Source organism: Streptococcus cuniculi (genome assembly GCF_004570575.1).
GTDB classification, from domain to species: Bacteria; Bacillota; Bacilli; order Lactobacillales; family Streptococcaceae; genus Streptococcus; species Streptococcus cuniculi_A.
The window spans coordinates 1-57,671 of the sequence record NZ_SPPD01000013.1 but is presented as its reverse complement, the minus strand read 5'-3'; the positions used below and the strand labels follow the sequence as shown (position 1 = coordinate 57,671).

Annotated in this window: 53 protein-coding genes and 1 pseudogene (1 of these 54 running past the window's edge); 8 read left to right on the top strand and 46 right to left on the bottom strand. The window is 43.8% G+C overall.

The features are described from left to right. Positions 1–153 carry the end of a Fur family transcriptional regulator gene (locus E4T82_RS08750; protein WP_135182455.1) on the top strand. 300 nt of this gene lie to the left of the window's left edge, so only the last 153 of its 453 coding nucleotides appear in the window; its start codon lies off the left edge, out of view; the stop codon is at positions 151–153. 56 nt (positions 154–209) lie between these two features. Here E4T82_RS08750 and E4T82_RS08745 read toward each other — a convergent pair whose 3' ends face one another. From E4T82_RS08745 to E4T82_RS08665, 17 genes are all read right to left on the bottom strand, one after another. Next, a complete protein-coding gene (locus tag E4T82_RS08745) occupies positions 210–878 on the bottom strand; it encodes an amino acid ABC transporter permease (protein WP_135182454.1) in 669 nt (222 codons plus the stop codon). 141 nt (positions 879–1,019) lie between these two features. Then, positions 1,020–1,898 (bottom strand): transporter substrate-binding domain-containing protein, encoded by an 879-nt coding sequence (locus tag E4T82_RS08740; protein WP_135182453.1) that lies wholly within the window; start codon positions 1,896–1,898, stop codon positions 1,020–1,022. A 106-nt stretch (positions 1,899–2,004) separates the two neighbouring features. After that, complete coding sequence (locus E4T82_RS08735) at positions 2,005–3,459, bottom strand: amidase (RefSeq protein ID WP_135182452.1); 1,455 nt, start codon at positions 3,457–3,459, stop codon at positions 2,005–2,007. A 442-nt stretch (positions 3,460–3,901) separates the two neighbouring features. Next, the gene (gene dnaJ / locus E4T82_RS08730) at positions 3,902–5,023 is read right to left on the bottom strand and encodes a molecular chaperone DnaJ (protein ID WP_135182451.1); all 1,122 of its coding nucleotides are present in this window, start codon (positions 5,021–5,023) and stop codon (positions 3,902–3,904) included. Between the two features lie 1,117 nt (positions 5,024–6,140). After that, complete coding sequence (dnaK, locus tag E4T82_RS08725; protein ID WP_135182450.1) at positions 6,141–7,964, bottom strand: molecular chaperone DnaK; 1,824 nt, start codon at positions 7,962–7,964, stop codon at positions 6,141–6,143. 336 nt (positions 7,965–8,300) lie between these two features. Continuing rightward, positions 8,301–8,825 carry a nucleotide exchange factor GrpE gene (gene grpE, locus E4T82_RS08720; protein ID WP_135182449.1) on the bottom strand — a complete coding sequence of 175 codons (525 nt, stop codon included), beginning with the start codon at positions 8,823–8,825 and terminating at the stop codon, positions 8,301–8,303. 326 nt (positions 8,826–9,151) lie between these two features. Then, a complete protein-coding gene (gene hrcA, locus E4T82_RS08715) occupies positions 9,152–10,186 on the bottom strand; it encodes a heat-inducible transcriptional repressor HrcA (protein ID WP_135182448.1) in 1,035 nt (344 codons plus the stop codon). 159 nt (positions 10,187–10,345) lie between these two features. Beyond that, positions 10,346–11,032, bottom strand: coding sequence for a CPBP family intramembrane glutamic endopeptidase (locus E4T82_RS08710; RefSeq protein WP_135182447.1), 687 nt, complete (start codon positions 11,030–11,032; stop codon positions 10,346–10,348). Then, on the bottom strand, positions 11,029–11,241 hold the full coding sequence (locus E4T82_RS08705) for a hypothetical protein (protein ID WP_135182446.1): 213 nt from the start codon (positions 11,239–11,241) through the stop codon (positions 11,029–11,031). The genes E4T82_RS08710 and E4T82_RS08705 overlap by 4 nt, the downstream gene beginning before the upstream one ends. A 1-nt stretch (position 11,242) precedes the next feature. After that, positions 11,243–11,758, bottom strand: coding sequence for a DUF2812 domain-containing protein (locus E4T82_RS08700; RefSeq protein WP_167753604.1), 516 nt, complete (start codon positions 11,756–11,758; stop codon positions 11,243–11,245). Further along, complete coding sequence (locus E4T82_RS08695) at positions 11,755–12,297, bottom strand: DUF2812 domain-containing protein (protein ID WP_135182444.1); 543 nt, start codon at positions 12,295–12,297, stop codon at positions 11,755–11,757. The genes E4T82_RS08700 and E4T82_RS08695 overlap by 4 nt, the downstream gene beginning before the upstream one ends. Next, positions 12,278–12,610: a PadR family transcriptional regulator gene (locus E4T82_RS08690; protein WP_135182443.1), complete on the bottom strand. Its 333-nt coding sequence runs from the start codon at positions 12,608–12,610 to the stop codon at positions 12,278–12,280. Before E4T82_RS08690 ends, E4T82_RS08695 begins: the two co-directional genes overlap by 20 nt. Positions 12,611–12,916: 306 nt before the next feature. After that, the gene (locus tag E4T82_RS08685) at positions 12,917–13,636 is read right to left on the bottom strand and encodes a M15 family metallopeptidase (protein WP_194185885.1); all 720 of its coding nucleotides are present in this window, start codon (positions 13,634–13,636) and stop codon (positions 12,917–12,919) included. Next, a complete protein-coding gene (locus tag E4T82_RS08680) occupies positions 13,626–14,324 on the bottom strand; it encodes a histidine phosphatase family protein (RefSeq protein WP_135182442.1) in 699 nt (232 codons plus the stop codon). The genes E4T82_RS08685 and E4T82_RS08680 overlap by 11 nt, the downstream gene beginning before the upstream one ends. Before the next feature lie 72 nt (positions 14,325–14,396). Beyond that, entirely contained in the window at positions 14,397–15,734 is a 1,338-nt protein-coding gene (locus E4T82_RS08675; RefSeq protein WP_135182441.1) for a PFL family protein, read from the bottom strand. 10 nt (positions 15,735–15,744) lie between these two features. Then, complete coding sequence (locus tag E4T82_RS08670; protein ID WP_135182440.1) at positions 15,745–16,011, bottom strand: ACT domain-containing protein; 267 nt, start codon at positions 16,009–16,011, stop codon at positions 15,745–15,747. Between the two features lie 436 nt (positions 16,012–16,447). Further along, a complete protein-coding gene (locus E4T82_RS08665) occupies positions 16,448–17,482 on the bottom strand; it encodes an NAD(P)H-dependent amine dehydrogenase family protein (protein ID WP_135182439.1) in 1,035 nt (344 codons plus the stop codon). An 86-nt stretch (positions 17,483–17,568) separates the two neighbouring features. On the opposite strand from E4T82_RS08665, the gene E4T82_RS08660 reads away from it, so the two are divergent. Beyond that, entirely contained in the window at positions 17,569–18,405 is an 837-nt protein-coding gene (locus E4T82_RS08660; RefSeq protein WP_135182438.1) for a MerR family transcriptional regulator, read from the top strand. A 6-nt stretch (positions 18,406–18,411) separates the two neighbouring features. Here the strand turns inward: E4T82_RS08660 and E4T82_RS08655 are convergent, their stop codons facing one another. The 19 genes from E4T82_RS08655 to E4T82_RS08565 form a co-directional block, all read right to left on the bottom strand. Further along, entirely contained in the window at positions 18,412–19,698 is a 1,287-nt protein-coding gene (locus E4T82_RS08655) for an MATE family efflux transporter (RefSeq protein WP_135182437.1), read from the bottom strand. A 70-nt stretch (positions 19,699–19,768) separates the two neighbouring features. Then, a complete protein-coding gene (thrC, locus tag E4T82_RS08650) occupies positions 19,769–21,253 on the bottom strand; it encodes a threonine synthase (protein WP_135182436.1) in 1,485 nt (494 codons plus the stop codon). A 117-nt stretch (positions 21,254–21,370) separates the two neighbouring features. Next, on the bottom strand, positions 21,371–22,177 hold the full coding sequence (locus tag E4T82_RS08645; RefSeq protein ID WP_135182435.1) for a hypothetical protein: 807 nt from the start codon (positions 22,175–22,177) through the stop codon (positions 21,371–21,373). A gap of 44 nt (positions 22,178–22,221) precedes the next feature. After that, positions 22,222–22,908: an HAD family hydrolase gene (locus tag E4T82_RS08640; RefSeq protein ID WP_135182434.1), complete on the bottom strand. Its 687-nt coding sequence runs from the start codon at positions 22,906–22,908 to the stop codon at positions 22,222–22,224. 326 nt (positions 22,909–23,234) lie between these two features. Next, complete coding sequence (locus tag E4T82_RS08635; protein ID WP_135182433.1) at positions 23,235–24,083, bottom strand: MurR/RpiR family transcriptional regulator; 849 nt, start codon at positions 24,081–24,083, stop codon at positions 23,235–23,237. A 455-nt stretch (positions 24,084–24,538) separates the two neighbouring features. After that, positions 24,539–25,432, bottom strand: coding sequence for an ROK family protein (locus E4T82_RS08630; protein ID WP_135182432.1), 894 nt, complete (start codon positions 25,430–25,432; stop codon positions 24,539–24,541). A 46-nt stretch (positions 25,433–25,478) separates the two neighbouring features. Then, positions 25,479–26,396: a dihydrodipicolinate synthase family protein gene (locus E4T82_RS08625; protein ID WP_135182431.1), complete on the bottom strand. Its 918-nt coding sequence runs from the start codon at positions 26,394–26,396 to the stop codon at positions 25,479–25,481. A gap of 41 nt (positions 26,397–26,437) precedes the next feature. Beyond that, positions 26,438–27,538 carry a Gfo/Idh/MocA family protein gene (locus E4T82_RS08620; RefSeq protein ID WP_135182430.1) on the bottom strand — a complete coding sequence of 367 codons (1,101 nt, stop codon included), beginning with the start codon at positions 27,536–27,538 and terminating at the stop codon, positions 26,438–26,440. 12 nt (positions 27,539–27,550) lie between these two features. After that, complete coding sequence (locus E4T82_RS08615; protein WP_416222661.1) at positions 27,551–29,560, bottom strand: sialidase domain-containing protein; 2,010 nt, start codon at positions 29,558–29,560, stop codon at positions 27,551–27,553. A 123-nt stretch (positions 29,561–29,683) separates the two neighbouring features. Continuing rightward, positions 29,684–30,517: a carbohydrate ABC transporter permease gene (locus tag E4T82_RS08610; protein ID WP_135182429.1), complete on the bottom strand. Its 834-nt coding sequence runs from the start codon at positions 30,515–30,517 to the stop codon at positions 29,684–29,686. Further along, positions 30,517–31,401, bottom strand: a complete 885-nt coding sequence (locus tag E4T82_RS08605; protein ID WP_135182428.1) for a carbohydrate ABC transporter permease — start codon at positions 31,399–31,401, stop codon at positions 30,517–30,519. Before E4T82_RS08605 ends, E4T82_RS08610 begins: the two co-directional genes overlap by 1 nt. Positions 31,402–31,466: 65 nt before the next feature. Further along, complete coding sequence (locus tag E4T82_RS08600; protein ID WP_135182427.1) at positions 31,467–32,810, bottom strand: ABC transporter substrate-binding protein; 1,344 nt, start codon at positions 32,808–32,810, stop codon at positions 31,467–31,469. 22 nt (positions 32,811–32,832) lie between these two features. Continuing rightward, on the bottom strand, positions 32,833–33,285 hold the full coding sequence (locus E4T82_RS08595; RefSeq protein ID WP_135182426.1) for a YhcH/YjgK/YiaL family protein: 453 nt from the start codon (positions 33,283–33,285) through the stop codon (positions 32,833–32,835). An 81-nt stretch (positions 33,286–33,366) separates the two neighbouring features. Then, positions 33,367–34,068: an N-acetylmannosamine-6-phosphate 2-epimerase gene (locus tag E4T82_RS08590; protein WP_135182425.1), complete on the bottom strand. Its 702-nt coding sequence runs from the start codon at positions 34,066–34,068 to the stop codon at positions 33,367–33,369. Positions 34,069–34,161: 93 nt separating this feature from the next. After that, complete coding sequence (locus E4T82_RS08585) at positions 34,162–35,154, bottom strand: acetylxylan esterase (protein WP_135182424.1); 993 nt, start codon at positions 35,152–35,154, stop codon at positions 34,162–34,164. Positions 35,155–35,482: 328 nt separating this feature from the next. After that, positions 35,483–36,634, bottom strand: a complete 1,152-nt coding sequence (locus E4T82_RS08580) for a YczE/YyaS/YitT family protein (RefSeq protein ID WP_135182423.1) — start codon at positions 36,632–36,634, stop codon at positions 35,483–35,485. A 33-nt stretch (positions 36,635–36,667) separates the two neighbouring features. Further along, positions 36,668–36,856, bottom strand: a complete 189-nt coding sequence (locus tag E4T82_RS08575; RefSeq protein WP_135182422.1) for a hypothetical protein — start codon at positions 36,854–36,856, stop codon at positions 36,668–36,670. Positions 36,857–37,110: 254 nt separating this feature from the next. Further along, entirely contained in the window at positions 37,111–39,000 is a 1,890-nt protein-coding gene (locus tag E4T82_RS08570) for a DUF4838 domain-containing protein (protein ID WP_135182421.1), read from the bottom strand. A gap of 14 nt (positions 39,001–39,014) precedes the next feature. Then, complete coding sequence (locus E4T82_RS08565; protein WP_135182420.1) at positions 39,015–40,325, bottom strand: PTS sugar transporter subunit IIC; 1,311 nt, start codon at positions 40,323–40,325, stop codon at positions 39,015–39,017. Between the two features lie 497 nt (positions 40,326–40,822). Here E4T82_RS08565 and E4T82_RS08560 point away from each other — a divergent pair, with 497 nt between their 5' ends. Further along, positions 40,823–42,031 (top strand): ROK family protein, encoded by a 1,209-nt coding sequence (locus tag E4T82_RS08560; protein ID WP_135182419.1) that lies wholly within the window; start codon positions 40,823–40,825, stop codon positions 42,029–42,031. 229 nt (positions 42,032–42,260) lie between these two features. Here E4T82_RS08560 and E4T82_RS08555 read toward each other — a convergent pair. The 6 genes and pseudogenes from E4T82_RS08555 to E4T82_RS08530 form a co-directional block, all read right to left on the bottom strand. Further along, positions 42,261–43,238: pseudogene (locus tag E4T82_RS08555) on the bottom strand (transposase). Between the two features lie 104 nt (positions 43,239–43,342). Then, positions 43,343–44,623 carry a D-alanyl-lipoteichoic acid biosynthesis protein DltD gene (gene dltD / locus E4T82_RS08550; RefSeq protein ID WP_135182418.1) on the bottom strand — a complete coding sequence of 427 codons (1,281 nt, stop codon included), beginning with the start codon at positions 44,621–44,623 and terminating at the stop codon, positions 43,343–43,345. Then, positions 44,616–44,855: a D-alanine--poly(phosphoribitol) ligase subunit DltC gene (gene dltC, locus E4T82_RS08545; RefSeq protein WP_135182417.1), complete on the bottom strand. Its 240-nt coding sequence runs from the start codon at positions 44,853–44,855 to the stop codon at positions 44,616–44,618. Before dltC ends, dltD begins: the two co-directional genes overlap by 8 nt. Before the next feature lie 14 nt (positions 44,856–44,869). Next, positions 44,870–46,114, bottom strand: coding sequence for a D-alanyl-lipoteichoic acid biosynthesis protein DltB (dltB, locus tag E4T82_RS08540; RefSeq protein ID WP_135182416.1), 1,245 nt, complete (start codon positions 46,112–46,114; stop codon positions 44,870–44,872). Continuing rightward, entirely contained in the window at positions 46,111–47,661 is a 1,551-nt protein-coding gene (gene dltA / locus E4T82_RS08535) for a D-alanine--poly(phosphoribitol) ligase subunit DltA (protein ID WP_228065122.1), read from the bottom strand. Before dltA ends, dltB begins: the two co-directional genes overlap by 4 nt. 6 nt (positions 47,662–47,667) lie before the next feature. Beyond that, positions 47,668–47,799: a teichoic acid D-Ala incorporation-associated protein DltX gene (locus E4T82_RS08530; RefSeq protein ID WP_075105669.1), complete on the bottom strand. Its 132-nt coding sequence runs from the start codon at positions 47,797–47,799 to the stop codon at positions 47,668–47,670. Between the two features lie 169 nt (positions 47,800–47,968). Here E4T82_RS08530 and E4T82_RS08525 point away from each other — a divergent pair, with 169 nt between their 5' ends. Then, positions 47,969–48,925: a S66 family peptidase gene (locus tag E4T82_RS08525; protein ID WP_135182415.1), complete on the top strand. Its 957-nt coding sequence runs from the start codon at positions 47,969–47,971 to the stop codon at positions 48,923–48,925. Positions 48,926–48,964: 39 nt separating this feature from the next. On the opposite strand, the gene E4T82_RS08520 is transcribed toward E4T82_RS08525, so the two are convergent. Then, complete coding sequence (locus tag E4T82_RS08520) at positions 48,965–51,433, bottom strand: YhgE/Pip domain-containing protein (RefSeq protein ID WP_135182414.1); 2,469 nt, start codon at positions 51,431–51,433, stop codon at positions 48,965–48,967. A gap of 125 nt (positions 51,434–51,558) precedes the next feature. Here E4T82_RS08520 and E4T82_RS08515 point away from each other — a divergent pair, with 125 nt between their 5' ends. From E4T82_RS08515 to E4T82_RS08500, 4 genes are all read left to right on the top strand, one after another. Continuing rightward, positions 51,559–52,095: a TetR/AcrR family transcriptional regulator gene (locus E4T82_RS08515; RefSeq protein WP_135182413.1), complete on the top strand. Its 537-nt coding sequence runs from the start codon at positions 51,559–51,561 to the stop codon at positions 52,093–52,095. A gap of 206 nt (positions 52,096–52,301) precedes the next feature. Next, positions 52,302–53,285, top strand: a complete 984-nt coding sequence (locus E4T82_RS08510) for an ABC transporter ATP-binding protein (RefSeq protein ID WP_135182412.1) — start codon at positions 52,302–52,304, stop codon at positions 53,283–53,285. Continuing rightward, entirely contained in the window at positions 53,278–54,057 is a 780-nt protein-coding gene (locus E4T82_RS08505) for an ABC transporter permease (protein WP_135182411.1), read from the top strand. Before E4T82_RS08510 ends, E4T82_RS08505 begins: the two co-directional genes overlap by 8 nt. Before the next feature lies 1 nt (position 54,058). Beyond that, positions 54,059–54,841 carry an ABC transporter permease gene (locus tag E4T82_RS08500; protein WP_135182410.1) on the top strand — a complete coding sequence of 261 codons (783 nt, stop codon included), beginning with the start codon at positions 54,059–54,061 and terminating at the stop codon, positions 54,839–54,841. A 256-nt stretch (positions 54,842–55,097) separates the two neighbouring features. Here the strand turns inward: E4T82_RS08500 and E4T82_RS08495 are convergent, their stop codons facing one another. From E4T82_RS08495 to E4T82_RS08485, 3 genes are all read right to left on the bottom strand, one after another. After that, positions 55,098–55,946 carry an alpha/beta hydrolase gene (locus E4T82_RS08495; RefSeq protein ID WP_135182466.1) on the bottom strand — a complete coding sequence of 283 codons (849 nt, stop codon included), beginning with the start codon at positions 55,944–55,946 and terminating at the stop codon, positions 55,098–55,100. A gap of 258 nt (positions 55,947–56,204) precedes the next feature. Next, a complete protein-coding gene (locus E4T82_RS08490) occupies positions 56,205–56,909 on the bottom strand; it encodes an LPXTG cell wall anchor domain-containing protein (RefSeq protein ID WP_167753603.1) in 705 nt (234 codons plus the stop codon). A 31-nt stretch (positions 56,910–56,940) separates the two neighbouring features. After that, positions 56,941–57,390, bottom strand: coding sequence for a hypothetical protein (locus E4T82_RS08485; protein ID WP_135182408.1), 450 nt, complete (start codon positions 57,388–57,390; stop codon positions 56,941–56,943). Between the last annotated feature and the right edge of the window lie 281 nt (positions 57,391–57,671).

Here is a 57,671-nt window from a genome sequence, read left to right as displayed (position 1 = left end):
AATGTCATCTGTGAACGCTGCGGAAAGATTACTGACCTGATTGCTGAAAACATGCCGAGCCTTGAAGCCCAAGTCCAAGCCCAGACAGGCTATCAGATTACCAAAGAACTCTTGACCATTTACGGTGTCTGCCCAGCATGCCAATCAGCCTAAAACGAACAACAACAATATTTTAAGTCTCAGAATATTGTTGTTGTTCGTTTTTTTATCTATCCATAAGTTGCTAGATGCTTTTCCAGCTGAACTTGCCCTAGGGCGTACAAGGTGCAAATAACCCAATAGATTAGGGCAACGCAGATATAGACTGTCATGTAATCCGACTTGGCACCGCCGACAATCTTGGCCTTGTTAAACAATTCTGGCACGGTAATCATGGCGGTTAGGGAGGTGCTTTTCACCATGTCTAACAAGACATTGCTGAGGGGTGGCACGGCAATCCGAAAGGCTTGAGGAATGATGACCTTCCGATAAATCACCGAGTTTTTTAAACCGAGCGAACGAGCCGCCTCCCATTGTCCTTGGTCAATCGCAGAAAGCGAGGAGCGGATAATCTCTGAGATATAGGCGCTTGACATGAGGGTAAAGGCAATGATACTAGCACTAATGGCATCCAATTCCAAGCCCATAAAGGGAAGGCCGAAGTAGATAAAAAAGAGCAAGACCATAAGCGGAATTCCCCGCATCAAGGAAATATGGAGCATGGCTAGGTAGCGCACTAGAGTAAGCCGTGACATGCGTAAAAGGGCAACAAAAAAGCCACAAAATGTCCCCAGGGCAAAACCAATGAGAGATAAGCCCAACGTATAGGGCAAACCTTCTAAAATCTTAGGAATCGCCTCTTTTGCTAGCTCTAGGTTAAAAATCACCTGCCAATTCATTTTTTCCTCCACTATATATTTATCAGACAAAACGCCTTCACCACATCAGCACTCAAAACGGACTGACGATAAAAGAGAGCGAGCGCATCAAGCACACCTGCTTTGACCTTCCCACTCTCATTTTCCGCATTCACATTCTAGCTACTTCACGTCAGCTGTATCAATGACAGGCAGATTGTCCACACCTTTTTCAGGCTCTGTCAAGTCTTGACCAGCGTAATATTTTTCTGAAATGACTTTTAAGGTACCATCTTCTTTCATCCCTTTAAGGACCTCATCTAGCTTTTCTTTCAGGCTAGTATCTGCCTTACTCATCACAATTCCTTGCTCGGTTGGGTTGTACTTGGCAGTTCCCATTTTGACCTTAATATCTGGGAATTGCTTCGTAATGTATTGAATAGCAATCACTTGTGTGTAGTAATCGTTCGGGATAAAGTCTGTCCGCCCCGTTGATACGTCGCGGAGGTAGACATCATTGGTCACATTGTCATAAATCACCGGCTCTGCACCGAGCTTTTCTGCAATCTTCATGTACTGGGTGCCTGCACCGCCGCCAGCTTTTTTCCCTTTCCAATCGCTCAAATCTGCTGCTTCAATCCCAGACGAGCCATCTTCACGGACAATCATTCCACCGATTGAATATTTGTAAGGAATAGAGAAATTGTATTTTTCAAGACGTTCTTTAGTCGTATCAAAGTTGTTGACAGCGATATCAACCTTGCCACTATCTACTGCGGTAAAGGCTTCTGCCACACCGATTTCTTGGTATTCAATCTTGATGTCCAAGCGTTTGCCGATTTCATCGAGCATCTCAATTTCATAACCGACTAATTTGTCTGCATCATCATGATAAGAGGTTGGATAGAGGGTCCCTGGAGTGGCTACTTTCAAGACTCCTGCTTCCTTGACCCGTTCCCACTCTGTCTGATTTGCAGAAGAGGTTTTAGTCGTGTTGCCCGAACAAGCAACCAAGGCAAGCGAAGACACGAAGAGGGCTGATGCAACTAATTTTTTCAACATAATGATCTCCTTTTTATCCGTTTTGAGACCCGTTATCCAAGTCACAGAACATATAAAGCTAGGGTATCATAAGAAAACGCTTTTATCAATTATTTTAACTGAAAATTTAAAGCACTTTACATATCAGCTCTCCTAACTTTTCAAGTTCTTCTGCTACAAACAAAAGAATATCCTCTCTCCCCTTCGCAGCCGTCAACTGGACACCTATCGGTAGACCTTGTGCCGTTTGATAGAGCGGCAGACTGATGGAGGGTTGACCCGTAAGATTTGCCTGTTGCGTAAAAGGAGTCCATGAAAGGCTCTTTTCAAACATCTGCCAAATGAGTTCCTGTTGCTCCTCCATGTCATAGTCAGCCATGTGGCGCAACTTTTCCGACAGCTGCTTATCCAGCGCAAATTGACCGTGCTTAGGGGCAACTTCTGCTACTGTAGGAGTGAGCAAAAGATCATAATTCTCATGAAAAGCTGCCATTTTCGCGCTGTATTGATCCCAATCCTGTAAAATCTGACTATAGCGATAGGCAGGAATGGTCTGACCGCTCTGGTAAATAGCCCAAGTCATCAATTCCATATCGTCTATCTTCAGCTGACGATTCATATTTGCTTCAATTCCTGCAAACATCTGCGCCGCCTCCACACTATTCATCACGTAATACGAACGCATGGCTTCAATACCGTCTAAGGGATATGCAGCCAGCTCCGTTACCTGATGGCCTAATTCCTCTAAGACAGGTAGAAGATTTACAACTGCCTCTTGCGCTTCTGCTGATACAGGTGTCCCAATCGGTGACTGGAGTGAAAAGGCAATGGTGAGTGGTCTTCTTCGAGACGCAAACAAACTCTCCCAAGACAAGGGCTGCAAGGGAAAGGGCGCTTCGACCTGATAGCTCTGCAAATGATAGAGGAGGCTCTTGGTGTCTCGGACAGATTTGGTAAGAGCAAAATGCACAGATGCCCCCTGCCAGCCCCGATAGGAGGACGGGCCAACTGGTATCCGACCGCGACTGGTCTTTAAGCCAATAAGTCCATTAAAACTAGCCGGAATACGAATGGATCCACCGCCATCTGACGCACCCGCAAGCGCCACCATACCAGAAGCTACGGCAGCGGCCGAACCACCGCTAGACCCACCTGCATTGCGGGTCACATCCACAGGAAGATTGACTGCACCATGTACCCTACTATCTGAGATATTCTTAAAGCCAAATTCTGGAGTATTGGCTCGCCCAAGCACGATAAAACCTAGTTCTTCCATGCGCTGCGTATACCGATCACTCTTATGCGCTCGATAATTGGCAAACAGGCGAGAACCCGCTGTCGACAACTCACCTGCCTGTTCCTGTCCCAAGTCTTTCAACAGGATTGGAACACCTGCAAATGGCTTATCTCCTACTTCCAGATTTCTCGCACGCTCTAGCGCTTGTTCATATTGGGTACTCACAACTGCATTCAAATGTGGATTCAAAGCTTCAATCTTCTCGATACTGGCTCTCACACACTCCTCAGCCGTCACTACTCCATTTCGAATAGCCTCTGCCATAGCTATCGCATCTTGGTACATGACACTTCTCCTTTTACGACCTTTATTAACTTTAGCCTATCATGAAACACTAAAATCAGCAAGCCCTGGGAACGAGTACTCATACTCAAAGAAAATCAAAAAGCAAACTAGGAAGCTAGCCGAAGGCTGTACTGGCATACGGCAAGGCGACGCTGACGACGTTTAAATTTCATTTTCAAAGAGTATTAGTGAAAAAGATAAACTTCCTTGTGTGTACTACACATTGCGTCAGTTTCCTATTTTCATACAGATTTCTTTACGTCTTCGTTACTTATACTAAGTTAACAAAGGAACCTTTTGATTTTCAAAGAGCATCAACAATCAATCCCTGACTAGCTCCCACCATCAGTCCTAAAGGACAAAAAAATCACTTCAACCAAGGGTTTACAACCTAATTGAAGTGATTGCATTGCCAGACTAAGAGCCTGAACTTGGTTTTTTCTTATAGGTCATCAAAGGCATCTTTGACCTTATCGAAAAATCCTTTTTTCTGTGGATGAACAGCGATATTTCCAGCAGCTGCGAAATCTTTCAAGGCTGCTTTTTGTTTGTCATTGAGATTGGTAGGAGTCACAACGTTAATCGTCACGTATTGATCTCCGACCATACTGCCGCGTAGGCTCGGAGCCCCTTTGCCTTTCAAGCGGAATTTCTTACCTGTTTGCGTTCCTTCAGGAATCACCAAGTCCACATCGCCATGGACAGTCGGCACATGTACCGTATCTCCCAAAGCTGCTTGAACGAAATTGAGATTGAGCCTATAGTGAATGGTCATGCCGTCCCGTTCAAACTTGTCCGAAGCTTGCACCTGAATCACTACAAAAAGATCTCCGTAAGGGCCACCGTTAAAACCAGCCTCTCCTTGACCTGAAAGACGGATTTTTTGACCTGTTTCAACCCCAGCTGGCACTTTTACCGTAACCGTATGAGCTTGCTTTTCATGACCTGTACCGTGGCAGGTATGGCATGGGTCCTTAATTTCTTTTCCGCGACCATGACAGACATCACAGGTCACTTGGCGGCGCATCATACCGAGCGGTGTTTGGGTATCAACATTGATGACTCCCGCACCGTGACAGCGACCACAGGTCACAGGACTAGTACCCGGTTTGGCACCAGAACCCGTACAGGTCCGACAGGTCGCTTCACGATTGTAGCTGACTTCTTTCTCTGCTCCGAAAATCGCCTCTTCAAACTTCAAGTTAATGCGGTATTGAAGGTCGTCTCCCTGACGAGGCGCATTGGGATTACGGCTTGCGCCACCGCCGCCAAAGAAGCTGGAAAAAATATCTTCAAAGCCGCCGAAACCTGCTCCGTCAAAGCCACCGCCGCCAAAACCACCTTGGGCACCAGCAGCCCCAAATTGGTCATAGCTAGCCCGCTTTTGAGCATCACTAAGCGTTTCATAGGCCTCTTGAATATCCTTATACTTCTGCTCTGCCCCAGCCTCCTTATTGATGTCTGGGTGGTATTTCTTGGACATTTTTCGGTAAGCCTTTTTGATTTCATCCTGTGAGGCATCCTTAGAAACCCCTAGACGATCATAAAATTCTGTATTGTTCATTTAAGATACCAAGCCCGTAAGCGGCAATGTCAAAATAGCAAATGTAACAAAGACGCTTGCGTCTAGGAAACGTTTGGATTTTTGACACAGACGTTAGGGCGGGTTCAATTGCTTGAACACTCTTGTTCCTTTCTGTTAAGATGTTAAGTCGTTCAATAACTCGAAAAAAAAATGGGAAACTTGACAAAGACGCTTGCGTCTAGGAAGCAGTTATCTTTTTGACACAGTCCGTAGCCCGTGTTCAGTTAAGAACACTTATTCCTTTCTATAAAATGTAGATTGAGCAAGATGAAAATAGGTAACCTAACGGAGAGAAATTGTTCATCTTTTTTCAAAGAGTTGTCGGCGTACTTAATTCCTTAAAACACAGTCAAAATAGGTATTGGACGGCGAACGGCTTGAGTCCTAGCGACAATCATCGTTCTATACAACGCACAAGATACGCGAGGACTAGAGCGCTTTTTAGGACAATCCCGAACCCAGACAATTCCCTGCTTGGGCAAAACGCCTGACCAAAAGGGGCATTGCAATCGCCCATATGCCATACCTTGCTATTTCTGACTAGCAAAGCAGGAGCCAAGAAATCCTCCCTAGCTCCTTGCTATCTGTATCTTTCGATACGTGTGTTTTATCTATGCAACAAAAGATAATGTTCCTTTCTCCCACTCATCTACTGAACTGAGATTGGACTAAAAGTCTATTCATACTATGTAACCAAAATTGAGTTCCGACTAAAGACTTCAGAAAAAAGATAGGCAGCTGTTCCCGCTTTAGCGGGTTACAGATGAGAATCCCTTTAGTGGATAGGCAGCTGTTCCCGCTTTAGCGGGTTACAGATGAGAATCCCTTTAGTGGATAGGCAACTGTTTCAGCTTTAGCTAATTATAGATGAGAATCCCTTTAGGGATAAGCCACCTTGTGTACATCGCACACAGTGATGACTTCCTATTTTTCTATTGTTTTTGTTACGCCATCACCTACGACGCTCGAAAAGCAAAGGGGGACTGCCAAGTTGAACTCGGACTAAAAGCTCGGGAAAAAGATAGATATTCCTAGGAGCACTGCTCCTGCGTCATATCTCCTATTTTCCTGTCGCTTTTTATACGTCCTCCGTATCCTACTTTTCCGTAAACTCTCCGTCTACTACGTCATCGCCTGCTTGGGTTGAGTTGCCGGATCCTTCTGCACCTTGGGCTGCTTGTTGAGCTGCGGCTGCTTGCTCATACATCTTAACTGCAAGACCTTGCGCTTTTTCATTCAAGTTTTCCAATTTGGCTTTCATGTCGTCCAAATTGTTAGCTTCTTGAGCTGCTTTCAATTCGTCAAGTGCTGCTTGGGCTGCATCACGTTCTGCATCAAATCCTTTGCCTTCTGTTTCCTTGATTGTCTTTTCAGTAGCAAAGATCGCTTGGTCTACCTCATTGCGTAGGTCTACTTCTTCCTTGCGTTTTTTATCTGCTTCAGCGTTCGCTTCTGCATCTTTCATCATGCGATCAATTTCTTCATCTGTCAAACCTGAATTGGATTGGATCACAATTGTTTGCTCTTTTTGAGTACCAAGGTCTTTGGCTTTAACAGATACGATACCGTTTTTGTCAATGTCAAAGGTTACTTCGATTTGAGGGATTCCACGAGGTGCCGCTGGAATGTCTGTCAATTGGAAACGACCGAGTGTTTTGTTGTCCGCAGCCATTGGACGTTCACCTTGAAGAACATGGATATCTACTGCTGGCTGGTTATCTGCTGCTGTTGAGAAGACTTGTGATTTAGATGTTGGAATCGTTGTATTGCGTTCAATTAGTTTGGTAAATACGCCACCCATTGTCTCAATACCAAGTGATAATGGTGTCACATCAAGAAGCACGACATCTTTAACGTCACCAGAGATAACCCCGCCTTGGATAGCAGCACCCATCGCTACTACTTCATCTGGGTTTACAGATTTGTTTGGCTCTTTTCCAGTTTCAGCTTTAACAGCTTCTACGACAGCTGGGATACGAGTTGAACCACCTACAAGGATTACTTCATCAATTTCAGAGATAGAAAGTCCTGCATCAGACAAGGCACGGCGAACTGGCTCTTTTGTGCGCTCTACAAGGTCGCGTGTCAAATCATCAAATTTCGCGCGAGTAAGGGTCATTTCCAAGTGAAGAGGTCCTGCTTCCCCAGCAGTGATGAACGGCAAGCTGATTTGAGTTGAAGTAACACCTGAAAGGTCTTTCTTCGCTTTTTCAGCTGCATCTTTCAAGCGTTGAACCGCCATTTTATCCGCTGATAGGTCAATGCCATTTTCTTTCTTAAATTCAGTTACCATGTGGTCAATAATTTTTTGGTCAAAATCATCTCCACCAAGTTTGTTGTCACCAGCAGTTGCAAGAACGTCAAAGACACCATCTCCTAATTCAAGGATAGAAACGTCAAAGGTTCCGCCACCGAGGTCAAATACCAAGATTTTTTCTTCTTTGTCTGTCTTGTCAAGTCCATAAGCAAGGGCTGCTGCTGTTGGCTCGTTAACAATTCGTTCTACTTCAAGACCTGCAATTTTACCTGCATCTTTTGTCGCTTGACGTTGGGCATCATTGAAGTAAGCAGGGACGGTAATAACAGCTTTTGTTACTTTTTCACCAAGGTACTCTTCTGCATATCCTTTCAAGTATTGAAGGATCATAGCAGAAATTTCTTGTGGAGTGTATTCTTTACCATTTGCAGCAACTTTTTCAGCTGTTCCCATTTTTGATTTGATAGAGATAATGGTGTCAGGATTTGTCACTGCTTGGCGTTTTGCTGCATCACCAACGATAATTTCACCATTTTTGAAAGATACAACAGACGGAGTTGTACGATTTCCTTCTGGGTTCGCAATGATTTTGCTTTCTGTTCCTTCAAGAACAGCCACTGCAGAGTTTGTAGTTCCTAAGTCAATACCAATAATTTTAGACATAATAATGATACCAAGAACGTTGAAATAGTCCTGTGGACTGTTTCAATCGGGAGATTAGAGAAAGCGAGGCTTTCTTCATCTAGCGACTGAAAGTAACGTTCAAATCCTTTCAACAATTAAATTTATTTTTTCTTTTTAATCATAGTTTTCTGTCATTTCGGACAAGTTATACTCTTTACAAATCAAAACTATACTTTGTCAAGAGCCTTGATGAACCCCAGTTCTATCTTCGACTTTTGATTTTTGTTGAGTATTAGATTGTTATGCTTGTTTCCTTTTAGTACTAGACAACAGTTGACAAAGTAATAAAAGATAAACGAAAGACTATACTAATGATTAGTTATACACGACCACCATAGCTGGACGAAGGACACGCTCGTGAAGCTTATAGCCTTTTTGGAAGACTTGGGCAATGGTGTCGGCTGGGTGGTCATCATCTGCCGGCATGGTTTGAATCGCCATGTGGAAGTTGGGGTCGAACGCCCCGTCTGCTGCCACTTCTTCAATGCCTTCATCTTTGAGTGCCTGAACCAGACTTTCTTGAACCATTTCAAGACCTTTTTTCACCTCATCTGTCAAGCCATCCACCGCTAGGGCACGCTCTAGGTTATCTAGAGACGGCAAGATTGCCTTGCCCAAATCTTGACTGCGGTATCTTTGTAAGGTTTGACGTTCTTCACTACTGCGACGCTGAATATTTTGCATCTCTGCCACAGCACGCAGATACTTGTTTTCAAAGTCTTCTGCACGCTCATTCGCAAGCTCCAACTCGGATTTTTCTTGAGGTGTTTCTTCTTGGACAGCTTCTTCTGTCTCCTCCACTTCCTCAACTTGTGCTTCTTTTTTGATTTCTTCGGTCACGTGAAACCTCCTTTATAACAATATTTAGAAATACTTTCTTTTTATAACAACAATTTTAGCCTGACCGGACTGCCGTTAGGAAATAGGTTGAAAACCTCCACTGGAGCTTTTCACTCGTCATGTTTCCTAATTTTCAGTTGCTTCAACAGTCCAAAAGAACTGTTGAAGGTGGGAGATAAAACGAGTGCAGCTCGTGTCAAACGCCCTCGTATCTTAAAAATTGAACACGCCCTAAACTCTGTGCGAAAAAGACAAATTTTCCTAGAACTTTTCGTTCTTCGTCAAATTTTCTATTTTCGCTTTGAGTTCTTAACGGGCTTTGTATCTTAGTGAACCTCATAATGGTTACTGCTTAGGTAGCGGTAAAAGTCGGTTAGTTTCATCATGAGGACGCGGTTGACGAGGTTAATCAGGCTCATCAAGCGCTTATAGTCCACATTGATCGGGCCAATAACAGACAGTAGCCCAAATCCACGATAGGGAATGAGAAACCTAGTCGTCATCACGGTCAGGTTTGAGAGTGATTTTTCTCGACTGTCAGCCACCCTGACACTCTGCATCTCATCTTCTCCAAGATTGTTCCGCATCTCAAGGGCGACCTTTTGCGGAAAGTCAAAGAACTGATACGCATTGCTATCTGCAAAATCGAGCAAGCGCATCTTTCCAGCAGTTATGACATCCTCTATAAAGAGATCTGAGAAAATGTGTTCAAATAAATCAAGGACATTGTCTGTCGTGACAAAGTGCCGCTGGATAATCTGCGGAATCTCAGTCCGTAACTTATAGTGAATGTCTAGCACTGTTCTTCCAAGCAGGCGCTCTTGCACCAGACTTCTGACTTCTATTAAATCTTCACGGAGAAAATTTCTAGGAATAGCAAACTGTCTCGTCAGCGTTTTCGATTCATCTAAGGTCATAACAGCCAAGGCCGCATGCTGACTAAGAATCACGATGTCAAAGGCTGTTAACTTTTGCTGACTAGGCTCGACATCAAGCACCGCCACCGTGCAGGCTGTTAAATCAGCCAGACTATCTGCCGCTGTCTGAAAAATATCATTCAGTCGGAAAAATTCTCTATCAAAACGCCTGACAACTTGATAAACATCTTCTTCAGCCAAACTGTCAAATGTCAAGGAATGCTCCACAAAGTATTTGAAGCCTTCGACACTCGGCATTCGCCCACTTGAGGTATGGGCCTTTTCAAGCAGTCCCTTTTTTTCGAGAGCAGCCATTTCATTGCGAATGGTTGCACTGCTAGAAGCAATGCTCTCTTGAAGAGCCTTGGATCCTACTGGTTCGTGTGTTTTTGTAAAGATTTCAACGATTAAATTTAGAATTTCATGTTGGCGCTCTGTTACCAAAACCTCACCTCCAATCAGGATTCCTCTATTAGCACTCTAAACCTTTGAGTGCTAACTCATGATTCCATTATACACCGTTTCACCAGATTGTCAAGGCAAAAAAGCAAAAATTTAGCACTCTTTTGACAAGAGTGCTAAAAATCAGTCTAAGGTCCTAGATTAGAAAAAAATCTGGAAAGCAAAGACTAGACTTGGTAGAGCGTTGTTTAAGATATGAACCAATATTGAGTCCTTGATTTCCCCACGACGAGCATAGGAGAGATACAAGACACTGGCTAGAGCAAAGTATAGCAGGAACTCCATTGGGGCAACGGAATGAAGATGAAGACCTGCAAATACTGCAGACGACAGCAACCAAGCTAGCCATTTAGGTCCATTTTTGAAAAGCAACTCGATGAAGAGACCTCTAAAAATCAACTCCTCGACAACCGGTGCAATCAAAGCAGTATAGAGTAAGAACAGGACGGCAATGGGAAAAAATCCATCTTTCAACTCCGCTGCAATGCCAAACAAAACAGTGTCATTTGCACTCGTTTCCTGCCCACTTGTTAGCAGAATCAATAAAGTACCAATAATGGCAACAAGTCTAGCAAGCAAGCCAAACAGTAGAGCAATACCAACATCTTTCAAACGTAAGGAATTCGCTACTGTCTCCGTGCGATAAACACGCCAAAGCCAAAGAATGAGTCCCAAAACGGCAAGTAGATAGAGTAGACTGGCGCCCCAAGCCGTCCACGCAGTTAGGCTTTTTTGATGACTGATAAGGTAGGTCAGCGGGCGATTGATGATAAAGACCAACACCAGGCTCCCTACCACCTTCAACATGTTCCAAAATGTTTTCTTCATGCTTTTCTCTCCTTATCCATTTTGCTTACTTTCCTCCAGCGATATAGGATGATTCCTATCAAGACAGGGTGAATCAGAACAAGCATATCAATCAAGACTTTCAAGGGTGTCAACTGCTCAAACTGTAACCGATGCATATTTAGCAAAAAATTGATAACTAAAATAGGTACCACTCCGATAGCAACTCTCTGATTTGTTTCCTTTTTCATTTTAACCTCTTTCTGTATAACGCTTTCTCAATTTATAAAAACCAACACCACAATAAACCAACAGAATGATATAGAGAATTTCTAGTACACTCCACAGGGACAGAAACGAATCCGCCTGAATGGCATTCCGCAGGACAATGAGATTCATCAGCACTAAAAAGAGAAAGCGCCACTTGAAAATACTGCCAATCATGGCTAACTTCGTCTGCCTGTCACTATAAATATCCACTTCTTCCCCACCTGCCATAGCCTTACGGAAGCAAACAAAATGATTGCAAACACTGACATACTCCCAACCATAATCTTGATACAGTTGATAATAGCTGTTCTTGTCTGCCCCTAATCGTGGCTTGAAGTCTAGGCGATAGCTGACCTCTGCTTTAGGGCACGGTTCAAAGATGAACAGGCAGGCAAACCGGATTTCTTTTAATTTCCAGCCCTTTCGGTGCATGTCGGTCAAGTACTCCTCTTCCTTTTCAAAGTCGGTAATGAAGAAGAGTTTTACTTCTGTTTTCATCTTATTAACTCCTTTTTCAACTGGGACAATGTCCAGCCTTGATAGCCTACAAAACCAAGCCAAACGAGCAGTATCATTCCATTCCAAGCAATGTGTTGCCATTTCCATTCAGTGATACGCCAAGTAAGAGCAAGTAAAGGAAAGATGGCTGTAGACAGGATGCGATAAGTAACCAATTTTTTCTGGTATTGATAGAGACTTTCACGATCATTGTAGAGGAGCGCCTCATCTGGAAGGCTGACTGCCTCCACCGGCTTGCGCCAAACAACATAGGGCGATACCGCACACACCATTTCCCAACCCGTATCTTGAAAGAAACTCAGATAGTGGTCGTCGTATTCTGGGAAAAAACCAACCTCTTTCTTGCTCGGTTGGTAGAAATCAAGCCGATAGACCATCTCCTCTGGCTTACAGGCTACAAATTCCACCCGACCACTCCACGACGATACTTGCTTTACAGCCTGCCCCGATAGGTGCATACGATAAAAATAAACTTCCATTTGGCTAGGGGAAAACTTATTAAACTTCTGTCGCTTCATATTTCTCACCTCGGCTATTTCGATAAAGACGTGAAATCCGCGCGCATTCTATTTCTAAAATCTCTCGTCCTAAATCTGTTATCAGATAAAACTTACGCTTTTCTTCCTCGCCAACAAAGACAATCAAGCCGTCCTTCTCCATTTTAGAAAGGGTACCGTACATGGTACCAGGGCTAATCACGACTTGACCACCCGTCAACTCTTTGGTCCTTTGAGTGATGTCATAACCGTGTCGCTCTTCCTGTAAGGCAAATAAGATGTAAAATGCGGTCTCAGTCATCGGAAGATAGACCCGCCTTATTTTTTCCTCCATATAACTTCTCCTTGTAGTGCGATACATCGAATCTCGATATAGACAGTATATCGCACCGCGATGTATTTGTCAAGGGGAACAATAAAAAAATAAAACGCCAATCATGACGTTTCAGAACATAGGCAAACCCTCTAAGCGACCGAAAAATAGCACATTCAACGTGTGAAGATCATCTTGAAGCAACTCTTAAACATACTGATATAGCGGTATTTCTAAGAGTTTTTATATTTTTTAGCAAAAGAAAAAAAGATTAAAGAAAATGAGTCTAAATTAGACTTTTTCTTCAATCTGGTCAATCTTGACGTCTTATTTCCTATCTTTTAATAAAGCAAGGTATTCTTCCAAGACCAAGTCGTGTTTTTCCATGTACTGGGCATTTTCAACCCCGACATAGCGGAAGTGCCAGCTTTCAAAATCAAGTCCTGTGATATGGCTTTTCCCTTCTGGATACCGAAGGACAAATCCGTATTTTGGCGCCAATTCTCTGATTTTTCCTGCCACTTCATCTAGTTGCCCTGCTTCCTCACTCATGTCAACAGCAAGACCAGTCTGGTGTTCACTGGCACCTGGTATTTGCACTTGAGAACGAACCGTAGCTTCTGCTTCTACTTGATCAAATCCACTTGCTTCTAACTCTGCAACCCTCTCGTTATAGAGCTGTTCTTGCTCAGCGCGACTTCTGTAGCCTGATAGTAAGACCTCATCGAGAACAATTACTTGAGCGGCTGCTAAAAAGTCTTGCGTGGCTCTCGCAATCCTACTATCAACCCGAATATTCCCCACTGTCGCTAAGGATTTTGGCTCTGATTCGAACAAATGATCACGATTGACCAAGACCAACTCCCAATCATCTACCGAAACCGATGGCAAGCCATCTTTTTCTGACAAACTAGAACCCTCTGTTGTAGAAGCAGGCGGACTCAAAAAGCTCGCCGCATCCCATTTCCAAAGAAAGAAATTGGTTGCCACAAAAGCAGGTAAGCAGACGATTAGGCTCAGCTTGGTCATTTTCTGCTTATTCATCATGCGCTTGAATCACACTCGCTCCAGCCTTGCGATAAGACATATCCCCTACAGCTTCAATGCTAAATTGACCATTTTCATATTTCAAAACGGTGACAGAACCATTATCGAGCGCCAAGTTGGTTGGACGTTCTGGCGCCAATAAATTGACCAAGGTCGCAATAGTCATACCGTGGCTAACAATCAAGGCATTGCCTCCACCTTGCTTTTCAAGGTCTGCTGCAATACTTTCAAAACCATTCAAAATGCGGTCTTTCAACACCTCCCAAGGCTCGGACCAGTTGGCTGAATCAGCTTCGTGGACACCATTTGCTATCTCTTCAAAGGTCATAGTCCCCGCATCGACAATACCACTGATACGTGGCAAGACACCGCTAAATAGTTCTGCATCGTACATGCCTTCAAAGCTACCAAAACACCATTCCCGGAGGCGTTTGTCTTGATAGTAAGGGATTTTCCCTAAAATACCTAATTCTCTTTGGGCGATGGTAATGGTCTGCACAGTCCGTCCTAAATCGCTTGATACAGCTACTTTAAATTCCAAACCCGCTTCTTTCAAACCAAGCCCTAGCTCGCGAATACCTTTTTCACCAATTTTTGTTAAAGGCGTATCGCACCAACCTTGAATACGACCAATGGTATTAAACATGGTTTTTCCATGACGAGCAATGTATAATCTTGTTTCTGTCATTTTATTCCTCCTCATATTTCCTCATTCTATTATATCAAAAAACGACTGTCTAAGACAATCGTTTCCTATCTTCTAATTCTTAAAACTGTGAATTGGTGCTGGGATTTGTCCACCCCGTGCGATAAAGTCAGCAGATGATGCTTGGTTGACCTTCATGACGGGAGCTGTTCCCAACAAGCCGCCAAATTCAATCATGTCTCCTTCTTTGCCTTTTGGAATAATCCGTACAGCTGTGGTTTTCTGATTGATGACCCCAATCGCCGCCTCGTCCGCAATCATAGCCGCAATTGTTTCTGCTGGTGTCGTTTCTGGAATGGCAATCATGTCTAAGCCAACCGAGCAAATCGCTGTCATCGCCTCTAATTTTTCCAAGTTCAGCGAACCAGACTGAACAGCCGCAATCATACCCTCATCTTCTGACACGGGAATGAAAGCACCTGACAGACCGCCGACTTGGTTGCAGGCCATGACACCACCTTTTTTGACCTGGTCATTTAACAGAGCAAGGGCAGCCGTTGTCCCGTGCGTTCCAACGGTTTCAAGCCCCATTTCCTCTAACACTCGCGCTACCGAGTCACCGACCGCCGGCGTTGGCGCAAGACTCAAATCGACAATCCCGAATTTCACACCGAGGCGCTCGCTCGCCATTTGACCGACCAATTGACCAATACGGGTAATCTTGAAAGCTGTCTTTTTAACCGTTTCAGCCACTACATCAAAGCTTTCACCACGCACTTTTTCAAGGGCACGCTTAACGACACCAGGTCCTGAAACACCAACGTTGATAACCACATCTGCTTCACCAACGCCGTGAAAGGCCCCAGCCATGAAAGGATTATCCTCGACCGCATTGGCAAAGACGACGAGTTTTGCTGCGCCCATTTCAGAAAGACTGGCTGTTTCCTTGATAATCCGCCCCATGTCGCGCACGGCTGTCATGTTAATCCCCGTCTTGGTGGAACCGATATTGACCGAAGAGCAGACCTTGTCGGTCTCTACCAGAGCTCGAGGAATAGAGTTGATTAAAATCTCGTCCCCTTTTTGATAGCCCTTTTGCACCAAGGCAGAAAAACCGCCGATGAAATCAACACCGATTTCTTTGGCCGCACGGTCAAGCGCCTTTGCTAGAGGTACATAGTCTGGTGCATCAGTCGCTGCTCCAATCAGGGCAATCGGTGTCACGCTGACCCGCTTGTTGACAATGGGAATCCCCAGCTCGGCCGCAATCTCATCTCCAACCGCTACCAAATCACGCGCCTTGGTCGTAATTTTTTGGTAAATCTTCTCAGCCGCCCGCTCAATGTCGGTATCAATACAGTCAAGGAGCGAAATGCCCATGGTAATGGTCCTGATGTCGAAATTCTGCTCCTCAATCATGGCGATGGTTTCTGTAACTTGTCTAATATCCATAGGCCACCTCTTAGATGTTATACATGGCTTCAAAAATCGCCGCACTTTGAATGTTAATCTTGACATTCAAGGTCTCACCAAAGGCATCAAATTCACTGCGCAAGGCTGTAAAATCTTGTTTCTTATCACTTGATACAACCGCCATCATGGTGAAAAATTCATCTAAGACCGTCTGGGAAATATCATCGATATTGAGCCCTAGCTCTGCAATCTTGGCAGATACCCCTGCCACAATCCCAGTCTTGTCCTTGCCAACAACCGTAATAATTGCTTTCATCCGTCGTTCCTCACACTTCATTGTAATTTATCCCTACCATTGTAGCACAAAGCCTACCTGTCTGTATAGTTTAATGAAGAAATCCTAAGCAAATCACGGCAAAAACCAAACGTTTGCGGATAGGGGCAAAAAGAAGAAGAGTTTGGGACAAAAGTCCCTTATTTCCTTACGTTTTATAGATTTAACAGTTTGACGTATATATTAACAGTCCGGTGGACTGTTAATACCTAAGCTCGGAAACTAGAAAGCGAAGACAGTCAGGGGAGTGACTATTGATACCTGAGCCTAGAAACTAGAGAGCGAAGCTTGTCTGGTTTGTAAAACGTTGATAAATCAATATTCTATTAGAAGAGGCTAGCGAAGAATTGTTCGCTAGCCTTATTTCCAACCTTCCACAATTCTCAATTGTGGAAGCTAATCACTCATAATGAACGATTTATTTGCCAACATAGGTATGCATTGGGTAGGTCAAGTATTCCACTTCGCGTGCTTTTTCGCAGGTCACAAATCCAGCTGGTGCATCAAGAACTGTTGGAATCCGGTTGACAATGGTTGCACATGTATGCGCTACCGTATCAGGCTTATGAACAGAGAAGAGCAAATCAGGCTCTCCGATAACTTCAAAATCACACATATCTCCATCTTCTGCACGGTAGACTTTTCCGATACATTCTACTTCTAGTTCGATGCCTTGATGGGTGTGGATGGTCGTTACTGCAGACATCCCGGTCACTTCTCCTGCTGGAATAGTTCGACCAAGCGTTTCAGAATAGATGTCCTCGTCTAGGATATAAGGCACGCTCTTTTGGGAAATATCTTTGATGGTCCAGTTCATTTTTGAGCAAATGCCTTCAGCAGCATTCCACATGTAAGATGGGAAACTCTCAGCAGAGGCTATTTCCTTTTCAAAACACTCCACATCATAGCCCGCACCATGTGCTTCTGCTAGCGCAAGACCGTAATCTTCCACATTGTAGCTAACAGCGCCCTTGATTTTAGTAATCTTGTTGACCCCTGCCATCATGAGACACGGCATATTGATCCAGTAAATATCCTGCATGCCAGACCCCATGATGGTTACTCCATGATCCTTAGCTAAGGCATCCAAGCGATTGGTTTCTGACGGAGAGGTTGTCCAAGGATAGATGGCTTCTTCACAGGTTGAAATGACATTGACCCCATGTTTAATCGCTGTTTCATAGAAATTATACATTTCAGGCATGTAAGAGAAAATAGTGACAATGGCAATATCGGCATCGCAGCTTGAAAAGACTGCTTCTGCATCGTTTGAAATGATGACCCCTGTCTTATAGCCTAATTCTGCAAAATCACCGACATCTTGTCCGACGACTGCTGGATTGTTATCAATCGCACCGACGATTTCTACCCCATGGTCCACCAGATAGCGGAACAACACTTTTGACATCTTGCCGCAGCCGTATTGGACTGCACGTACTTTAGAAGTTCTCATGTGAATTCTCCTTTTATGGTTATTTTTTTCACAATTATAGTATAATGTCTCTAGTAACTAGAGAGTCAATAGAGAGTTTGCAAAAAATGAAAAAAATTTTACGCATCGGAGAATTTTCCAACATCAACAACATTTCCATCCGCACCCTGCGTTTTTATGACCAAATCGGCTTGCTTCATCCCTATCAGATTAACCCTGAAACCAATTACCGCTACTACCACCTCAATCAATCGTCCATCGTAGACGCCATTCAGTACCTGCGCCAGCTTGATTTTTCCCTAGAAGACATCAAGGACATTTTGTCCGATAAGAGTAGCCCGCATCTCCACCAATTGATTGAAGAACGCTATCAGGAGTTGCTACGAGAAAAAGAGGCCTTGGAGCATCGCATTGCAGAAATTGACGCCTTTCGTTCGGGAGCCTTGCTCTATACAGAGCGTAAGACCAGCAAGGTCTTGGAAATAGCGGAAATGCCTGAACGGACCATTTGGACCTTTGACTTGCCGCAAAATATCTACCAGATGACCAAGGAAGAGTATGAGCTTCATCTCCGTTATTTAAAGCAGGAAATCTTCTCCTACAATCCTTTCTATGAACATTTTGGCAAGGTCGGCTCGCTCATGCAGGCAGAGGATTTTAGGCAGCAACGCTGGATTTCCACCCAGTTTGCCCTCCTCCATAATCCCTATCTCCAATCCCCTTCTGTCAAGGAAGTCACATTAGAGGCTGGTCCATATGCCGTCAGCTACTGCACCTCCTTTGAAGAAGAGGTCGAGCGCCTCCCACTCTTTTTTAAACTACTACAAGAAAAAGGACTAAAGCCAGTCGGTCCCTATATCTGTGAAGTAATCCACGAACAGCCAAACCTGTCCGAGCAAGAACGGGACATGTTTATCAAAATGCAGGTCGCAATAAAAACCTAGGTCAGCCTAGGTTTTTGCTATGATCTGTTTCTTATGACGTTTATAGAGAATTCCTAAGAAAAGCCAGCGAAAGGCATTATCCAAGAGCGTACCTGCCCAGATACCAGGAAGTCCGAGCTGCAAGGTCACCCCAAGAAGATAGCCCAGACCAATCCGAATCACCCACATGCCCATCGTTGTCGCATAAAAAGGGAGTTTGCCATTGCCCAAGCCCTGCCACACGGCGGTGTAGATGACTGTCCCAGCTGTAAAAGGCACCCCCAAGAGTGAAAAGAGGACAACAAGAAGACTAGCTGCGACTGCACTGCTATCCTGCGTATACAGATACGTTAAGGGTCTTCCAAAAGCAAACATCAACAGCGCAACAGGTAACATCAAGCCGATGGCAAGCCAGTAAGTCTTTCGTGCAGTTTGATCAATCGCCTCTTGATTTCCCTGCCCCAAGCTACGTGCCACCAAGAGAACGGTAGCTGTGGCAATCCCAAAGGCTGGCATGTAGATAAACTGGGTCAGGACTTCGCCAATGGCATTTCCAGCCACCGCCTCTGTCCCAAAGCGCACCACCAGCGCAATGATGACCACATCACCTGCCCGCATCATGAGGCGTTCCCCCGCAGCAGGCAGGGACAGACTAAGCAAGTCCCTATCCAATCCCCAGCTTGGTCGAGCAAAGGAAATGGAGAGCGACTTCCACAGGACAAGAACTCCAGCCAAACGTGCCAAGACGGTCCCTAGAGCCACACCAACAATGCCCCAATGCAGGCCAAAGATGAAGAGGCTGGAGAAAATGGCATTGAGCAGATTGGTCCAGAGACTGACATACATGGGCTGTCGAGGATTGCCTGTCGTGCGCACCAAGGCACCGAGACTGGTCATGAGACCCAAGAGGACAACGGTCCCACCTACAATGGCTAAAAAGAGACCGCCCGCCTCTGCTACTGCTGTCTCTGTCCCTAATAGGCGCAGCATATCCCGCCCAAAGATGAGAGAAATCAGGCCCAGCACAAGGCTTAAAAAGAAGGTGATTTTCAGAGCTTCTGTTGCATGATAGGACTGCGAATCCGCATCACCTGCCCCCATACTACGTGCTAACACACTTGAAATAGCGGCACCTAGGGCAATAAAAATCGCTTGATAAATGGCGATGATGTTGCCCGCAACCGATACACCTGAAATGGCCACCAAGCCGAGACTAGCCACAAAGTAACCATCCACCATGCCCATGAGCATTTGTAAAATATTTTCTGCCATGGCTGGCAGCGCAATTTGCATTATTTTTCGATTATCTACCATATCATAAAGGAGCTTGAAAAAGCTCCCTCCTTTTTATTCTTCGTTAACAAATGTGACGGATTTTTATCTCCTAAAGGCCTAGGTAGCGTTCCACTTCTGCCTGCATGTCACGCGCCGCAACGACTGTCTTGTGGCGGACGGTAGCTGTTTCTAACCCGTCCACAGCTGGTGGAAGTGCCATACCTGACAAGTCCTGCAATTGCGCAAGCGCCGCAAAATCACTCAAGCCTGTCTCACCTGTCACCGCTTCAACCGCAACGACTGGGAATTTATAAGGACTAGCAGTTGAGGCAATCACGGTCTTGGTCGCATCTTTTGTTTCAGCCACATATTTTTGGTAAACGCTGGAAGCGACCGCTGTATGCGGGTCTTCAACATAGCGTGAGCTGTCATAGACTCGTTTGATTTCTAGAGCCGTCTCTTCTTCGGTCGCACATTCGGCCACAAACCAGTCAAACATCTCTGCTTCTACCGGCTGCACCTCATACTGACCATCTGTCGCCAAGGCGGCCATCAATTCAGCTGTTTTTTCAGCATCATTTCCCAAAAGGTGGAAAATCAAGCGCTCCAAGTTGGACGAAACTAGAATGTCCATGGATGGGCTCGTTGTTACCTTGAAAGCACGTTTCTTGTCATACACCTTGGTCTTGAAGAAGTCTGTCAAGACATTGTTTTCATTGGACGCACAGATTAGTTTTCCAACTGGTAAGCCAATCTGTTTTGCATAAAAGGCTGCTAAGATATTGCCAAAATTCCCTGTTGGCACGGTGAAGTTGACCGCCTCTCCTGCTACAATCTCACCTGCTTTGACCAACTGTGCGTAAGCATAGACATAATAGACAATCTGTGGCACGAGGCGCCCGATATTCATGGAGTTAGCAGATGAAAACTGCCATTGCTTGGCTGCTAACTTGGCACGCAAGGCCTCGTCATTAAACATCTCCTTGACATTGGTCTGCGCATCATCAAAGTTCCCATCAATCGCCACCACATGCGTATTGTCGCCAGTTTGAGTGGTCATCTGCAATTCCTGCACCTTGCTGACGCCGTCTTTTGGATAAAAGACGATGATTTCTGTTCCAGGTACATCGGCAAAACCAGCCATAGCCGCCTTTCCAGTATCTCCTGACGTCGCAGTCAAGATGACGATTTTGTTTTCCAAATCGTGTTTTTTGCTAGCAGTTGTCATCAAGTAAGGCAAGATAGACAGGGCCATGTCCTTAAAGGCAATGGTGGAGCCGTGGAACAATTCCAAATTGTACTGGCCGTCTAACTTGACCAAGGGCGCAATACGCGCATCGTCAAACTTGCTATCGTAAGCATTGGTGATACAATAATCCAGCTCTTCTGCCGTGAAATCGTCCAAGAATGCGCCCAAAATCAGCTTGGCCACTTCCTGATAAGACAGATCTTTCAAACGGTCAAAATCCAACTCTACTTTAGGATAGGTCAAGGGTGTGAAAAGGCCACCGTCTGTTGCCAATCCCTGCAAAATCGCTTGGCTAGCCGTTACTCGATTGTTCGCATCGCGTGTTGATTGATATACTAATGTCATGCTTTATCCTCAAACTCTTTTTTTCCATTTTATCATAATTTGTCAGAAAATTGAAAGAATCTAAGAAAAAACCAGATGAAAATCCGGTTTTTCATACAATTCTTCAAAAGGGACGCGTCACATGGACGATCGTTTGCGAATCACACTTCCTAACACCCGTTTCTTGGGTACAGCAGGTGCAAGGCGCGTTCCAAAGATGATATTGCAGAGCCAGATAAAGAAAGCAAAGACCAATATCGGAATAATACAAGTCGTCACAATCAGCACAGCTACCGCATCCACCATATTGCCAAAGGCTGTCTCAAATTTCTCCAACAAACCCTGAGCCGCTCCAGTCACCTTTTCCCAGAGAGAGCTCTCGCTTTGCTCCGATGCCGTTTCCGACACTTCCTTGGCGGCTTCAATGGTCTGGTTAATCGAAGTCTGGTAAGTGGATTCTATCTTATTTGACACAAAGACACTCGTAGGAATGATGAACAAAATGACTGCCGCAAAAAGAGACAGACGCACTGCCAGCTGCTTAAGCCTATTCTTTTTCAAATAAACATTCCCTGCAAACAGGATACAGGCCGCTGGAACCAGCCATTTAAAGGCCACAATACTGGTGATGGATACCAAATATTTTTGCAGCCAAATACCAGCGTATACGATGAGAAGATAGTCTGCCAAGTCAGCTATGTTTTCCGCTAGAGGAGTTCCAACGTCCCCAGGAATCAAGGTAATGGCTGTGGAAGTCGTCCCCGTCAGAGCTGTCAAGGTCAGAACCGTTTCTTTTTTCTCATCTAAGGACAAGATTGACTGGACATTCATCTTGAGAATAAACTGAGAATCCGCTAGAATATATACAGAAATCAAGGCCAAACACAAGAAGAGCCCTACCATCAGCTGCTTCTGATACCGAACTATCCAGTTTACGATTTGCATACACCATGCCTCCCATCTGTCGTTGATAAAGTAGCCCTAGTATATCATACCCGCTTTATTTCGTCTACTTGATGGAGACCTTTAAGGCGCACCAATATGCTCTGCATGTCTTTTTCATGGTAGTCTGCTTGCGATTGATCCACCGGCATCCGACTTTCCTCATAGGCAATGACTGCTAGACCTGCCGCTTTTGCTGCTGCAATCCCAAAGGCAGAGTCTTCAATTGCCACCGCATCTTGGGCGGACACACCGAGCTTTGCCAAGGTCGCCAAATAAATAGCTGGATTGGGTTTACTCTCGGTAAAGGCTTCCCCGCTGACCAAGGTGTCAAAATACGACAAAATACCACAGGCTTCTAACACTTCCTCAATATGATCCTTGCGTGAAGACGAAGCAACTGCTAATTTGATACCTTTTTCTTTGGCATAGTCCAAAATCGCCACTATATCTGCCCGAAACAAGGAGGGATAATCCAACTGCTGGTAGCGTTCTTTGGCATAGTCCTCTAACTGGTCACTGATGTCGGTCAAGGACAACTCGCTGCCTGACAAGTCCTTGATTCCCTGTAGCAAAGGAGAATAGGAACGCCCAATTAATGTTGGAAATGCGGCTTCATCGACTGCTCCCGCTACAGGAGAAATCCTTTCTACAAATTCTTTTTGAAGTTGAAAGTCAATATACTCGGTATCCACTATCACTCCATCCATATCAAATATTATCGCTTGAATCATCTTGTCCCTCTTATAGTCTTTTCGTTTTAATCTATTACATCCGTTAACTCGTCTTACTTCAACAGTCTAAGAGACTGTTGGAAGTTGGAAATAAGGATTATGCATAATCCTCAGTAGTCCCAGTTATACCTGCGACTCGTTGCCCAATACTAAATCAACACTAAACAACTATAGTCTTTTGAATAAACTTTGCTACATCGTCATTTTCGACTTGCCGTACTCAAATACTGTCTGCGTCTCCGTTCCTTGTCTGAAAGTTCATTCATTTGATCATGCATTTGTAATCGCTTTCTTATTATAACACAAAAAATGAGAGCAGAAAGTCTCTACATCTCATTTTCGTCTACATTTTCTGTCACTTGTAAGGCCGAGAGCGTGTTGGTGAATAATTTATGCCGCGCATCCCGATCCAAATCAATATAGTAGGCATAGAAAATATCAATGACTACGAGCACCGGAAACTGCGGGGAAATCATCGTGCCTTGCGCCAGATTTTTCTTGATGGCAACCAGCACCAATTCATCGCAATTATCGCGTAATTCTTGCCGATTTTTCGAAGTCAAGAGAACCGTACTAGCACCAGCTTCACGCGCATCACGCACCGCATTGATAATGCTCATGGACTCACTCGAGACAGAAATACCAATCACCAGACATTCCTCATTTAAGGTCACACGGTTCATCCGAATCATGTGATCGTCGGTAACCGCCTTGCAGGCCATTCCTAGTCGCATAAAGCGAAACTCAATTTCCCGCGCTACAAGACCCGAACTTCCTTGACCATAGATGTAGACCCGCTTGGCATTGTTCAAGAGATGTCCTACCCGCACAAACTGCTCTTCATCAATCAAGGAGTAGGTTTTATTCAACAGCTCACCATAATCCGATAAGACATGCTTGGTCAAATCTCGATTAACATGGGGCGAATCCGTAGTTGAACTGACTTCTTGAAAGGCATAGACAAACTGCCGATAGCCTGTAAAACCGCATTTCTGGGCAAAGCGTGTCAGAGAAGGCAGGGAGACATAGAGCTTTTCAGACACCGTTTTGGCAGACAAATCATCTTCTGCCACAGCTTCTGCGAGAAAATAATCCGCAATCTTCCGCTCAATATGCGTAAAATCACTGTAAACCGCTTCAATCATCGGAACCACATTTTTCTCCAATGATACCATGCCTCTTTCCTCCCTATTTTGAGTATACACACTCCATCAAGCCAACATCTACCGACACACTCAGAATTTCCTGCCTGCTAGTTATATACTCATTTAGCTTAAATTTAGTATCTTTTGATATTTCCCGATTGAAATAGTTCCCCGAACTATTTCAACCTCCTACGGAGTTTCATCCCTCATCTTTGAGCCAACGGTCTCAAAAATCCCGTCCTAGACACGAACAACATTATGGTCTAGGATGCCACTATATCGGGAAATATCTTTTAAATGCTCGCTTCGCTCGCGTCTTATTTTATATGTCACTACTTATTCATACATACTGATTATAAATTAAAGTAGTATACTCAATGAAAATCAAAAGCAGACTAGGCGACGCTGATACAGATAGAACTGAAGTTCATCAAATCAAGCCAACAACGTTTGCTTTGGATTTTCGAAGAGTGTTAGCTGTCTCATCATGGACGCGTTCCCTGTCTCTGCTTGAAATGATAGTAAGCGCCAAACATACCAGCTGTATTCTGGTGTTGGGCAAAGACAAGTTTGGTCTTTTCTGCGATGCTTGGTACGATATTAGCTGTCAAAGCCTCTTGAATTTTCGGCTTCAAAATCGCTTCTTGTCCCATGATTCCACCGCCTAAAATCACAACTTCTGGATTGGCTACATAGCAGATATTGGCGATCCCTTTTGCAAGATAATGCACCATGCGATCCACACCTTGCTTACAGAGCAGATTGCCCTTTTCCATTTCTTGGAAAATCCGCCGTCCGTTCCAGTCTGCCACATCGTCCCCATGTGCTTCTGCAACGTAGCGAACCAAAGCAGTCGTCGAAGCCAAATCTTGAAACGCTCCGTCTGGCAAATGAAGGTAGCCAACTTCGCATGCCGAATGGCTAAAGCCATGAAAGACTTGGGAGTCAATCAAGAGACAGCCCCCGATACCTGTTCCCACGGTCAAGCAAACCGCCACCTTTGCTCCCTTGCCCCTGCCTGAGATGACTTCTGCCAGCCCCGCACAGTTAACATCATTTTCGATTTCACAAGGAACACCAAATCGGGCTTCCAAGTCCTTTTTAAACTGAGTACCAGCATAGTTTGGAATTTGCGGACCTGCATAAAAAATCTCTCCCTTATCAGGATTGACCATCCCTGCTGAGGAAACGCAAATCCCAGACAAACTGACTGTTTCAAGATAGCCAGATACAATCTCCGCCACCTTTTCCAAAATCGCTGGTCCACCCTTATGAGCCTCTGTCGGCATTTCATGACGTTCAATCAGCTGATCGTTTTCAGCAATCAAACCGTATTTGATACTGGTACCACCAATATCAATGGCAACATATGTTTTCATGGGCCACCTCTTCTTCTCACAGGAAACCAATTCCCGCTCTTTTTTCTTATAAGAACCGTTCCTTGGTTTCACGAATCAAGCGTGCTGCTGCTTCGACCACTTCCTTGTCTTCTGCACAGACTGGAGTCAGAGGCGCACGCACGCTACCCAAGTTCAAGCCCTCGTTGATCCGCAAGACTTCCTTAATCACAGCGTACATATTGCCATGCGCAGCGGTCAAGCACCCAATAATCGCGTTAATAGCAAACTGGAGTTCTTTAGCCGTCTCCAAGTCCTTATCCGCAATCAATTGATTGAGCTTGAGGAAGAGTTCTGGCATGGCACCATAGGTACCGCCGATACCACCTGCAGCCCCCATTAGACGTCCGCCAAGGAATTGTTCATCAGGGCCATTGAAGACCACATGGTCATCACCCCCAAGGCTGGCAAAAGTTTGAATATCCTGTACCGGCATCGAGGAATTTTTTACCCCGATAACACGCTTATTTTTGAGCATCTCTCTATAAAGACTAGTAGTTAGGGCTACTCCTGCCAGCTGCGGAATATTGTAAATTATAAAATCCGTATTTGGAGCTGCTGCACTCATATCATTCCAATATTGAGCAACTGCGTATTCCGGCAAGCGGAAGTAAATCGGTGGAATCGCCGCAATTGCATCAACTCCAAGGCTTTCTGCGTGACGTGCTAATTCGATACCGTCCTTCGTATTGTTGCAGGCAACGTGGGCAATAATGGTTAGTTTGCCCTTCGCCACTGCCATGACTTCTTCCAAGATCACCTTACGGTCTGCTACACTTTGGTAGATACACTCGCCAGAAGAGCCGTTGATATACAAACCTTGCACACCTTTTGCAATGAAGTGCTCCGTCAAGCTACGAACACCTTCACGGCTAATCTCACCATTTTCATCATAACACGCATAAAATGCGGGGATAATTCCATGGTATTTTTCTAAGTTTTTCATAAACATTCCTTTATTTTCACTATTTAGAATACTTCATCTACTCAGATAATTTCTGATAATTTCACTTTACGATCTTCATTGATAGATAAAGTACAAGCATCCGCAGAAGCAATCGCCTCTAAAGCAGCTTCTCCAGTCAACAACTTCTTGAATTCCTCACTTACTGGAGCCCCCTCCATAATTTCATGCAGATACTTCATTTCTTTGTTGATAATAGAAGATAGCCACATTGGTGTGCGTTTCCCAGGTTTTCCATAAGCGATTGCTCCGTCCATTTCTGTACTGTGATAGATTCTGGTCCGGTCATCATCTTCTTCTTGACTTTCATGAACTAAGAAATAACTTTCCTCTCCATTCACTTTGAGCGTCCCGCGACAGTTATACATGTCTAACTTAATAGCACCTTTTGTCCCCTGAATGAGAACATAGTGCTCGCCCCAACGATAAGCTGAACCCCATTCTAATAGGGCAAATCGTTTATTAGGAAACTCCATATTTACAAAAATCATATCATCTTCGTCACCAAAATTTTCACCATTATGGGCAACATTACCACCTATCATTGTAACTGTCTCTGGTAGACCTCCCATGATAAACTGAACGCAGTCCAATTCATGAATGTGGTGATATAAATGCCCGCCTGATTTCTCGCGAATCTTTTTCCAAGAGACGGTTTCTTGCTCTTCTTCCCAGCCATTTCTAGCAGAATGGCAGAACAATACATCTCCAATTACACCTTGATTGATTAACTCCTTCGCATGATGCACGCCATTAAAGAAGTTCATAATATGACCCGCCATGAAGGTCACGCCACATTCTTTACAGGTATCCACCATTTCTCGGCAGTCAGCATAAGATAAGGCAATCGGTTTTTCACAGAATACATGTTTTCCATTTTTAGCGGCTTTGATAACTGGCTCTTTGTGCAGATAATTTGGCGTTGCGACAATCACACAATCCACATCATCACTTGAAACTAGCTCATCTAAAGAACCAGCCACTCTTGCATCTAACTCTTCTGCAACAGACTCTGCATTTTCAGGATCATAAATCACCGTGATTTTTGCCCCATCATTTTTTAGCAAGTAACGAGCTAATTCTGCTCCAAAATATCCTGTCCCGACAACTCCGTATCTAATCATGTTATTCTCCTTTTATTTTAGTATATCTTCAATTCCTAACTCAATAAATTGGTTAACATTCGTTACATGCAACTCATTTCTTGACCACGAATCATATTTTTCAAACAATAAACCTATACGGTGATTTGGCAACTCCGTTATGGCAGAGTAGGCATAGCCATAGGTAGGCAAATCAACTTTATAATGATAGTGCCAATCAATACTATCATCTTCTGGGTTAATCAAACCAACAACTAATTCCCCTCCTTTTCGACCACTCTTAGAATTCGGTGTACTCAAAATGATGGCATCTTTCCCATCTATTTTTTGAGAATATTTGATGACAGAAACCTGTGTTCCATAGCCAGTCTGCTCGACAACATCAATGTATTCTACGCTAGACCATGTATCGCCTGCATCATAGCTCGTCATATAAGCAACTTTACCAGTTGTCGTCCTAAAGAAGGTTCGAATCACTCCCTCACGCAATTCTACCATTTGAGCTTCTGCAGTAGCATTTTTGAAAGGAATCGGAGCAGAAGCCTTATGCCATGAGGTTGCACCATCATCTGAAATCAAATAAGTCAGTTCTCCACCAGTATAGGTCGCAAAAATCATCCGATTTTTATGACTTAGGTATAATCCTTGTCCCGGACTGAGATAGGTTGCATTATGATTTGTCCCTAACATCGGAGGTAGTAATTTAAACGCACCCCAACTTTCACCCTGATCTTCACTTGTTGTTACACCAATATAATTTGTTGGAGCCACCTTAAACAAGGAGTCTTTGTAAAAAATATTCATAGGTACTTGATTTCCATTATGGTACTCAGAAAGCCGTCCCTGTTCAAACGCAACAGAATATTGTTCTACAGATAAAGGCTGCCCATTTTCCAAGAGTTCATACTTTTCATTCACTGAATAAGCAGTCGGCTTATTCTTTACATCGTCATAGATAACATTGTTTTCTCGGATGGAGTAATTGTAGTTTGATTCGTTATTCTTTTTCAGTTTTACATAATAGTTGCCATCAATTTCTTTAAATCCGGAATCTGACTTATTGGCATTATTATTTCCAATTCCAGCAGGCATTACATCAGCAAGTAGTACGACTTTTCCTGTAGACTTGTCCTGCACAATGGCAGAATCAATGAATGAGGCACTTCCGCCAATCTGACTGTTTTTCAAGTTCGTATTTCTTGGCCAGTCCACAATTTGCTCCGCATAATCATTAAACTTCATCGCAAAGATTGGTGTGCTCCAAGTATCGCCACTATCATCACTAAAAGCTGTTGCAATATTAATCTTACTCTTAGAGTCATGAGTGCCACCATACCGTGCATCAATACTAGACAGTACTCTACCGTTCTCTAAAGTATACAATGTAGGAATTCTAAAATAATTTGCCTGAGTTGCATCACCTGATTGGAATATCAACTTATAAGGAGTGGATAAGGACATGTTGTTAATATCATCTTCAGTCAATGCCTGATTGTAAATACTCAATCGATTGATTTCCCCTCTCATGACAAAATCATCCTTACCTTCTCGAACAACCGAGCCTAGACTAACCTTGTTTTGTCCTTCTATTTTCGATATTGGTAAAAAGTGCTCAACTTGTTCTGAAAATACCCTTGTCCCATTCACATACATTGTGTAGGTTTTACTAACTGCATCTGCAACAAACACAACCGTATTCTCTACAGCCTCCCCTTTATGAATTCCCCACAAAGAAGCAGGTCTTGTAAAAAGGTAATTAATTCCTTTTTGAGCATCCCTAATCTCTACTCCAATTTCACCAGAATTTCTCATAAAGATGCTAAAATAATTATTCCTATATCCCACATTGGCATTAGAAATCCCAAACAAAGCTTGTAAAGCATTTGGATTCCCTGACTTGAATTTTACAACAATACTTTGTGTTTCTGAAGTGAGTGTGTCCAGCACATCGGATGTCACATCGACCCCCTTATTCTCTAACACTTTTGAATTCACTTGATAAACTGGGCTAGCACCTTGGACAAGTACCGTACTACTTTCCATAGCAATCACTTTAGCCGGCGTATTCACCAAGATAGCACTTGAAACAAGAGCTACTCCAAGCAATGTATATATCTTTTTAGTTTTCATTTTAATTCCTTTCAAACTTTTACACTCCTACTATACTTATTTCACAGAGCCTTCTGACAACCCACTTGCAATCTTATTTTGAATAATCGAGAAGAAGATAATTGACGGTAATACCACGATAACAGAAGCTGCCATCATATCCCCCCAATCTAAGATTTCAGATCCATTTAAAGAACGAAGTGCTACCGCAACTGTCATCTTGCTTGTATCATTCAAAAGAATCAAAGCATATAGAAATTCATTCCAAGCATTGATAAATGTATAAATAGCGGTTGCCACAATCCCCGGGGCAACGATTGGTAATACCACTTTATAAAAGGTAACAAACTTATTGGCACCATCAATTCGTGCCGCTTCTTCGATACCGATTGGAACTGTCTGGAAAAATCCAACCAGCAACCATACAGCATACGGCACACTGAAGGACAGATACACAATCATCAAACCAAATAAACTATTACTTAAACCAGCCTTGGAGATTGCAATAGAGTATGGAATTGCTAACAAAATTGGGGGGAATATATAGGTCGTCACCAAGAGTCTCGACATGATAGCACCTAGTTTCGGGAAAAACCGAACAATACCGTAGGCTGCCATTGAAGAAATGACCGTTGCAACTAAGGTTGAGCAGAGAGCAATCAGCAAACTATTACAGATGTTATCAATAAAATGCAAATCGCTAATGACATGCCTAAAATATTCCAAAGTGAAAGTATGAGGAAGAAAACGAGTTGGAAACTGCGTCAACTCTCCCTTTCCTTTAATAGAAGAGACAATGATCCATACCAAAGGAAAGATAGCGATAATGGTTGAAATAATTAAAATCAAATGAGAGGCAATATCCAAATATAACCGTGATTTTTTCTTCATTATTTTCTACCCTCCTTTTCCCACTTACTAATGACTGCAAAGTATAAGAAGCAGACCGTTAATAAGAAAATAAATAATAATACTGTTACTGCAGAAGCTCTACCTAGTAGTTTTGTTCCCCAGCCCATATTATAAGCAAAGATTGGAAGTGTCATTGTGGCATTTGAAGGACCTCCTCCTGTAATCAGATAAATAATATCAAAGTTGTTAAAAATCCAAACCGTTCTTAACACAACCAACAATCCTACAACCACTTTAATATGTGGAAAAGTGATATATCTGAATACTTGCCAAGCTGATGCCCCATCTATCTCTGCCGCCTCAAACTGTTCCTGCGGAACAGTCTGCAAGGCAGACAAGATATTAACCATAATCATCGGTGCACCAAACCAGATGTTAATAAATACCAAGCAGATAAAAGCCCATGTCCGATCTGTCAGGAAGGCCGGGGCCATATCCATCAAGCCTAATTTCACAATCAAATTAGGTAAATATCCATATACCCCATTTAAAATCCACTGCCACGAAAAAGCGATAACAATCGTAGGAAAGGCCCACGGAACAATTAGTAATGTTCGATATACTTTTTTAAATCGTCGAACCCTATGAAGTGCGAGAGCTAACACAAAGCCAACCACTACCTGACCAGTCAAAGACAAGACAGTCCATTTAATAGAGTTAAAAAATGCATTAAAGAAATTGGGGTCAGATAACACAGCTTTATAATTATCCAAGCCAACAAACTTATACGACGGCATAATCAAGTTTTTATTTGTAAAACTATAAAAAATACTTGAGAAAAATGGATATACAAAGAGTAAACCTACAATAATTAGAGCGGGTAACACAAATATCCACCGTGTCAAATTGCGATCTTTTCCCAAAACTCTCACCTCCTATTAAAAGATGGGCTACGGTACTACAAACCGCAGCCCCTATTATTCAGAAACTATTTTACTTCAACAGCAACTGTCTCAAACAAATCATTCAATTGTTTTTCAGCATCTTTTGCCGCCTTCATTGGATCCGTACCATTCGTGACAATATCTTGGAACATTTGTTCAATGACATGTTGATTTAACATCAAGCCTGCTTGCACACTAGGACCATTTTCAAATCCGATAGCTGTTCCTTTTTGAGCAGCTTCAGCGATCACACTTTCAGCATGTTCAAATTTCTTACGAGTTTCATTGTCTTTGTAAGCTGGTAAGTCTGAAACACCCGTAACAGAAGGCAACATACCAACTGGTGTAGAATCCAAGAATTCAAGATAACGATCATCTTGGTATAAGTATTCCAAGAACGCTTTTGCAACTTCTGGATGTTTAGAATTTTTCCATACAACCATTGGAATATTGGACGTTTCAATACCATAATCTTTATCAGAAGCATTTACTTTTGGCATTGGATAAGCATCAATTGAGTCTAACAATTGTGGGCTATTGGCTTGAACGCCCCCCACATGGAAGCCCGAATTAAAGTCAAACGCCGTTTTTCCTTGGTAGAAAAGTGTTGCTTGTTGTAACACATTAAAGTTAAGAGAATCTTTAGGTGATACTTCTTTATACATTTTCACCCAATATTTGATACCTTCTTGAGCTATATCACTGGTCAAATCTGCTTTCAAGTCCTTGGTCAACAAGCTTCCGCCAGCACTACGAACATAGAAATTCAAGAAACGGGTTCCCATTAAGTCGTTGGTACCAAATGGTACAGAGATACCACTCACACCATCAGCTGTTAATTTTTTACTTGCTTCATACAATTCATCCCAAGTCTTTGGAACTTCAATATTATGCGCCTTTAATAGATCAGTCCGTACCCACATAACTTGTGCATGTGAATAAAGAGGAATCGAATAATGCTTGTCGCCTACTTTCGCTTCGCTCAGAGCTGCTTCGCTGAAACGCTCTTTACCAATCTGTTCAATCGTATCATCAAGAGGGAGCAACGCATCCGAATTAATCATCTCCATTACCTGATTCGGTAATGCTGTGCTGATATCTGGCACATTGCCATTAGCTAAACCTGTTGTCCACTTTGTATAAAAATCATTCCAAGCAAATGTCTCAATTTTAATTTTCACTTTCGGATGTTCTTTCATAAACTCATCCGCAGATTTTTGAATACTTTCTAAGCGAGGACCTTGTGTAAACGAGTGCCACATCACAATATCCCCAGATAGTTCTCCCGAAACCTCCTGCTTCTCTTCTTGTTGCCCTGACGAACATCCTGCAGCTAGGACTGAAAGACCAATCCCCATTGCGTATAAAAACTTCTTCATTTTTTTCATATTACTTACCTCTTCTTCGTACCTAGTTAATAGCTACTTTAAATACAATCTTTTTCACCAATAGGTCATTTAAACGAACTTTCGGTTGATGCAAATCCTCTGGGAATGTAACTAGACATTCTCCCGCATGTAGGTGAATCAACTGTTCTACTTGCCCTTGATAGAATTCTATATCTTTCTCAGCATCATAGGCTTCAGTGATTTTAGCACTTTTTCCTGATGTAACAGCCATTGCTTCTTCATTCTCAACTACCAAATGAACATCTATATAATTCCTATGCGTTTCAAAAAAATCTCCAGCCTCTCCGTCTGCGATATAAGTAAAGCAGTTCCCGAATACTTGCTCGCCTTTTACATCCACTTTTCCTTCAGGACATTCCCGAAGATTGGTATTTTCTAAAAAATTAACCAAACTTTGAAAATGTGGGTTAACGGCCGCATATCTTCTAAAATCCTCAACTTTTGTAATAATCAAGTCTACTTCCTCCTTCCTATTGATTTTATATTATCCTTTAGTACTACATGCACCATTTCCTATGATTGAACGAACCTCCCTCTATCTTTTTACCGCAACGACAAAGCGCTGGGTAATTTCCTTTGGACGCGTAATAGCGCCACCTACTACAATCCCTCGAACACCCAAATCGTGAATGATTTTCGCTTCTTCTGGATAGTAAATCTTCCCTTCTGCAATGACATCTACCCCAGCCTCGCACAAATTCTTAATCAATTCGAGATCTGGTCCATCTGCTTGACGGCTATAAGCTGTATAGCCTGATAAAGTCGTCCCGACAAAGTCCACACCTGCTTCTACCGCAGCTAGTCCTTCTTCATACGTACTAATATCTGCCATTAAGAGCTGGTCTGGATACTTAGCCTTAATTTGCGCGACAAACTCTGCAACAGTTAAGCCATCATACCGCTCCCGTTTGGTACAGTCTAAAGCGATGACTGCAATGTTCAGAGCCACCAGTTCATCTACTTCTTTCATGGTCGCTGTGATAAAAGGCTCTTGCGGTGGATAATCTCGCTTGATAATCCCAATAATCGGCAAATCCGTCACTTGCTGGATCTGCTCTATATCTCGTACGCTATTAGCACGAATCCCAACTGCTCCGCCTGCTTCTGCTGCTTTTGCAAGAAGAGGCATCACTCCGCCTGCTTCTGTATAAAGCGGTTCCTGCGGAAGAGCTTGACAAGATACGATAATGCCATCTTTTATCTGCGCTATCAGCTCATCTTTTGATACAATTGCCATACCTTCCTCCTTTTCTTTTTGGTTTTTAAAGCGCTTTCTTTTCTTTGGTAAAAACAAGGCTTATATCGCCTCATTTCATACAAGAAAAGTCGTTTATGTAAATTCCGTAACTAGTGATTTACTTTCAAAATGTGTACCACAGAGCCAGTTGAACACCTTATTGTTGGCATAGACAAACATGCCTTCGTGGGCGTATTCCGGCATCAGATGATACTCTTTTTCACATTCTAAGCGATTGTACATGGCAAATTGGGTGATGGGATAGCAAACGTTGTCATCAAGGCCTGTAATCATCTTGACCGAACCCTTGATACGGTGGGCAAGATTTTTCACATCAATATAAGCCAAGGTCGCAAATACCTCCTCTTCTGTTTCATGGAAAGGATCGTGAAATTTGAAGTAGCGGAAGAGCTCATCATAAGCCTCGCTAGTATTTCCAATCTCTAAGACCCGTCTGAAATCACAGAGGAAAGGATAGATAGCCACCGTATTTGTAATCCGTGGATTGAGCGCCGCTGCCACAAGAGCTAGAGCTCCACCTTGTGAGCCGCCGTAACTTGAGAGACGCATCCCGTCTACCCGCTCAAACCCTACCACCAATTCTACGAGACTATAAATATCGAGATAAACATCCTTGTAAAATAAATGTTCTGGACCATCAACGACACCACGGATAATCTGACCTTTAACCGTATTTCCACGAACATTTCTAGCTCCGTCCAGCGAATAGCCCGACTGACCGCGCACATCCATAGAGACCATGCCATAGCCAGCCGTCGTATAAGCCAGCATATCAGGCCAATCCAAACCGCGACCCATATAGCCATGGAAATGGAAGATTACTGGGACTTTCTCTACCTCTTTTGGCAAGACCATACGAGCGTAAATCTTTCCGCCATTTGTCCCACCAAATTGGATTTCGTAGCAATCGACGGTGTCAAGACCAAACTCTTTTTCCACCAAACGATAGTCCACAGGAAGTTTCAAATCTGCAATGGCCTGATTCCAAAAATCATCAAAATCTGCCGGGACCTCATCGCGTCCGCGATAGGTTTGCACTTCCTCCATTAATAGGGGATCTCTCATCTTTTTAATCCCTTTCTATATTTTATGTAAGCCTTTACATTTAGTATATCACTTTGTAAAATATTTTTAATGATATCTATAGAAACAGAAAGTATTTTCTAAAATTTCTTGATTAGGGCTGCGACAGCCACAATTCATGACATTTCAGGAAACTACTTTCTACAGCTTAAAAAGAGCGCTATACAAAACTTCCTAGACATAACCAATCACCTTCATATACCACACTTTTCTTACAAAAGTCCGTTTTGTTTATCTTCCCAAAGAAAACACATTGGCTATAAGTAACTAAATACACGTAGCTACCATTGACAAAGCAAACAAACACCTTTTACGACGATTTTGCCATTGAAATGATTCCGGGTAAGATGAGCATGGTTAGGATTGTTCCCTCACGAATGCTTGAAATCCCTGTTCCTAACAGTGAAATTCCTAAAGCAGATGAAACAAAGAGAATATCCATTCCATACCGATAACGACGAAAAGACCAACTAGTTCGCTCTTCTGCTAGTAAGCAGACTTTTTCGAGTGGAAAACGAACGATATTATAATCCAATAATTTTCCTAGCGTAGCTCCCATTAGCGTAAGACCTACGAGAAAAACAATCAAACGGGTAAGATAGTTTGGTAGCACAAAGGAGGCTAGTACGTGATAGACAAAGAGGTTTGTCAACCACCCGAATAATACAATCGCCAGCAACATGTAAACATATTGGAGATAGTCATGCCTCTTGTCCAATACTAAGCAGACCAAAAACAAACCAACGCTTAAGGCAATGTAGACCGTTCCTACATCCAGTCCCAGCCAAGCCGCTAAGGCAACTTGCAAAGCCATAAAACTTCCCTGACCAGGGTTTGCTTTCATCACCAGCGCACTGCCCAGGGCTGATAAAACTGAGTACACAAAAGTAGGTAGGAGCTTTTTTCTTAATATCATCATGTTTATCCGCCTAGTTTTTTTATCTAACCAATCATTTAATTTTTCTTCTACTAATTGACTGGCTACAGCCTCTACAACTTCTTGAAAGGGGAGAGGTAGCCCCTCTTGCCGTTCTATACATAAAAACTGATAGATACCGCCATCTTTTTGCCAACTTTCGCTCGTCCCTACTCCTATCGTTGGCAATAGCGTATCCAGCTCAGGATATTGTTCTGTGACCATACGTACTGTTTCGGCGGATATATCCACTTCCCTACTCCAGCTTTCCATGCCATTTTGCCAAAAGGAAAGTCGCCCCCTGATTGGCGCTTGCTCTGAAAAGTGATGCAGATTCCTTTGATAGTATGCACGAAGCTCTGCTTCAGATAAGGTTGTCGCCCAGTTATCTTTTATCAACTGGCGGTTACTGGCCATAACCTCAGACACTTCCTGCCAGCTTGCCTGGTCCAACTGGATTTCCTTTACCCTACTATCTAAGCGCTTGGCTTCTGTCTGTAGCAGTTGAAATTCCTGATAAAGACGCTCTTGCTTTTGTTCCAGCACATCGCGGGGAGTGCGACCTCCTATCTCTGTTGTTCAAAAATCTTTACTCGGAATCGGCAAACCTGCTTCCTCATATTGTAAACGGTATTCCTGCTCAACAGCTGTCCGATAGGGAATAGCAAATACCTCTGGAATGGAAGACGAACGGCGAAAATAGAACACACCAAGTACCACTAGACAGAGAACAATCATCCCATAGAGAACCACTCTCTTTCCTTGCACTATTCCACCTCCTTTCCTTGTCCTCTTCTGCAATGAATTGCATGTTCTCATCACATTTTCAGTACCGGTTGACAACTAAAAGAGCAGGGAACGCATTCTACCTCTCTATCATCCCTGCTCTTTTATCATCAACATCATCCCCCTTCCTACTCACGAGTTCAAGTCCCTCGTTCCGAAACACTTGCTTTCACCAAGTAAGCCAAGTGAAAAGGGGCTGTCTTATGGCAACATCTATCATTCCATCCAACCGATGCTTATAAGCGGAAACCAGCGTAGTTTTTCGCCACTTCAATAATGCGATACACATCTAGATGTTGTTGGAAATCCATTTCATGATTCCGAATAAAATCCAACACATCACGCCAGACAATCTGTCCTTCTAAGTGACGACCACCTGCCATTAGATGTAGGGCATGGGCTAGCTTAACAACCAATTCGCGATGATAACCTAGCTGACGCCACTCTTGTTTTTGGACGCCGATTTCCTTGGTAATATGTTCTTCTAAGGTATTCACAAACTGATAGGCTAAATCACTCGACACCTTGTAGCGATTAGAGAGGTCCACTTGTTGTCGCGAACCAATAGCATTAAAGTAGTCACAAGATGAGTAGTCCGAAAGTTTTTCCAAATAAGTGGTGACAAGCTGCCAGTCAGTGCCGTACATAGCTTTGAAATACTCCTCTTTTAAGCCCTCATAGTCTAACTGATGATTCCACAGCATTTGCCCCATTGTATAGTTAGGGAAGTTATGAGGGAAACCTGCCCGCAATTCTTGACAGCTAATGTAGCCATTGAGGTGTAACTGCTCCAAGAATTGAATATCACGGTAGATCACCTTGCTAATCTTCATGTAGCCTAAATCACCGTAGTGGGCACGTCCAAGTGGGTAGTCATAGACAAAGCTATCTCCCTTAAACATCTGCTGCCAACTAAAGAGATAAGAAAGATTTTCTTCCAAAGAGTTTGGCAAGACAATCTGATTGCGACAATAGTCTTTCGCCTCTGGAATACCGTTTTCATAATCGACATCTGCATAACTCTTTTCAAAGGTTCGCGTAATCGGTGCAAACATCATCGTGAAGCGTTCTGGATTGTTCAAGACTTCTTTTTGAGGTGCAAACAACAACTCATGGTAAAGCAAGAAGCAAATTTTAGTAGGAAGTCCCTCATCCGTTAAGGCTTTGTCTAATTGGTTTAAGATGCGCACATACTGATCTGCCGGAATATCTTTTTGACACTCTGGACACTCACAGATATTGTTGCGGGCATCAGAGAGCCATACGTGAAGATAATCAACATCTTGGCGTTTTTTGGCGTAGTCAACGATGAGATCAACCATTTTATTGCCCACTTCTGGATTGGAGAAGCACAGACTAGTCAAAATAGGCGCTGTGTCATACAATTCCCTCTTGCCATTTAACTCTGCCACCAATGGTTTCTTCACCTCTGGTAGGGTCAAGCCCGACTCCCAACCATACTTAGAAGAATAGCCAAGGACCTCCCCTGTCCAACCATGACCCACCCTATGGTGAAGGAGACCCCGTTTTTCAAGCTCCTGATCCAGACGGTCACTCATTTCTTGAGCAATTTCTGAATTAAAAGGCTCTTTCTCCAAGTAAGGATTGAACTCGTGCTCATACCAGCGTTTTAGGAATGAATAGGGATTTTCAAACTGTACGAAGAAAGAATTCATCTTGATTTTTGGCAGCCAGTCTAAAAAGTCCGCAATATTTTCATAAGAATCTGCCCCTTCGATACAGACACCACGGTGCTTATAGCTGGCCACTTCATCAATCTCTAACCTCTTGGATCCCCAAGCTTCTTGAGGAAGGGAGGGGACAAACTCGTTTTTTCTTCCCGGTCTCAAAAAGACCACACCAAACTCGCTGATTAAGCGATAGACGGCGATTAAAAGCGCCACCTTGGAATTTGCAGTGACTTCTCCCACCCCGTTATTGAGATAGATAGAAATATGATCTTTTTCATAGTTATCCACCTGCATATTGAGGACAAGCGTAGCCTCTGTCATCGTATCAACTTCCTTCACAGAGGCTGCAAATAATTTTCCTAGGTAATAGGTCAACTCCTCTACTGCGTAACGTGAAGAATCATTTTTTACTGCATCATATATTGTAATGAACATAAGCAAGCCACCTTCTAGTCGCGTAATTCTTTTTCAAGCGTTTTACGATCGGCAACTTTAAAGAATGGATAGTAAATCACAAATGAAACGGCGATTAACACAACTTGAAGAACAGCTCCTTGCCAGCTCCCCCCTGTTGCTAAGAATCCACCGATAATTGGCGGCATAGTCCATGGGAGAACAGCTCCTGTAGTCAGCGGAACCAAGCCAGTTGCCATTGCAAAGTAGGTAATAATCGCATTCACGGTCGGTGTCAAGACGAATGGAATCATCATAATTGGATTCAAAACGGTTGGGAAACTAAAGAGAATCGCTGTATTGATGTTAAAGAGTGACGGAATAAACGCAAGGCGTCCAAGCGTTTTATACGATTTGCTCTTACTGAACAGGAACAAACAAAGAGCGAGACCGACAGTTGCACCACCGCCACCGATAAAGACGAACAAGTCCTTAAATGGTAAGGTGATGATATGAGGAAGTGTTTCACCTGCGATAGCCGCAGCTTGGTTTTCATTGGTAAAGGCCAACCAAACAGGGTCAACAAAGGCGTTGAGCACCTGACCACCATTCACACCACAGAACCAGAAGAAAGAGTTGACCAAGACAACGAGTACCATGCCTGGAAGCGTGCCTGCAATCGCCCGAAGTGGCGTTCCAACGATGAGACCAAGCACTGCCCCTAGGCCACCTTGAACACCTGCAAGTTGCAAGCCTTTCAACAAGGCTGCCCAGAAAACAAAGGCTGTCAGCGCTGGTAGTAGTGCTGAGAATGATTTGCTCACTGCGTCTGGTACATTCTTAGGCATCTTAATCACGATTCCTTTTTGAATAAAGATGCGATAAATCTCTGCTGTTACCAAACCGACCGTAATCGCTACGAACAAGGCATTGGCATTCAAGCTACCGAAAGGAATCGCTCCAGCAAAGGTCTGAGCTACTTGCTCACCACTTTCATTGAAGACTTGGGTGGTAAAACGAGGCGCCATTAAGATGAAGCTTGAAAGAGATAAGATTCCAGCAGAAGGACCATCTGTTCCATAACTTTCAGCCAATCGATACCCGATACCAAAGCAGGCTGCTAGAGAAATGATGGCCATGGTACTCTGGTTCATCGTTGTGAGAATGTCCAACAGGCCAATATTTGCTAAGAAGGTTGTAAACCCTTCGTTCGGCCAGCTAATTAGTAGCAAGAATACTGATCCTACTAATACTAACGGCATGGCCATCATAAATCCTTCCCGAATCGCTTTCAGGTGACGCTGGTTGCCAACTTTTTCCCCCATAGGCGCCAGGGTATGCTCTAGGAAAAATAAAAATTTATTCATCCCCTTGTCCTCCTAATTTTTTAATTTATTTTGTGAAATTATAATAACATGAAAACGCTTTATAGTCAAGTTTTAATTTTAATAAATTAATAAAAATATCAGATGCTTCCAAAAGTTTTAAAAAGACCTACTCCCTGCGGATTTTACTATCCTAATCACACGCATTTTCGACTTTCTTACATAAAAAGGATACAATTCGTGTTTTTTCTATGTTGAACAAATAAAAACGGAAACACCCCTCCCGTATTGGGAAACCAAGCCGAATTCTTCTTGAGTTGAGAATTTTTATAGCATCTATGGTACAATAAAAGAAAACGATAACATGAAACAGGCTAGCCACTCTCTTTGAGCTAGTTCATGAACTTTCCGATAAAACAACCCGTCGCTCCTAAACACAGAGAGACCAGGGGGTGAGTCATAAGGACGGCAAAAAGAAGTCTCTTGTCTGCATCGACTTTTGAGACCTATTCTAGTCCCTGTACTGCAAAGGAGAACACATGAAGATCGCCACCAAAAACTCTGAAAATATTCTTCAAAATGCTGCTCGAGTAATGGAATTTATCTATCGCAATAAAATTGTATCACGGACGAAAATTGCCACTGAATTGGAACTAGCACCAGCGACAGTCACCCACATCGTCACCGAGCTTATCCGTGAAGAAAAGATTTTTGAAACAGGGCACGAGATTCGAGAACGAAAGGGTTCGGGTCGTAGCCGCAAACTTCTTAGCATCAACGAAGAATTCGCCTACCTCGTCGGGATTGAATTTACCATGCGTGGCATTGCGCTCGTTGCGACCAATAGTATCGGTCAAATACTCACCCAACGTTTCATCAAAATGGGAGACTATCCACTTGAAAACATCACGCAGACCATCAGTTCACTCATTGAGGAACTCCTTGAGCAATATGCTCACTTGACCTGTGCTGGTATCGGTTTTTCTATCCCGGGTCACTTTGATTCAAGCAGTAATTCCGTTATTTCCAATAACCAAAATTGGGTGCATTTTAATTTAAATGAACTAAAGGAAACATTTCAGTTGCCTATCTCTATTGATAACAACATCGAATGTATGGCGCTAGCAGAATATCTCTTTGATTCTGAAGAATCACCCGACAAATTCCTCTTCCTCCATATCGGACCCGGTATCTTCTGCTCCTTCTTCCACCACGACCACATTGCAACCAAGGAAAACTACTATATCGGTGAACTCGGACACACGATTGTAGATATTCAAGGACAACATTGTGAATGTGGGAAACGGGGGTGCCTACAAACCTATATTTCTGATAGCTGGCTCATTGAAAATGCAAAACTTCTCTTTGCCCATTCCAAAAACACGATATTAAAGAATTTGGTCAATTCCCAAGAAGAAATTGATTTGAGTGCTGTCATCCATGCCTACCAACTCGGCGATTCTTTCATCGTGGATCGCATCGAAGCTGGACTACAATTTTTAGCCATGTCTATCTCCAACACCCTTATCATTTATGATGCCCATAAAATTTTTATCAATAGTGAACTACTCAATCAACTAGACTTAAAACCTAAATTGATCGAGCGAATCAATGAACAACTCCAGTTTATTCCTACCAAAAATAACCTAGATGTGGAACTCCTTGACTTTACCCCCTATCGTGGCGCCAGAGGTGCTTGCGCCCTCGCTGCCTACCAGACCATTGTCCAGACGAACGGCGAAAGATAGCTCACTCCATTGATAGCCACTTAGCCAACACACAAATCGTCAGACAAGAAGCACGTTCTAATGGTAAAATGGTTTGATTTGTACTATTAAGTAGAGGTACGCGAGATAGCCTTTCTAAAAAGCTTTTCGCAATTCTACTGTACCAAGACTAGCGCAACCATGCCAAAAGCAACGGGCAAACCGTTGCTCAGACCAAAGACAAACCCATACTCCTTAGTTGGTTTGTCTTTTATTTTGGCCTCTCTTTGGCATTTTGTGTTTTTAGGCAAATTAAAAAGGCTATTTGTGCCATCCTTTTACTGTATTTTTCAAATTTAAACATGCTAAAGCTAGCCCAACGGTCGTCTCCATTTTGGACTTTCCTTTCAATCTTGTATAGCGTAAATTGTACTATTCCTTGGCGGTGCCAAAGAGACGTTCAATAGTCTCTTTCCGTTTTTGGTACTGCTCTTTCATCCCTCGTTGGTGGCAAGTATCTTCACAGACCTCAATAGCCTCTCTCCAAACATGGCGGGTTACCAATTTCTGATGCTTTCTAGATTGGGCACAGATAGATAGCAGTGAGCAGCTACTGTCTGGATCAGTTGTGGAGACTTTCTTATCTGCGGGCTTGTTTTCTTTGGCAGGTCCTAGTAACTTTTTTCCGTACTTCTCTCTGTCACGAGCAATTTCCATTTCGAGTTGCTCGCTCATGAATTTCACTTGTGCTTTCACTTCTTGATGGGTGTATTTATGGTTATTGGCAGCTGCTTTGATATACGTCCCGTCTATGAATAGTTCATCTGTATCCACTAAACCTGCATTGATACATATGGTCAATATACGAAAAGATCGCTTCATTGACGTGTTTATCTTGAAAGTGATGACTGTAGTTTTTTCCATAAGTTATAAAGTGAGACACTGGCTCTTCGAGGGATAAGCCAAGGAACCAACGATAGGCTGCATTGACTTGAATCTCTTTAATAGTCTGACGCATGGAACGGATACCAAACAGGCATTGAATCATAGGGATTTTAACCAACATGACAGGATCCAAACTTGGACGACCGGTATCAGAACTGTAGGTATCTTCGACTAGGTCATAAATAAATGAAAAATCAACAGCTTGGTCAATTTGCCGTAAGAAATGGTCTTTAGGAACAAGTTCATCTAAGCTGTAGAAACCAACTTGGTTGCGATTATACTGAGAATTTTCTTTATGAAACATAACTTCACCTCATCTAGTGTTCTTACCCCTAGTATAAAAAAGCCCTTAGAAAAGCAAATTCTAAGGACTTTGTCTTCAATCTGAGAGGCTGGTATCCCAGTCTCTTATTTTGTATCAAGTGAAAATTCCTTCACTTCCCCCTCATAATCCGCCCATTCCTTGCTGAAAAAGGCCGAGTTGAGGTGGTAGGCTGGTGCTGGTTTGGGATTTGAGACAAAGGGATCAACGACCTTGTCAAATTCGAGCCAGCCCAGCCAGCCCATGTGAATGGTATCCTGCATAAAGTAAGGGTTGCCACCGTCTTTTGAAAAGTCGGCAATGTTAGTAAAACCTTGGCTTTCTAGCTGATACTTAATCTTTTTAACAGTCTGTTGGTACATGTCCTGACGCAGACCTGTATAAGCCATCCACTTCTCATTCACCGGCGGAATGACAAAGAGGACATTGATCTTAGACTTGGCAAATTGGGTGAGTACCAGCTGCAAGTCCGTGTATTCAGGCGACTTAATATAGGATAGGTTCTTCTGAGCGCCTTTTAGTTCCCGGAGTTTGGCTTTCAAGCGTTTCTTGTAAAACTTGTCATCAATCCCTAAGTCATTGCTCTTAGTGTGTTTTTCAGCTTCTTGAATGGCCACTTTTTCCAGTTCTTGGTAGGAAAATTCATCCGGCAAGCGAGACAACTCAGGTAGGACACGTTGGTCATAATGCTGATTATAACTTGGAATCAAGCTACTGAAGAAAATATCCTGACGCTTATTGATGCGTGCCATTAGCCCGACAAACTGATCTTCCGAAGCTGATAAGGGGGTCCTATCTGCGACTTTCTTGACAATATCTGCCATGGCGATATTGGGATAAAGCTGTAAGAGCCGCTCTGCTGCATGATGGGCCGCCACATCTCCCTCTTGTTGCGTCAAAAAACTAGTCAGCTGGTCACTGTTAAAATACTGCTGAAAGGCACTGGCATCGTAGCCTGTCTTGGTAAACCACTGGGGCGAGACAACATAGACGACCGTCTGATTTTCAAGCTCCGGCAACATCTGCTGCATACCAAAGTATTGATTAAGAGAGGCTGCTCCGCGTTGTCCTAGCAAGTAAGGACGATAGGAACGATCATATTTTTCAGCCAGCACAGATGGGTGCATGCTATCAAAGCGCAGCCATTCACTGGAGCCAAAGAAGGGCACGAAACGGTGGTTAGCGTCTGTCAGAGCCTGAACCTTCTGCATCCGTCCCTTGAAACTGGCTGCTGTTAGCGTCACTGCAGAGCGTTTTTCTGCCTCAAAATCATGGCGCAACTTAGTCGGAAAAAAGACGAGCAAAAGCGCTACTAGCAAGGCCGCACAAAAGACTGGTCCTAAAATCAGCCATAGGCGCTTAAGCATTTCTCAACTCCGTAATCCCTTGAATGATTTTATTAGCCGTATTCCAGTCATCACGACCAAATTCAGATACGGGTACGCGGATGTCAAATCGAGACTCAATTTCGACAATCAACTCCACCGTTCCCATACTGTCTAGGACACCCGCATCAAACAAGTCTTCATCCAACATGTCTGAGACATCTTCCATAAACAATTCATCAATAATTTCGAGCACTTCTGCTTTAATATCCATAGAAAAACTCCTTTTTATTTCTTAAACCATAGGTCATTTAAAAATCCCGAAAAGATTAAAAACGACAACATCACAACATGAAAGGTCACCACAATCCCCAAAGCCTGTGTAAAGCGATTGTCAGGCAAGGGGGCAAGACCTGCTTTTTTACGTTCTTTATTGAGTGTTTTTTTCTTACGAATCCAAGCGTCATTGACGACAAGACCTAAACCATGAAAAAGACCGTAAGCGATGTAATACCACGTCACACCATGCCAAAAGCCCATGAGGAGCATGTTCAACAAGTAAGCTACACTTGAGGTAGTATTGCGATTTTTAAACACTTTGTTGCGCATGAGTACCATGACTAGTCTCATAAAGACAAAATCACGGAACCAGAAGGACAAGCTCATGTGCCAACGATTCCAAAATTCCTTGAGGTCACGAGACACGAAAGGCTTATCAAAATTATGCGGGCTTTTAATCCCCATGAGGTGGGAAATCGCAACTGCAAACATGGAGTAGCCTGCAAAGTCAAAGAACAAATCCAGACCAAAGGCATACATCACCCCCAAGCTAGGCAAGTTAAACCAGCCTCCCTGTGATAGGGCATATTGCTTGAGCGGTGGCAAGATCATCGAGCCAAAAATATGGGCCAGAATAAACTTATATAAAAACCCTAGCATAATGTAGCGGACAGCCACTTCCAGCATATCAAGCAACTCATCGCGGTCAGGAATTTGGCGATAGTCCTCTTCAAACCGACGGAAGCGGTCAATCGGACCACCTGAGAATGTCGGCATAAAGAGCAGGAAACGCAAGAATTGCCCTAGGCTAAATTCTTTTAAGACCCCGTCACGCATCTCAATGATCATACCGACCGAGCGGAAAGTGAGATAGGAAATTCCTAGAAAGCCAAAGAGCGATTGGTGTCCTGAAATGGCAGGCGTGACTTTCACCAGCGCTAGAGGCATGACCGCAAGGAGAACATGGAGATAAAAGACCCATTTACTGTCCTTTTTCGCCCGATACCATTTGTAGCTAAAGACCCAAGCAAGCTGCCACATGATATAGAAGAAAAGGGCGGCAAGTTGGGCAGGGCTATCACCTGTCAGCATAAAGACGATAAAAGCTAGGCTGACCAGACTCTCATACCAAGCAAAACGCTTCTTGAAAAAGAGACCGATAAAGATTGGCAAGACCGCTACAATCAAGTAGACGAAATACTGGGGTTCTCCATAAGGCTCCAAATGCGGAAGCTGTTTGAGAAGGTCCATCATCGGTTGTTTACCTCGCTAATCAAGCCCTTGATATCAATCTTTCCATTTGGTGTCAACGGTAGACTGTCACGATAGAGGAATTTTGAAGGCATCATATAAGACATCATGATGTCTTCCAAATCTTCCTTGATGGCCTTGGTAATGTCAATTTCTCGTTCAAACTGCTCGCCTACCCCCTCTTTTAAGATGACATAGGCCAGAAGATTTTGCACCTTGTGGTCCTTGTTGTAACGTGGAACGGCAACTGCCGACTTGATATATTGGGATTTGTTTAGGTTTTGGGAAACATCTTCTAGCTCAATACGATAGCCGTTAAACTTGATTTGGAAATCCATCCGACCACCGTATAACAGCAATCCATCTTCGGTCATCGAACCGATATCACCTGTATGGTAGGCTGGCAACCCTTCAAATTCAAAGAAGGCTTCGGCTGTCTTTTCAGGATTATTCATATAACCTTTTGATACGGCAGGACCTGAAACGATAATTTCTCCCTGCTCGCCCAATGGCAGTTTATTACCTGCCTCATCAATGATAAAGGTTGGCGAATCGTCCTTGGTATAACCAATCGGCAGACGCTTGAGAGTTGCTAGCATCTCATCTGTCACTGCGACTGCTGAAAGAGCAACGGTTGCTTCAGTTGGTCCATACGCATTGATAATCCGTGCATTTGGGAAACGGTCGCGGAGTTTTTGAGCCGTTTTCACCGTCAATTCCTCACCGTCAAAGTAGAAATGGGTAATCTGTGGCATTTTTTCCGCATTAAAATCCTCGGACAACATTGCCAAATCCGCAAATGAAGGAGTTGAGGTCCAAATGGCAATCGGCAAGTCTAAAATGGTCGCAAATAATTTCTTGAAATCCTGCGCCATACTGCTAGGTAGGGCAAACAAAGTTCCTCCTAACCCTAGGGTCGGAGCCCAGTACATGACTGACAAGTCAAAGGAATACGGTGGCTGCGCCAACATCTGTGGTCGGCTGGGGGTCGCAAATTCCTCATCTGTAATCATCCAGTTGGTAAAGCTCAAGAGATTGTCATGCGAAATCTGCACCCCCTTGGGCTTACCAGTCGTTCCAGAGGTGAAGATGATATAGTAGTTCTCATCGCCCCTGACCGAATGCGTGATCTCATAAGCCGTTTTTTGAGCGAAAATATCCTTGACCTCTAGCAAATTAAGTTGAGGCGTTGCCACCTCCATTGGAAAATCTGCAATCCCGATAATCAAGCTAGGCTCTGCTACTTCCAAAATAGCAGACACCCGCTCTAATGCAGAGTGGCTGTCAATTGGAATGTAGGCATGCCCCGACTTAGTCAAGGCAACAAAGGTCGCAAGCATTTCATACTCCTGAGCGCCAAAGACAACGACAGGAGATTTTGCAGGCAAGCCAAGGCTATCAATTGTTGCTGCTAGGCTATCTGAATCTTCCTTCAAATCACGATAGGTGTGCACCTCACCCAAGATATTGTAGACTGGAAAGTCTGGCTGGGTCGCTGCATACTGCTCAATCGTTTCAATCATATCCTTAATCATCAACTGTGTCACCATTCACCTCTAAAATTCATTATAGATAAAGCCACCCTGTCCCTGTCCAAGGTAGGAAAAAAAGTACAGTAGGGCTAGAAAAATCACAAAGTACAGCAAGGTCTGCCCTACAAATTTACATAAGGTTTGATACTTCTTCATCTCAAATCACTCGTTTATTCAAAAATAGTTACTCTATTTTACCATGTTCTATAGAAAATATTCAATAATAAAACTATTTAAAATAGTCTTTCCACAGATGAGGTCCATTATTCTTTACATTCCTGTGGAAAAAGCGTATAATGATAAAACATCAAAAGGAGGTTTAACGATGAAAAAATTGACTCCAAATGCCCACATTCGCATTCTCAGTCCGTCGTCCTCAATCGATCATATCGGCGGATTTGAAGCTAATCGTGCATCCAAGGAACGTTTGGAAGCTCTTGGGTTCCAGATTTCCTTTTCAAGCCATTATAATGAACACGATATGCTAGGCTCCGCAAGTATCGAAAGCCGCATAGCTGACTTGCACGAAGCCTTTTTAGATGATAGCGTGGACGTGATTTTAACGACCATTGGTGGTTTTAACTGCAACGAACTCTTGCCTTATCTGGATTATGAGTTGATAAAAAAACATCCCAAACTCTTTTGTGGCTATTCGGACACTACCGCTCTGCTCAATGCCATTTATGCCAAAACAGGGCTAAAAACCTATATGGGGCCTGCCTATTCCAGCTTTAAAATGGAGACCCTCCAAGACTATCAGACAGAAAGCTGGTTAACAGCCTTGAGTCAGACTTCTTACGACCTCACCCCCAGCCAAGAGTGGGGTAGCAACGCCTGGTATCTGCCTGATGCAGAGTTGATCTTTCACCAGACCGAGTGGAAAGTTTATAACCACGGACAAGCTGAGGCTACTGCTCTCGGCGGCAATCTCTCGACCTTCTCGCTCCTTCGTGGCACGCCTTATGCGCCGCAAGATACCGACTACCTTCTCTTTTTAGAGGAAGCCGAAGAAGATGATTATTTCGACTTTGACCGAGCACTAGCAGCCCTTCTCCAAGCCTATCCAGAGCCAAAAGCCGTCCTCATCGGCCGTTTTCCAAAAGAATGCGAAATGACCGAAGAATTGCTGCTGTATATCCTCGCTAAATACCCTGTGCTGAAGACCATTCCCGTCATCTACGACATGGACTTTGCCCATACCCAGCCCCTCTTTACAGTGACCATTGGAGCGACCGTCAGCGTTGATACCAAGACCATGACCGTTCATGTAGAAGAAAACTAAAAGACTATAACAAAAAATCCCCAATGACTGGGGATTTTCTTATTGTTCAGCTTGAACTTGGCCGGGTCGAAAAAGAAGAAGACCCGCCACCATAAAGCCGATAAGAAAGAAGCTCAAGATGGTTACTTGATGACCAATGTGATTGCCCATGGAAATGGTCTGACGAAGACCTGATACAGTATAGGTCATCGGTAGATAAGGCTGCACTCTTTGGAAAAAGCTTGGACTGAGCTCAATCGGATACGTTCCAGCGCTAGACCCCAATTGCAACAATAAGATGATGAGAGAAGCAAAGGAACCCAAGTGATTGTTCCAGCCAATCAAGGCTGTCACCAAGGCCATGAAGACCCATGCTGCAAGGAGAATCAGACCAAAAGTCGCAAGCGGATGACTCGGTTCTACCCCAATCAAATGCAATACTCCATACAAAATCGCACTGGCTAATGTCGTAATCGTACCATTGATGACAAGTTTATTCACAGCCCACTCTGAACGTGATGTGTATTCTTTTCCGTCAATGCGCTTTGCAAAGATGACATTGGTTGAAAGTGCTACAACCATTAGGGCAACAGATACCATATACGGCGCCATACCTACTCCATTCGTTGGGACTTTGTCTGTATCTTTGTGAGAAAGGGTAACTGGATTTGATAGGGCATCTGCATTGCCACGCTCAACAGAGACAAGAGAGAGCTGCTCATGCGCCTTGCTCAAGGAGTTTGCTAGGGTGTCGGTTCCTACTTGAAGTTTACCAACTCCAGCGACCAACTCTTGACTACCATTTTGTAGTTGGCTAGCTCCTGCCTGCAATTGACTAGAACCGTCTGCTAATCGTCCCGCACCGTTCACCAGAGTTGCAGAATTGCTGTTTAGGGTCGCAAGACCTGATGCCAATTGGTCTGCGCCTGCCATGACCTTGGCATTGTTTGCGACTAATTGGGTAGCACCACTATTTAATTGACCAACTGCATCGGTATAGAGAGTCACGCCTTGGACTAAGCTCTCGCTACCGCTTGAAAGTTCAGACTGCAACTGACCGACTCCTCCTGCTAAGGCTTGACTACCTGATGCTAGCTGAGAAAGAGCGCCATTTGCTTGACCAAGCCCGCTGGATAATTCTGTAATCGCCGTAGTAGCCCCTGGCAAGGCTTGATTGGCACCGTCTGCTAATTGCTGAACACCTGTTTTAAGAATTGCAACTTGACCTAGCATCTCATCAGTATTACCCACAGCTGCAAGACTTGCTTGCATGCTAGCAAGTTCTTGTAAAATCGTCTGCGCCTGCGATATGGTAGTGGATGGACTAGACTGAATCGCTGCTACTAATTCTGCCTGCTGGTTGGTATCCATAGCCTGATAAGCAGCCGTTGCTTGAAGGGCAGCAACACTAGCATCTTTATCTGCCTGACTAGAGGCAATAATCGCTTGGGCTTGGGCTCCAATCGTCTGTAAACTAGTGGTAATAGCCGCTGTATCTACACTTGGAAGACTCAATCCTGATACGCGCGTGTTCAAGTCGTTGATGCCTGCTTGCAAACTGGAAAGTCCTTGAAGCAAGCTGGCTAGCTGTGCCTCCCGCTCTTTTGAGGAAGCTGTTGCGGTAGCTAATTGTGACAAGCCATCGCTGATGCGATTGGCTCCATCAATCAACTCTTGAACCTGATCTTGACCTGACTGTAATTGACGAACTCCTGCCAGCAAATCAGCTGATTTGTCATGGAGCTGGGTTGCTCCCCCTGCTAGACTTTCTACACCATTTGTATAAGGAAGTAAGCCATTTACAAGGGTTGTCCCACCAGTTGCCGCCTGAGCCACACCGTCCGTATATTGAACAAGACCTGACTGAAGCTGACCCGCTCCGTCTGAGAGGGTCTGGGTTGAAGTGGCTAGCCTATCTAAGCCTTTTTCCAAGGTTTCCCCACCTCTTGCTAAGGCTAGACTTCCTTGGTTCAATTCCTGCGCGCCATCTGCTGCTTGCCTTAAGCCGCCTTGCAATTGTGACATGCTCGAAAATACCGCTCTCGTGTAAGTCTGGGTAATATTTTCAGACACCGTTTCTTCTAATTTGTTCATGGCTGATTCCCCCATTTTTGCAGCGACAAAGCTGTGACCTTTTGACGTCTGATAATGGATGGTGAGGGGTTCTGGCTTGTCTGTCAAGAGAGTAGCTGCTTTTTGAGAAAGGTCAGCAGGCAGAGTGACGACCATGTAATACTCGCCGTCTGTCAAGCCTTTTTCCGCATCTTCACTTAAGACAAAATGAAAATCAAGGCTCTCGCTCTCTTTCATGGATTTCACCATATCCTGCCCGATTTGCAAATCCTTGTCCTGAAATGCAGACGGTTGATCCTCATTGACCACCGCAACAGGTAGGTGTTTGACATTGCCATAAGGATCCCACATGGAGGTTAAAAAGCTGAGATTATAGAGGGCAGGAATGCAGGCAACGCCAATCATCACGACCCATAAACTTGGTTTTTTTAAGGCATACTTGATTTGTTCTAACATGACATTCTCCTTTAGACACGCTGTCCAAAATGTGATATAGTATATTATACAAAGCTAGATAGCAAAATCAAGTTTGACAAACCGTTTTTAGACATATTGTCTAAAATTGTACAAAAGGAGAAGAGATGGGCACAGATACACGACGCGAAGAAACAAAAAAAGCCATCTTGGAAGCCATGGTCACCTGCTTACAGCACCAGCGCTTTAACGAGATTACGACCACGCATCTCGCCCAAACGGCCGGCATCAGTCGCTCTAGTTTTTACACCCATTATCGGGACAAATACCAGCTGATCGAAGCCTATCAAGAAGCTCTGTTTGTGGAGATTGAAGACATTGTCACCCAGTATGAACCCGATCGTAAGGAGGTCTTTCTTGAAATCTTTGTTCTCCTCTACCGGGAGCAACTCCTCTCTGCCCTCCTGACCCACAACGGCAGTCAGGAAATCCAAGCCTTTCTCATCAACAAGGTCCGTCTCTTCATCAGCAATGATGTGACAGACGGTAATAGCCGCCTTGACACCTTATCAGAAGTGGAAAAAGACTACCGTAGCATCTACTTTGCCAATGCCTTCTTTGGAATTGTCCAAGCTTGGATTAACAAGGGAAAGACCGAATCACCCACTGAAATGACGGACTTGGTCATGAAATTATTACCATAACAAGCTGGGAGTTGAGACAGATAGTCTCACTTCTTTTTTAGTTGAAATAGACATGGGGAAAACTCTGCTTTCCGTCACTAACAAACGGGGTTTCTCTCCTTTTTCCTTTACAACTGATAATCTCTTGCATTTCCAATATAAAAGTGCTAATATAGTTAATGCAAACGTTTTCTCTACTGAATACCTCTAGCCTGTAAGGAGGCGCTATGATTGAAGCACAACATGTATCAAAAACTTACGCGATTGTGGATAAGGAAGCTGGCTTAATAGGTTCAATTAAGTCTTTTTTCCATCCTAAAAAACGCTATATCCCAGCGGTTAAGGACATTTCCCTAACCGGCCAAAAAGGCGAAATCATTGGCTATATCGGCTCAAATGGGAGCGGGAAATCAACGACCATTAAGATGCTAACAGGGGTGCTCTATCCTGATGAGGGACAGGTCTTCATCAATGGTCTTTCGCCTGCCAAGAATCGGACAGCTGTCAATCGGCAAATCGGTGTCTTGTTTGGTCAGAAATCCCACCTTAGATGGGACATCCCTGTCATCGAATCCTTTTTTCTTCATGCCAAGATTTACGATGTTCCAGATTCGCTTTACCAAGAACGCCTCAAACGCCTGACGGAGCTCTTGGAATTAGAGACGATTCTCCACCAACCTGTCCGCAACCTTTCTCTCGGTCAGCGGGTCAAGTGTGAATTTGCGGCCATTTTCCTCCACCAGCCTGCTGTTGTCTTTCTGGATGAACCAACCATCGGACTTGACGCCAGCGTCAAGGAGCTGATTCGCGACTTCATCCGCACCATGAATGAGGAATATCTGACAACTTTCTTGATTACTTCCCATGATATGCAGGATATTGAAAGCCTCTGCGATCGGATTGTCATCATTGATAAGGGGCAGAAGGTCTATGACGGAAGCCTAGAACATTTGAGAACCAACTTTTCCAAGGTCAAAACGATTGCCTTTACGACCCATGCTGCCATTGAAGCACCGCTACAAGCTCCCTATCTTGAATGGGAGCAGATCGATTCGCATCATTTTGAGGTTCATTACCAGACCGAACACCATAGCAATGCCCACATCATCCAGCTGGCTTTTACCCAATACCCGATTGAGGATGTGACCATGAAAGAGGTCACGATTGAGCAGATTGTCAAGCGCATTTACGAGGAGGGGCTCCATGACTAAGTATCTTCACGTCACTCGGCAGATGTTGTTGCTCCAATTGCAGTACAAGTCCTTTTTCGTGGCAACACTCGCCTCCATGTTGGTGAAAACACTAGTGTCTCTCTTTGTCTGGAAAACGATTTTTGCTAGCCAGTCGGAGGTTAACGGCTATAGCCTTGCGACCTTTACCACCTACATTATTTTTGCCAATCTCCTGAACAATCTCAATAGCTTTGGCATCGGACGCGACCTCGCCAGCTCCATTGTCAAGGGAACAATCACAGGCGAACTACTGTTGCCCTACTCCCCGATAACTGCCCTTTTCTTTCAAGATTTTGGCATGAAAATCATCGAGGGAGCAAAATTTATCCTCGTTTTAGCCGTCCTTCCTCTCATCCATCCCAATCTTTACCTCCCCGATGCACAAACCTGGGCGCTGTTTCTCCTGACCAGTCTCCTTGGGATGTTCATGGTGCAGCTGATGGATTTGGGATTTGGGCTCCTCTCCTTTTACACGGTTAATACTTGGGGGCTCTTTATCTTGCGAGAAGGCATTTTCAATCTGTCAGCAGGGGTGCTGTTGCCCTTGAGTTTTTATCCTGCACCGATTGCTAAAGTTCTCAGCTTTCTACCTTATAGCTTTGCGGTTAATTTTCCCATCAATATCCTCTTGGGAAAAGAAGTGGACACCAGCCTCTTTTGGGTACAACTCGTCTGGGTGCCTGTCCTAGCTGGACTGATGTATCTCCTCTGGCAAGAAGCCAAAAAACGCTTGGTCATTTTTGGAGGTTAGGATGAAACGATACGCCACACTTTATTACTACAATATCAAGTCCTTTCTGATTGCTGCCATGTCTTATCGCATGGACTTCTTTATCGGACTGCTTTCTTCGCTCATAGAGCAAGTTGTCTATCTCATCTTCCTCAATGTCTTGTTTGGTAACATCAAGGAAATTGCAGGATTTTCTTACGGACAAATGCTCTTTATCTACGGCATTTCAACCATTGGACGGTCGGTACACCTGATTTTCTTTGACAATCTATGGATGTTTGGTAGCCGTTATATCCGCGAGGGAGATTTTGAACGGCTCATGCTGTTACCTGTCAATCCCCTTTTTCAACTTATTTCAGAACGCATCCAACTGCAAGGAATCGGAACGACGATTATCGGCATCATTGCAACCAGTAAGGCCTATCAGCTCTTACAACTCCAATGGAATTTGGGAGAATTGGTCTTGTTTGCCTTGATTTGTATCTGTATCGGCCTGCTCTACGCTGCTATCCAGCTGGGGCCTACTGCGCTTGCCTTTTGGATTGTCGAATCCTTTCCGATTACCATGGGGATTTTCTCACTCAACCAAATGGCCCAATACCCCATTAAAATCTACCCAACCGCCATTCAGATCCTGCTCATCTTTGTCTTCCCCTACGCCTTTACCTCCTACTTCCCAGCCCTTCATTTTCTAAATATCAGCTCCATCGGCCTCCTCCTCCCCCTCGTCGTCCTCATCATCTTTACCCTCAACTACACCCTCTTCAAACACGGCATGAAAAAATTCAGCAGTGTAGGTAATTGACAAAGTCCAGTGGACTTTGTCAACCCGAGCCTAGAAATAAGAGAGCGAGGCTATCCAGTGGACTTTTTCAATCCAAGCCTAGAAATGAGAAAAAGGCTGGAGCAAAAGTCCAACCCTAAATAGAAAAAGCGACTAAAACTAGTTTTCTACCCCTCAGAATTCTGTTTTATCCGCTTTTGGTATTTCATTTATCAAGTTTGAAGATTTGATGATACAGAATCTCAAAAATCAAAACCTTGTCCCAACCTCTTTTGAACTATTTCCCCCATAAAAATTCAATCAACAGGGCATCGACTGCAGGATTCTCATGCAATTGGCTATGCTGGGCTAGTTTGCCTGTCATTTTTTCTTCCCGATAGGATTTAGCGCGGTCTGCGACCAGATACCGCAAACTCTTTGAGGAACTATTCAGCACAGATCCGTCGGACCCATCTTTCACATCACCATAGATATTTAAGACATCAATTTGCTGACTGGGATATTGATCACGAAGAGCGAGCAGCTGCCGATAACTGGCACTCATCTCCTCGGGCCGGCCTGTCACCTCATCGACACGGTGATGGTCAGGCAAGTCCATTCCCTCCAAACCATTGACATGATTGGCAATATGGACCTGCTTCTGCACCTGAGGGAGGTCTTTTTCGTGGGCATTGTCCAAAAGATAGAAAAGAATCGACATATTTCCCATGGAATGACCGACCATGTTCATTTTGGTAAATCCATACCTTGACTGGAGCTTGGTCACAACAGCCTTGGCATAACGGGCGTCTTGATGATAATCCGCATTGCGATTGTCTTGATAATTGACTTCTACAATCGGATTGATAGCTCCGTTAGGAATCTCGCCTGTCAGAGTGACTTCCCCTTTTTCGTCCACATCAGCGCGGATAATGGTATTCGTGACCCCGGCGTTTTTGGCTGCCTGTGTCATGTGTTTCTCCGCATTGGCACTACTGCCATAGCCGTGAAAAAAGAGGGTGGGCGTGGTTGATTGGATAAAGTGGTGGGTATCCAGCCTTGGACGCAAGACGATAGCTCCTATAAGTGCTCCAACTAGCACCACAATGGCAAGGACGATCGAATAAATTGGTTTCTTTCTAAACATAATAGACCAGTATAGCACACCTCCTTCATTCTGACAATGAAAGAAGATTGCAGAAGCCATTTTCAACGAGAACAGCCTCCATAAGATTACGTATCATTTAATACCATCTCCTCTATCACCTGCAAGACATCTGAAACATATTGGATGGAGCCTGAAATTTCACTGCCTGACAAACGCTCTCAGGGTTACCTGCCATGGGGTTTAGCCACCGTGTAAAGATGGACAAAACACACCGCATCCCTATTAAATGCGGTGTGTTCATCGTGCTTTTGGACCGTTAAGGTCGAACCGTTTATCCGATTTCTTTCTTCGATAAATAAAGACAGCTACCACTAGAATGAGGAGACCTAGCGCCACTAACCATACAGAGACTTGCTCCCCTGTAGCCGGAAGAACCTTGCGCTGCTTCGCCTTAGCTCCTCCTGCCTGTGAAGAATCTACACCAGTATCTGTGCCATCTGGCAAAGTGCTAGATGCCTCTGTGCTAGGCACATACTCCACTACTGCAATGTCCGCCAAGTCCTCATATTCAGGTGCAATGTACCGTACAGCAACGTTTCGATGCAAATTAAAGGTATCTACATAATTGAAGCCCGGTGAAACATCACGCCCGATGTGAGACCAGTCTCCTGTTGCTTTGGTAATCGCTACATCGCCCGCCAAATGTAGGCCATCATTGTCAAAAGAACCAGGCTTAATCAGACTCGGATTGCCCACATAACGATAGGATGGAGAATACTCTCCAAGAGTTCTACGGTAATCCTCTATGGTTTGTGCCCCATCACTATAATCTGAATACCGATCACTCTCATAAAAACTTCTCCAGACATTGCGAACATCAACTGCCAAACGAGGATTCTGCTTGGCAACTTCTTTGTCAACCACTAAGTCTACACGGACCGCAACGGGATAGCGAACCTTGGACACAAGACCGTATTGTTTGACATCATCCAACTCAACCATACCGGGTTCCACGCCATTAAAATCTAAAACCTTATTCTCTATTCTCTGGGTTGGCATCACTAGCTGCAATCGCGTTATAGGTCGGAAGAGAATGATCCGAGTCATCATCATAATAGGTTTTAGCATCTTGCTTACCTAACGGAACCGAAACTTCTACAGGTTTATGGCTAGGTGTATACTCTCCATTTTGGTCTAGCTCCACCTCATGAGTACCAATCAAGGTAAATTTTGTTTCTTTTACCAAGGCTGGGACAGTTACCGCAAAAGAGTTGGCTGTCTGAATGTGATCGCTGGAGAGTACAGGCAGAAGCGATACCTGATAAGAATAGACAACTGTTCCATCAGACGATTCTGTCGCACCAAGAAGAGTCACATCCACAGATCCTTGCGAGGTGTCAACATTTGCTGCCGTCACGGCACTTACACTAGAAGAACTACACAAAAGCAACAAGGCTGCTCCGAGTACAATAAGTTTTTTCATTTTTATAAATCATTCCTTTCGTTTCACTCAAGGCACAACACTGAATGAAAATGTGTTGTGCGCTTTATTTTGGACTATAATATAAAGAGAGAAGGCCTATTACTACTACAAATCACGGGGAGGAGAGTAAGTGAGTAGTTCAGCTACTACCTCGCATTTTTATAGGTGTAGCTCTTCCTATCAAGCACAACTAACTGTGACTTTGAGCACGTAAACTTATAATTGGATAAGCGACTCGTTTGTGTAAGGGAAGAGCAGTCAAGGGATAGGCACTTCTCAAA

What these genes read in the sequence shown, in the direction of transcription:
- E4T82_RS08510 (WP_135182412.1), top strand. Translation starts at nt 52,302, where the DNA reads ATGATTGAAGCACAACATGTATCAAAAACTTACGCGATTGTGGATAAG.
- E4T82_RS08695 (WP_135182444.1), bottom strand. Translation starts at nt 12,297, where the DNA reads ATGAAGCGACAGAAGTTTAATAAGTTTTCCCCTAGCCAAATGGAAGTT.
- E4T82_RS08635 (WP_135182433.1), bottom strand. Translation starts at nt 24,083, where the DNA reads ATGGTATCATTGGAGAAAAATGTGGTTCCGATGATTGAAGCGGTTTAC.
- dltB (WP_135182416.1), bottom strand. Translation starts at nt 46,114, where the DNA reads ATGATGGACCTTCTCAAACAGCTTCCGCATTTGGAGCCTTATGGAGAA.
- E4T82_RS08700 (WP_167753604.1), bottom strand. Translation starts at nt 11,758, where the DNA reads ATGAAAACAGAAGTAAAACTCTTCTTCATTACCGACTTTGAAAAGGAA.
- E4T82_RS08680 (WP_135182442.1), bottom strand. Translation starts at nt 14,324, where the DNA reads ATGACAGAAACAAGATTATACATTGCTCGTCATGGAAAAACCATGTTT.
- dltC (WP_135182417.1), bottom strand. Translation starts at nt 44,855, where the DNA reads ATGGATATTAAAGCAGAAGTGCTCGAAATTATTGATGAATTGTTTATG.
- dnaJ (WP_135182451.1), bottom strand. Translation starts at nt 5,023, where the DNA reads ATGAACAATACAGAATTTTATGATCGTCTAGGGGTTTCTAAGGATGCC.
- E4T82_RS08665 (WP_135182439.1), bottom strand. Translation starts at nt 17,482, where the DNA reads ATGAGAACTTCTAAAGTACGTGCAGTCCAATACGGCTGCGGCAAGATG.
- E4T82_RS08520 (WP_135182414.1), bottom strand. Translation starts at nt 51,433, where the DNA reads ATGTTAGAACAAATCAAGTATGCCTTAAAAAAACCAAGTTTATGGGTC.
- E4T82_RS08530 (WP_075105669.1), bottom strand. Translation starts at nt 47,799, where the DNA reads ATGAAGAAGTATCAAACCTTATGTAAATTTGTAGGGCAGACCTTGCTG.
- E4T82_RS08560 (WP_135182419.1), top strand. Translation starts at nt 40,823, where the DNA reads ATGAAGATCGCCACCAAAAACTCTGAAAATATTCTTCAAAATGCTGCT.
- E4T82_RS08585 (WP_135182424.1), bottom strand. Translation starts at nt 35,154, where the DNA reads ATGAGAGATCCCCTATTAATGGAGGAAGTGCAAACCTATCGCGGACGC.
- E4T82_RS08645 (WP_135182435.1), bottom strand. Translation starts at nt 22,177, where the DNA reads ATGCAAATCGTAAACTGGATAGTTCGGTATCAGAAGCAGCTGATGGTA.
- E4T82_RS08590 (WP_135182425.1), bottom strand. Translation starts at nt 34,068, where the DNA reads ATGGCAATTGTATCAAAAGATGAGCTGATAGCGCAGATAAAAGATGGC.
- E4T82_RS08745 (WP_135182454.1), bottom strand. Translation starts at nt 878, where the DNA reads ATGAATTGGCAGGTGATTTTTAACCTAGAGCTAGCAAAAGAGGCGATT.
- E4T82_RS08500 (WP_135182410.1), top strand. Translation starts at nt 54,059, where the DNA reads ATGAAACGATACGCCACACTTTATTACTACAATATCAAGTCCTTTCTG.
- E4T82_RS08690 (WP_135182443.1), bottom strand. Translation starts at nt 12,610, where the DNA reads ATGGAGGAAAAAATAAGGCGGGTCTATCTTCCGATGACTGAGACCGCA.
- E4T82_RS08490 (WP_167753603.1), bottom strand. Translation starts at nt 56,909, where the DNA reads ATGGTTGAGTTGGATGATGTCAAACAATACGGTCTTGTGTCCAAGGTT.
- dltA (WP_228065122.1), bottom strand. Translation starts at nt 47,661, where the DNA reads ATGGTGACACAGTTGATGATTAAGGATATGATTGAAACGATTGAGCAG.
- E4T82_RS08740 (WP_135182453.1), bottom strand. Translation starts at nt 1,898, where the DNA reads ATGTTGAAAAAATTAGTTGCATCAGCCCTCTTCGTGTCTTCGCTTGCC.
- dnaK (WP_135182450.1), bottom strand. Translation starts at nt 7,964, where the DNA reads ATGTCTAAAATTATTGGTATTGACTTAGGAACTACAAACTCTGCAGTG.
- E4T82_RS08625 (WP_135182431.1), bottom strand. Translation starts at nt 26,396, where the DNA reads ATGAAAAACTTAGAAAAATACCATGGAATTATCCCCGCATTTTATGCG.
- E4T82_RS08615 (WP_416222661.1), bottom strand. Translation starts at nt 29,560, where the DNA reads ATGGAAAGTAGTACGGTACTTGTCCAAGGTGCTAGCCCAGTTTATCAA.
- thrC (WP_135182436.1), bottom strand. Translation starts at nt 21,253, where the DNA reads ATGACATTAGTATATCAATCAACACGCGATGCGAACAATCGAGTAACG.
- E4T82_RS08670 (WP_135182440.1), bottom strand. Translation starts at nt 16,011, where the DNA reads ATGAAAGCAATTATTACGGTTGTTGGCAAGGACAAGACTGGGATTGTG.
- E4T82_RS08565 (WP_135182420.1), bottom strand. Translation starts at nt 40,325, where the DNA reads ATGAATAAATTTTTATTTTTCCTAGAGCATACCCTGGCGCCTATGGGG.
- E4T82_RS08525 (WP_135182415.1), top strand. Translation starts at nt 47,969, where the DNA reads ATGAAAAAATTGACTCCAAATGCCCACATTCGCATTCTCAGTCCGTCG.
- E4T82_RS08675 (WP_135182441.1), bottom strand. Translation starts at nt 15,734, where the DNA reads ATGGATATTAGACAAGTTACAGAAACCATCGCCATGATTGAGGAGCAG.
- E4T82_RS08515 (WP_135182413.1), top strand. Translation starts at nt 51,559, where the DNA reads ATGGGCACAGATACACGACGCGAAGAAACAAAAAAAGCCATCTTGGAA.
- dltD (WP_135182418.1), bottom strand. Translation starts at nt 44,623, where the DNA reads ATGCTTAAGCGCCTATGGCTGATTTTAGGACCAGTCTTTTGTGCGGCC.
- E4T82_RS08660 (WP_135182438.1), top strand. Translation starts at nt 17,569, where the DNA reads ATGAAAAAAATTTTACGCATCGGAGAATTTTCCAACATCAACAACATT.
- E4T82_RS08485 (WP_135182408.1), bottom strand. Translation starts at nt 57,390, where the DNA reads ATGAAAAAACTTATTGTACTCGGAGCAGCCTTGTTGCTTTTGTGTAGT.
- E4T82_RS08610 (WP_135182429.1), bottom strand. Translation starts at nt 30,517, where the DNA reads ATGAAGAAAAAATCACGGTTATATTTGGATATTGCCTCTCATTTGATT.
- E4T82_RS08735 (WP_135182452.1), bottom strand. Translation starts at nt 3,459, where the DNA reads ATGTACCAAGATGCGATAGCTATGGCAGAGGCTATTCGAAATGGAGTA.
- E4T82_RS08570 (WP_135182421.1), bottom strand. Translation starts at nt 39,000, where the DNA reads ATGTTCATTACAATATATGATGCAGTAAAAAATGATTCTTCACGTTAC.
- E4T82_RS08600 (WP_135182427.1), bottom strand. Translation starts at nt 32,810, where the DNA reads ATGAAAAAAATGAAGAAGTTTTTATACGCAATGGGGATTGGTCTTTCA.
- E4T82_RS08630 (WP_135182432.1), bottom strand. Translation starts at nt 25,432, where the DNA reads ATGAAAACATATGTTGCCATTGATATTGGTGGTACCAGTATCAAATAC.
- E4T82_RS08640 (WP_135182434.1), bottom strand. Translation starts at nt 22,908, where the DNA reads ATGATTCAAGCGATAATATTTGATATGGATGGAGTGATAGTGGATACC.
- E4T82_RS08685 (WP_194185885.1), bottom strand. Translation starts at nt 13,636, where the DNA reads ATGATGAATAAGCAGAAAATGACCAAGCTGAGCCTAATCGTCTGCTTA.
- E4T82_RS08710 (WP_135182447.1), bottom strand. Translation starts at nt 11,032, where the DNA reads ATGAAGAAAACATTTTGGAACATGTTGAAGGTGGTAGGGAGCCTGGTG.
- E4T82_RS08620 (WP_135182430.1), bottom strand. Translation starts at nt 27,538, where the DNA reads ATGATTAGATACGGAGTTGTCGGGACAGGATATTTTGGAGCAGAATTA.
- E4T82_RS08505 (WP_135182411.1), top strand. Translation starts at nt 53,278, where the DNA reads ATGACTAAGTATCTTCACGTCACTCGGCAGATGTTGTTGCTCCAATTG.
- E4T82_RS08705 (WP_135182446.1), bottom strand. Translation starts at nt 11,241, where the DNA reads ATGAAAAAGGAAACAAATCAGAGAGTTGCTATCGGAGTGGTACCTATT.
- E4T82_RS08495 (WP_135182466.1), bottom strand. Translation starts at nt 55,946, where the DNA reads ATGTTTAGAAAGAAACCAATTTATTCGATCGTCCTTGCCATTGTGGTG.
- E4T82_RS08655 (WP_135182437.1), bottom strand. Translation starts at nt 19,698, where the DNA reads ATGGTAGATAATCGAAAAATAATGCAAATTGCGCTGCCAGCCATGGCA.